This is a genomic window from Bradyrhizobium elkanii WSM2783 (assembly GCF_000472865.1).
Classification (GTDB): domain Bacteria; phylum Pseudomonadota; class Alphaproteobacteria; order Rhizobiales; family Xanthobacteraceae; genus Bradyrhizobium; species Bradyrhizobium elkanii_A.
The window spans coordinates 57,672-104,779 of record NZ_AXAP01000027.1 but is presented as its reverse complement, the minus strand read 5'-3'; the positions used below and the strand labels follow the sequence as shown (position 1 = coordinate 104,779).

The window sequence follows — 47,108 nt, the reverse complement described above, 5'->3', positions numbered from 1 at the left end:
ACTTCGCCCCAGCCGTATCAGCCTTCCCCGAAAGGGTCATCGGGTCGGCCTGCGCATCGTCCTTTTCGAGGCTTGCTCGGCGTTCACTCGCGTTACGGCCTGCACACTCGCGCTGTCACCAATTCGTGACACGCTAATCGAAGGCTTCAGCCACTTCGTTACCTCCATGACTGCTCCGATTGCTTCCGGCTGGAGCGTTTGCCGGGTGGGACTTGCACCCACTGGAAAGCGCCGCCTTGTCACGGCGCACACCCGTTGCGGGCATCTCCAAGGCTCGCCCGATGGCCAAGATCGAGTAGGGAGCGGACATCCCAGTCGCTCTGAGCTATTCGGATGAAGCTGCCACCGCGGGCAGCGGAATGGGTCAGCAGGCGCCAGCAGAGAGATGTCATTCTGCGGGCGCCCGGAACTGCAGCACGTCGCGATCAGCGCTCGCTAGGGCGCAATTACACCCCCAAAGTAAATCCTGTAGCTACCGCCATCACCGAGCAAAAGCGGCGAAGGAATCTTAAACCCGACATTCTTCTCGACCTGATTTGGTCTCGACGCCATCTCTTTGGCCGAAAGCACGATTGAGCCTTCACCAATCAAGTCATCGCCAGCCCAAGCAAACGAGAGCATCGGAGATTGTTGGATTAAGCAACGCGAGCAAGGGTCCAGCAGCTGATGCGAGGATCGGCCCAATCTTTGGGATAAATTTTACAGCCTCGGCTGCTGCCCCTGTCGCTGCCGACGCCACTCCACGCATGGCGTCGCGATATTGTTCAGGATTGCCGCTGTCATGTTCCATGAGTGAGTACGAAATTGCCATGCCCCTTGGCTGTCCCCCGTAAGGTTCAATCACCTCTGGTCGCGTGTCGCTGCCGTCGACGTCGCCATGTATGACGGTTCTGAACGATCGATCGGGCATATTGGGGACCGAAACACCCAGAACTGCATAGGGCTCATCGGAGCCGACGCCGCTGGTGTCGTGGAAGCAATTTAGTCCGGTGTAGTGGATAAACATTTCACCAATCGCGAAAGCCCCCACGTCTGGCCACCAAACGATACTGCCTCCGTGAAAAACACTGATGCGACCATTCTCGGAGAAATCCGTTTCGTCTTCTACCGGCTCGCCCAAGAAAGAGTTTGGTCCGCCAAGTTGATGCCATTTAGCCCCGATCGCACCACAGACTGCTGGCATGGGTTCTCTCCATTGAGTTAAGGCGTAAAATTGAGGTTTATGTGAAGTAATATCTTTCGGAGTAGACCGGAATTGATCGGCGGATGGCTAGAACGACGCGAATGACCCAAGCCGGAGATTTGGAGGCGTGATCGCCCTAGGTGAAAAACCGCCTTTTGCGGGCCGGCCGGCAACGACGTTCACCCGGCGGATCGGATGCTTCGCGGGTCTATGCCTCGGTGCGATGCAACGTAGTCGATCTCACCGCGCGTGATACCGATGTCCGCAAGCTCGCTATCCGTCAGGCGACACAATCGGGTACGCAGCTTTTCCCGTTTGCGCCACTCCTGAAATGCATTCCAATATTTTTCGAGAGGACTGTAGACCTGCAGCTGTGGGGTTGCCGGTCGCAACTCGATGGTCCTGTGGATTGTGCTCATGGCGGTGTCCTGTCTGGACTGCTTCACCAGGCAAAGTTCGGAAAGTGCACGAGTAACGCCAGCTTCTATTGCTTCGTCTCTATATTTTGCCTCGGGCACCCTGGTGTCGACTTTCGTCATTGCCTGCTCCTCCGTCTGTTTGTGTTCACCGCAGCATGTCTGCGTCAACGATCGACAATCGTTCCATCGCGCATAAGCTTGCGCATCATCCGTTGCGCGAAGCGCTGTAAAGAGTGGTGTGTCGCTGACTTGCTGGGTAAATAGCTGGCTTCGCTGGTCGGGCGCATCTACTGAACCGTAGAGACCGTTGATCCGGAGGAAAGCCGGCGGGTCGGCGTCGGCCAGAGCTCGGCGCCGTGCCCGAAAGTTACAGCGTGTCAACCACATGGCCACGTTCCACAGAGCGCGTGGCTATGCTAGGGTTCTGTTGGCGACTGGATGCTGCGCGCGGCAGCGGTCAGCAAGAAGCATCAACCCAAGAGGGGCTGATGGAAGAGGTTGAGCGAGTCTCGCGGCTTATTGGAGACATCTACGACGCCTCGCTCGACCCGGGGCTATGGCCGACGGTGTTCGAGAAGGCCGGAGCATACGTTCAGGCCAGCACGGCGACCGTTATTTCGCAGGATACGGTCAGCAAAACCGCACACGTCTACTTCGACTGGGGTACCGAGCCCCCCTATGCGCAGCTCTATCTCGAGAAATATTGCAAACTGAACCCGGTGTTCCCAACAATCTTGCTTTTTGGCGTGGGGGAAACCCATTGTTTTCCTGATTGCGTCCCGCGCGAGGAATTCTGCCGGACACGCTTTGCCAAGGAATGGTTGATGCCTCAGGGGCACATCGATGGCCTCTTCACCATCGTGGACAAGTCCGCAACAAGTTGCGCTGTCTTTTCGGTGTTTCGCCGCATGAACGATGGCTTCGTCGACGACGAGATGCGACGACGCTTCGAGCTAATCACACCGCATGTTCGTCGCGCACTGTTGATCGGCAAAGTGATCGATCTGCACAAGGTGCAGGCGGCGCAGCTCGCCGATAGCTTGGATACACTGGCTGCCGGCATGTTCCTCGTCGACGCGATGTCACACATCGCTTACGCCAATGCCAGCGGCCAGATGCTGCTGCGTGAAGCGAGCGTCCTGCGCGCAACCGGCGGCCGACTCGGCGCCATCGACCCCGTCGCCAACCATGCCTTGCAGGAAACCTTTGCCAGATCCGCCCAGGGCGACGCGGCCGTGGGCCGGAGGGGTATTGCCATGTCCCTGAAGGCGCGCGACGGCGCGCGCTATGTCGCCAACGTGCTGCCTCTCACGTCCGGGGCACGGCGCAACGCTGGCGCTGTCTATTCTGCGACCGCAGTCGTATTCGTGCACAGAGCAACGCTCGATATGCCATCCCCGCCGGAGGCGCTGGCACGAGAGTTTCGATTGACCCCCGCTGAGCTACGCGTGCTGTTCGCCATTATCGAGGTCGGCAATGCCTCGGAGGTGGCGGAAGTACTGGGCATTTCGGAGGGAACCGTGAGGACCCATCTCCACCACTTGTACGGTAAGACGAATACGACCCGGCAGACGGAGCTGGTCAGGTTGGTCGCTGGTTATTCGACTGCATTACTGCGTTGAGCATGATCGCTCCGTGCTCGACGGTGGCACCCATTTTCTTCTGAGAGCATTCCCGCTTCTTCTGACGGAGGAAGGCGACAGGGCGAGGAATCTGCGAGCGATAACACGCGTAGCCCGCCCGAGCGCGGCGGCTACGAAGTCGTGAAGGCGAAGCTACAGATTGCTGCAATGTCGCCTACTGGCCCAACTCGGACCTCTAGTGGGGTCCGATATCGCGGCAGCTATCAGGGGCGCAGCGGAACTCAATCGCGCTGACCGGCGGCGCGGGGATTTATGAGTACACGTCCTGGTGTCTCGCGCACCGATGCAGTTCGAACTGATCCATGATTCAAACCGCCTGATCCAGCGCGGCGGCCTCATCGCCGGACCATTGCCAGCGGCCGCCGCCGGCGCGCTTGGCGGCGTAGAGCGCGCGGTCGACCTGCTCCAGCAACGATGCCGTGCCGACCGCGGACTCCGAGGCAAGCTCGGTCACCAGGATGCCGGCGCTGGCGCCGATCCGTGCCGGCTCGTGCGAGACAAAGAAGGGCAGCGACAGCGCCTCAACCACCCGCTTGGCGAGCGCCACGGCCGCATCCTTCCCCGCCGGCCCCTCTTCCACCGGACGCAGCAGCATGAATTCATCGCCGCCGAAGCGGGCAACGGTGCCCTGCGGTCCGATGCACTGGGTCAATCGTTCGGCGACCTGACGGAGCAGCGCGTCTCCGGCGTGATGGCCGAGGCGGTCATTCACCGATTTGAAACCATCAAGATCGATGGCGATGATGGCGATGCGCCCCGCCGCCTGCTCCAGCGCCGAGAGAAACGCCACACGATTCGGTAATCCGGTGAGGAAATCATGATGGGCCTGGCGCGCCAGCGCCTGCTGGGCCTCCAGCCGCTCGATGAAGGCCTTGCTGAGATGGCGGGAGGCCTCGCGCAGCGTGATCCAGAACAGGAACAGCATGCAGGAGCCGAGCTTGTAGGCGAGCTCCGGCCGCAGCAGGCCCGCCACGATGGTCGGCGCGAACAGCACGGCCGATGCCGACAGCACGATCCACGGACGCACCGCCGCGCGCGACACCATGCCGACGCAGAAGGACATCGACAGTCCGAAGCTGATCCACGCCCCGGCCGCATCGCCGAGCCGGAGCGCGCGGTATGACAGTAAGCCGAGCCCCACCGAGAACGCCACCGCGCCGATGCCGTAGATGTGCTCCCAGCGCAGCACGTCCGCGTCGGAAAAATTTGTCGATCGCAGCTTATAGAGATGCAGGCTGTACAGCCGGGCGCCAGCGGTGATCAGAATGAGACAGGAAATCAAGGCATAGCCGATATCCCCGCTGACCAGGGCAAGCGCGATCGCACCGGTGCCCGATGTCACGGTGATCGCCATGACTTGCGGCATCGACGTGTACAGCAATTTGATCAGTTCGCGGCGAATGCCTGGCTGCACGGCGCCGGACAAGGCTGTCAGTCTCATGGACCGGCACCATGCCGTGGAGTTGCTAAGAAACGGTGAGGCGGATTGGTCCGGTCATTGCCTGCTTCATGACAGGCTTAAGGGACCATCAAGGCGGCGGTAGCCGCAGCAGGAGCTCCGTTCTGGAACGCCGTCATTCCGGGGCGCGCAAAGCGCGAACCCGGAATCCATCGGGCCGCATACGCAGGCGGAGAAATGGATTCCGGGCTCGATGCGGAGCCTGTCATCGGGCCGCGCTTTGCGCGGACCCGGTGGCATCGCCCCGGAATGACGGCGAGCTTTGTGCGGGGCTACGTCACCACATCGTCTGGCGGGCGCGCTCTGGCCATTCGCGGTCGTAGGTTTCGCCGCCGACCTTGTCCTCGCTCATGCCAGCGAGGATCTGGCCCGGAGTCGGCAACGTCCTGGGATCGACGCGCTTGTCGGGATTCCAGAGGTCGGCGCGGACGATCGCGCGGGCGCACTGGAAGTAGATCTCGTCGACGGTCATGACGATGACGGAGCGCGGCGCCTTGCCTTCCATCTTGAAGAAGGCAAGCAAATCGGGATCGATGGAGAGATGGGCACTGCCGTTGACGCGCAGCGTGGTGCCGGCGCCGGGGATCAGGAACAAGAGCGCGACGCGCGGGTCGCGGACGATGTTGCGGAGCGAATCGACGCGGTTGTTGCCGCGGCGGTCTGGCATCATCAGCGTCTTCTCGTCATGGATGCGGACGAAGCCGGGCAGGTCGCCGCGCGGCGAGCAATCGATGCCTTCGGGACCGACGGTGGCGAGCGCCGCGAACGGCGACGTCTCGATCAGGATGCGATAGGGCGGCGTGACGCGATCGGCGACCTTGACGGTGGAAGCATCGTTGGGGAAGCCGTAGATCGCCTCCAATTGCTCGATCGTCGCGATATTTGTCATCGGCTTCCCTTGTTTACTCGTCCCAGCGGCTGCCCTTGATGATCCGCGCGAGCTGGCCCGCGTGATAGTCGGCGGTGCCGACATTGACGATGGTGAAGTCGGGAGCGGCCGTCGTCTCATCGACGGTGCGGCCGAGCCGATGCTCGATCCGTCCGTCGCTCACGCGTCCGCGCATTGCGAGCCGTTCGGCCAGCACGTTCGGCGGCGCGGTGATCTGGACCACGACGACATTGGCGTAGGCGCGGCGGGCTACCGATATCACCGTGCGCGAGACGTTGGCGATCACGGTGCGGCCGGCGCGCAGATCCTCGTCGACCGCGCGCGGCAGCGCATAGCTGTGGCCATGTGCCTCCCAATGCATGGCATAGTCGCCGCGCGCGACTGCCTCGGCAAACGCGTCCGCGCTGACCTCCTCATTGTCCTCGGATGCCGAGGAGGCGCGCGTGATCACGCGGCGCGCGAAGACCGCATTGCCGTCCTCGGCACAGGCCGCCTTGGCGAGCCCGAGCAGCGTATCCTTGCCGGCGCCGCTCGGGCCGACCACCAGCACCAGGCGGCCGGGGCCGATGGCTATGGGTGTGTCGATTGCGATTGCCTGTGCTTCCGTCATGCGACCCGCTCCCCTTCCCGCCAGACACTGCGCACCACCGGGAGGTCGCGCGCGATGTGCACGCGGATCAGGTCGGCGCGCTTGCCGACCGCGATCTCGCCGCGGTCCGTGAGCCCCACCGCCTCGGCCGCCGTCTTCGTGACCGTGCGCACCGCGGAGGCGAGATCAATCGCCGGGACATGCCGCGGCAATTGCAGCGCCGCCATCAACAGGCTCGAAGGAATGTAGTCGGACGACAGGATATCGAGCAACCCCTCGCGGGCGAGATCGACGGCGGCGATATTGCCGGAATGCGAGCCGCCGCGCACCACGTTGGGCGCGCCCATCAGGATGTCGATGCCGGCCGCGTGCAGGCCGCGGGCGGCTTCCATCGTGGTCGGGAATTCCGCGACCGAGACGCGGTCGCGCACGGCGTCGACGACGTTCTCCTCGGTGGTGTCGTCGTGGCTCGCGAGCGGGATATTGTATTCATGCGCGAGCGCGACGATGGCGCGCATGTTGGTGGCGGCATAGGCCTTTTGGTTGGCGAAACGCCGGGCGAAGAGCTCGTCGAGCTGGGCGTCGGTCATGCCGCCGCCCTTGCCGCGATAGTAGTCGCGCAGCTTCACTTCGTCGCGGAACTGGCGCTGGCCCGGGGTGTGATCCATCAGCGACATCAGGCGGACGTCGGGCCGGTCGATCAGCTCTTTCGCCTCGGCCACCACATCGGGCATCGGGATTTCGCAGCGCAGGTGCAGGAAGTGATCCGCACGGAGCAGATTGCCCTCGCGCGCCGCCGAGATCGCCGCCGCCAGAATGCCGGCGCGGCCGTCGACATCCTCGGCACCGTCCTCGCGCCAGACCCGGAGCGAATCGAGGACCGTGGTGATGCCCGAGGTCGCAAGCTGCGCGTCATAGGAGATGACGGAGGCAACCGGATTCCAGAACACTTTCGGGCGCGGCACGTAATGGGCTTCGAGGTGATCGGTGTGCAGCTCGATCATGCCCGGCATGATGAGATCGCCGCCGGCATCCTCGCTGCCATCGGGGGCGCTCCCCTCACCGAATTCGGCAATGCGGCCATCGGCGAGCGCGACCCAACCGCGCTCGATGACGCGATCGGCCAGCACAAGGCGCGCATTGCCGATGATGGTCTCTCTTGCGGTCATCTCACCCCTCTCATGCCGCCGCAGCGAATGACGTGACATCCACGATTCGGTCTGCAATCAGATGACGGATTTCATCGTCATGCACGATCGCGACCATTGCGACGCCGCGGCGTTTCTTCTCGTCGATCAGTTCTACCACCACGGCGCGGTTGGCCGCATCGAGCGAGGCCGTCGGCTCGTCCAGCAGCAGGATCGGCAGATCGGACACGAAGCCGCGGGCGATGTTGACGCGTTGCTGCTCGCCGCCGGAGAACGTCGAGGGCGGCAGCCGCCACAGCCGCTCGGGGATGTTGAGACGGCGGAGCAGCGCGGCGGCCTTGTCGCGCGCCTCGGCACGCGGCGTGCCGCCAGCGACGAGCGGCTCGGCCACGACATCGATGGTCGCGACCCGCGGCACGGCGCGCAGGAACTGGCTGACATAACCGACGGTGGCGCGGCGCATGGTCAGGACCTGCCGCGGCTCGGCGCTGGAAAGATCGATCACCTTGCCCTGGTGGCGGATGCCGATCCGCCCAGCATCGCAGCGATAGTTGCCGAAGATCATCTTCAGGATCGACGACTTGCCGGCCCCTGACGGCCCGGACAGCACGACGCATTCGCCCGGTTCGACATGGAACGAGACGTTGCTCACGACAGGCAGTTCGACCCCGCCCTGCAGATGCATGGTGAAGGTCTTTGCCGCGTTGGAGATTTCGATCATCGCAGTCATCGGTGCCCTCATGGCGGCAGGATCGAGGAAACGAGCAGCTGGGTGTAGGGCTCGCGTGGATCATCGAGCACCTGGTCGGTCAGGCCGGTCTCGATGACGCGGCCGCCCTTCATCACCATCACCCGGTGTGACAATAGGCGCGCCACCGCGAGGTCGTGGGTGACGACGATGGCGGCGAGGTTGAGCTCGCTGACGAGATTGCGCATGAGGTCGAGCAGGCGGGCCTGCACGGAGACGTCGAGCCCACCGGTCGGCTCGTCCATGAACACCAGCCGCGGCGCAGTGACGAGGTTGCGCGCGATCTGCAGGCGCTGCCGCATACCGCCCGAATAGGTCTTCGGCGCATCGTCGATGCGGCCGACGTCGATCTCGACGCGCTCGAGCCATGTCGTTGCGGTGTCGCGGATGCGGCCATAGTGATTCCAGCCGATCGCCATCAGCCGCTCGCCGACATTGGCGCCGGCGGAGACCGCCATGCGCAGGCCCTGTGCGGGATCCTGGTGCACATAGCCCCAATCGGTGCGGAACAGGAAGCGCCGCTCGGCTTCGCCGAGCGAAGCAAGATCACGCAGCACACCATCGCGCATGCGATAGGACACGCTGCCCGCGCTCGGCGCAAGCTGGGCCGACAATAGTTGCAGCAAGGTCGACTTGCCCGAGCCGGACTCGCCGACGATCGCCAGCACCTCGCCGGGATGGAGCGAGAACGACACGTCGCGGCAGGCGGCCAGCCGGCCGAAATTCTTCGACAGGCCGTCCGCAATCAAGAGCGGCTGATCGTCGTCGGGCGTGGTCACCGGCTCAGACATGCGCCCTCTCCTTGTGCGGCGCTGCGCTCTGGTGGCCGCGATGGCCTTCGGCCTGGCGCTGCTCGCAATAGTCGGTATCGGAGCAGACGAACATCCGCCCGCCCTTGTCGTCGGTGACGATCTCGTCGAGATAGGAATTCTCCGCGCCGCAGAGCGCGCACGGCGCGTCGAAGCGGTAGGGCTTGAACGGATGGTCCTCGAAATCGAGCGAGACCACGGTCGTGTAGGGCGGGATCGCATAGATGCGCTTCTCGCGGCCGGCGCCGAACAATTGCAGCGCCGCGCAATTGTCCATCTTCGGATTGTCGAATTTCGGCGTCGGCGACGGGTCCATCACATAGCGCGCGTTCACCTTCACCGGATAGGCATAGGCGGTGGCGATATGGCCGAAGCGCGCGATGTCCTCGTACAGCTTGACATGCATCAAGCCGTATTCGGCGAGTGCATGCATGCGCCGCGTCTCGGTCTCGCGCGGCTCGAGGAAGCGCAGCGGCTCGGGGATCGGCACCTGATAGACCAGCACCTGCCCCTCATGCAGCGACGCCTCTGGGATGCGGTGGCGAGTCTGGATTACGGTTGCTTCCGTGGTCGACGTCGTGGTCGCGACGCCCGCGGTCTTGCCGAAGAATTTGCGGATCGAGATCGCATTCGTCGTATCGTCCGAGCCCTGGTCGATCACCTTCAAGACGTCATCGGGGCCGAGGATCGCGGCGGTCACTTGCACGCCGCCGGTGCCCCAGCCATAGGGCATCGGCATCTCGCGGCTCGCGAACGGCACCTGGTAGCCGGGGATCGCGATCGCCTTCAGGATCGCGCGGCGGATCATCCGCTTGGTCTGTTCGTCGAGATAGGCGAAATTATACGACGGCGCGTTCATTCGGCGGCCTCCTGCAGCGGCTCCGATGCGTTGGCGTCAGTGAATTCCTTGCGCAGCCTGCGCAGCAGGCCGAGCTCGGACTGGAAGTCGACATAATGCGGCAGCTTGAGATGCTCGACGAAGCCGGTCGCCTGCACATTGTCGGAATGCGACATCACGAATTCCTCGTCCTGCGCCGGCGCCCTCACCTCCTCCCCGAGCTCGCGCGCGCGCAGTGCACGATCGACCAGCGCCATCGACATGGTCTTGCGCTCGCTCTGGCCGAAGGCCAGCCCGTAGCCGCGGGTGAAGCACGGCGCTTCCGTCGCCGAGCCCTTGAACTGATTGACCATCTGGCACTCGGTGAGTTCGATTCTCCCGAGTGGAACGGCAAAACCCGCATCCTCGGCGAAGAATTCGACATCGACCTCGCCGAAGCGGATCTCGCCGGCGAAGGGATGGTTGCGGCCATAGCCACGCTGGGTGGAGTAGCCGAGCGCGAGCAGGAAACCTTCGTCGGCGCGCGCGAGATTCTGCAGCCGCAGATCGCGGTCGGCGGGGAAGCTGAGCGGCTCGCGCGTGAGATCGCCGATCGGCGCGTCCGCTTCTGCCGGCGGCGACGCTTCGATCAGACCATCGTGAGCGAGGATGTCGGTGACGCGCGGCGTCTCGGCGGACGATGTTTCGCCGGTCGCAGGCGCCTCCGGCACAAAACCCTCGGCAAGCTGCGGGTCGAGCAGGCGGTGAGTGTAGTCGAAGGTGGGGCCGAGGATCTGGCCGCCGGGAATGTCCTTGAAGGTCGCGGAGATGCGGCGGCGGATCTGCATGTTGCCGGTATCGACCGGCTCGGTGGCGCCGAAGCGCGGCAGCGTGGCGCGGAAGGCGCGAACCAGGAAGATCGCCTCGATCAGGTCGCCGCGCGCCTGCTTGATCGCGAGCGCGGCCAGCTCGCGGTCATAGAGCGAACCTTCCGCCATCACGCGATCGACGCCGAGCGCAAGCTGTTCGGAAATCTGCGCAAGCGTAAGCTCCGGCACCTCGCGCTCGCCGCGCCGTTCATGCGCGAGCAGGCGATGGGCGTTCTCGATGGCGCGTTCGCCGCCCTTGACCGCAACGTACATCGTCAGTCCTTCCCATGAGCGAGCCGCGTGGTGCGCGGGATCGCAACAATCTCATCACCCGCGACCAGCACGACGTCGATGCCGCGCGGGAACAGCGTGGCGTTGACGGCGAGTTGGTCGAACAGGTCGTGCGGCTCGATCGTCGCTGTCAGCACGGTGGAGCCGTCGATGCCCGGGCCGCGCAGTTCGTAGGCCGCGCCTTGCGAGAGGCTGCCAATCTGCAGGATCAGCGTGGTCGAGCGATCGGGATATTCACCGCTGCCGAGCGCGAAACGATCGAGCGCGGGAAGATTCTCGGGATCGCCGATCAGCGCAAAGCTTGCAATCGCGGGATCGCCGGTGATGGGCGCGCCGGTATGGAACTTGAGCCATTTGGCGACTTCGGGGGTCGACATCGCGCCGTCGAGCCAGATCGGCGTATCGTGATCGAACAGCGTCAGCGCGATCGCGGCCGCGCCGTGCATCACGCCATCAGGCGCGCCGGCCGACGCCGCGATTCGCTCGACCTTCCCCGGACGCGCCATCGCGTTCATTACGGAACGGAATGTCGCCTGCGCCGACAAGACCTTGTCGGAGAAGCCCGGCGGCAGTTCGGCAATCGCCGTCATGTCTTCAGCCCTCACCGCGCACCATCGTATAGAAATCAACCCGCGTCGCCGCCGTCTCCGCGGCCACCCGGTCCCGCTTGGCGATCATGGCCGTGCGCAGCGGCGCGATCACCTCCTGCTCGACCGCATCGGCAAAATCGTCCGATTGCGCCATGGCGTCGCACAACGCGATCAGCCGCGCCTTCTCATGGTCGCGTCCGAGCGTGTAGCCGAAACCGACCTGGCCGGTCGAAAGCAGCACCGCCGCGCGCGAGACAGTCGCCTCGCCGATATTGAAGGGCGCGCCATCGCCGCCGACCCGGCCGCGCACCATGACGAGACCGTTTTCCGGTTCACGCAGGGTCTTGTGAGCGGGCAGCGCCATCTCGCTGAGCCGGGCCGAAATGTCGGCAGCGTCCGACTGGGCGAGCACCGCCATTCCCGCCCGGCGCTGCGCCCGCCTGCTGTCTTGCTCGGTCTTCGTCATCTCGCGGAACCTTGCCTGACTGAAGTTGTCTATGATACTAGACAACTTGATAAGCAAACGCCATGACTGTTTCATGACAGAGGCATGATTTTCGACAGGACTGGGTTTCCGATATGAGTGTGCAGGACACCGCCTCATCGGGCGTCGCGCTGTGGCGCCTGGTCGCCGACGGCATCGAGCGCGGCATCGCCGAGGGCCGCTTTGCCGCCGGCGAGAAGCTGCCGGGCGAGATGGAGATTGCGGAGACCTACCGCGTGAACCGGCACACGGTGCGGCGCGCCCTGGCGGCGCTCGCCGAGCGCGGACTGGTGCGTGCCGAACGCGGCAGCGGCACTTATGTCGAGGTGCAGAAAATCGCCTATCCGCTGCGCTCGCGCACGCGGTTCTCGGAGATCGTCGGCGCCGGCGGCCGCGAGCCACGCGGGCAATTGATCGATGCCTCGGAAGACGTGGCGAGCCGGGAATTGGCGCGGGAACTCGGACTGAAGGTCGGCGCTCCACTGGTCCGGATCGAGTCGCTGCGGTTCGCCGACCGTGCGCCGATCTGCGTCTCCACCTCCTGGCTTTCGACCGAGCGCTTTCCGGGCGCGGGAGAGGTGTTCGCCAGCGTCCGCTCGATGACGAAACTGCTCGAACATTTCGGCATCCGCGACTACCGCCGCGCCTCGACGCGGATCACCGCCGGCATCGTCGACGCCACCGACGCCGCGCGGCTCGACCTGGCGCTCGGCCGCCCGATCCTCGTGGTCGACTCGACCGACGTCGATCCGGACGACAAGCCGCTGGTGACAAAGCGCTCCCGTTTTGCGGCGGAGCGCGTGGAGTTCTTGGTGGAGAACGGGTAATCCAGTTCTTTCCTCTCCCCGCTCTTCGCGGGGGCGAGACGAGCAAAGCTCACTCTGCGCGGGTTAGGGTGAGGGGCTGCTTCTGCAAATTCGATAGGCGAGAGTGCGCGGAGAGGCCCCTCACCCGGCGCTTCGCGCCGACCTCTCCCCGCAAGAGCGGGGCGAGGTGACTCCTACGCCAGCGCGCGCTGGCCGATGATGGCGAAGCGGAGTTTGGTCGAGATCCAGTCGATCACGGCGACCGCGATCAGGATCATCAAGATCAGGAACGACACCTTCTGCCATTCCAGCACGCGGATTTGTTCGGCGAGCTGCAGCCCGATGCCGCCGGCACCGACGATGCCGATGATCGTGGCCGAACGCGTGTTCGATTCGATGAAATAGAGCACCTGACCCGCGATCACGGGCAGGACCTGCGGGATCAGGCCGAAGCGGATCTCGTGCAGGACGCCGCCGCCGGAAGCTCTGATGCCCTCGACCTGCTTCTTGTCGGCGCCTTCAATGGCCTCGGAGAACAATTTGCCGAAGGCGCCGAAATCCGACACCGCGATGGCGAGCACGCCGGCGAACGGGCCGAGACCGACGACATTGATCCACACCAAGGCCCAGATCAGCGTGTCGACGCCGCGGATCGTATCCAGGAAACGTCGCACCGGGAAACGGAAGATGGCGGAGGGCACGATGTTGCGCGCGGCGAGCAGGCTGACCGGCAGCGCCATGAACGCGGCCAGCGTCGTGCCGAGCAGCGCGATCGACAGCGTCTCGCCGAGCGCGGAGAGATAGGTCGGCAGCGACGAGCCGGGATCGGGCGGGACCATCATCAGCGTGATCCAGCCGAGCTCACGCAGGCCGCTCACCAGCTTGGTCGGCGAGAAATCGAGATCGAACAGGCCGAAGGCGAAGACCGCTAATGCCGCCAGCAGCATCAAGGGCGTGGCGAGGCGCGCCGAGGCCGGGCGGTCGAAAACGTCAGGGTATTTCGTCCGCAGCGCCTGCGAATCCGGCTTTGGCAACTGGCTCATGCCCGCCCCTCCTTGCCGAACAGTTTTGCGCGCAGCCAGCCGGTGGTGATGTCGATCACGAACACGGTCAGGACGATGGTGACCAGGATGGCGCTGACGTCGGAATAATAGAATTTGCGAATCGCGACCACGAGCTCCTGCCCGATGCCGCCGGCGCCGACAAAGCCCATCACGGACGCTTCGCGCACATTGATCTCGAAGCGCAGCAGCGCATAGCTGGCATAGCCCGCCGAGACCTGCGGCAGCACGGCGAACCGCATGCAGGACAGCCAGCTCGCGCCGGTCGAGCGGATGCCCTCCACCGGCTTCATGTCGGCATTCTCGACGATCTCGGAGAACAATTTGCCGAGCGCGCCCGTGGAATGCACGGCGATCGCGAGCACGCCCGCCATCGGCCCGAGCCCGAACGCGATCACGAACACCAGCGCGAACACGATGGCGGGCACGGTGCGCGCAAATTCGAGCAGGCGGCGGACGACAAAGCGCAGCCAGGGCCCGGGCGAGGTGTTTTGGGCGACGAAGAAGTTCAACGCAAGCGCAAGGACGGCGCCGGTCAGCGTGCCGACATAGCTGATCAAGATGGTCTCGGCGAGCAGCTTCAGCCAATTCTTCCAGCCCCAGAACCATTCGCCGAAATCGGTCCAGACCCGCTGGCCGTTATCGAGCGTGAGGATGCGGTCGAAATAGGAGACGAAGTTGCCGAAATAGGCGAAGAGCGTGCGCAGGTTCACTTCGGCGCCGATGCCAGCGACGACGAGCGCCGCGACAAACACCGCTGCCGCCAGCATCGTCTTCAGCCGCTTGCGCGCGACCGCCTTGCGATAGGCCTCGTTCAGCGCCGCGAGCTGCTGGGCGGGAAGGATGGATACGGCGGTGGTCATCTGCTCTGCTTGCTTGGGATCTGCTGCTTGCCCTCAACGGAAAACAGGCCGGGTCGCAATTGACCCGGCCTGCGTGGTTCGTGTCACCCGATCAGGACGCCTTCTTCTTGCGCAGGGTGTCGACGAACTTGATCAGCTCGATCGTGCCGTCCCAATCCTTGGTGGTCGCGGGATGGAAGCCCTTCTTCTGGCCGTCGGATAGCTTGTCGAACGCCGCCTTGTCCTTGGTCGGCGCTTCGAAGAAGGCTTTCGCGATCGCGGCCTTCAGATCGTCGGGAAGATCGGAGTTGTAGGCATAGGGTCCGTTGATGATCTCGGCCGACTTGTTGATGATACGGAAATCTTCTTTCTTCATCGGCGAGCCGTCGGCGTTCTTCAGCATGCCCTTGTGCAGCATCTGGGCGAGCGTGGAGTCGTCGTCGCTGGTCCACTGGTTGGCGGCGACATCAACCGTGCCCTGCGACAGCGCGAGCATCGCGTTCTCGTGGCTGCCGGTGAAGACAACCTTGCTGAAATAGGCTTCGGCGTCCGGAATGCCCTTCTTGTTGAGCTCGAAGCGCGGCACGTTGTTGCCGGAGGTCGAGTTCGGATCGACGAGGCCGAGGTTCTTGCCCTTCACGTCCTCGATGGTCTTGTAGGGGCTGGTCGCCTTGACGAAGAACATCGAGTAGTAGCCGGTCGAGCCGTCGGCGTTGATGTCGTTGGCGAAGGCGTCGGTCTTGACGCCGGTCAGCCGCGCGCGGGCGAAGGAGGCCGAACCGTAGCTGGCGATCTGGATGTTGCCGGAGCGCTGGCCTTCGATCACCGCAGCATAGTCGTTGGCGATGCGCAGCGTGACCTTCACGCCGAGTTCCTTGGAGAGATAGTTGACGAACGGCGTCCAGCGCTCGGTAACACCGGACGCGTTTTCAGCCGGCACGACCGCGAAGGTCAGCTCCGGATATTTGGCCTTCCAGTCCTGCGCCGACGCGGACGCGGTGAGCGCGAGCGCGGCAGCGCCGGCGAGAACGATGCGACGAGTGATCATGGTTTACCCCTGCTGTTATGGTAGCGCCTGGATCACGATCCGAGACGCAACGGGATCGTGATCTCATCTCTTGTTTGAACACGGCCGGTTTCCACTTTTCCGGACCATGCTCTAAAGGCCGACTGCACCTGCAGCGGCTTTCCCTGCATAAGGTTACGGCGTTCAGGCCGCGGCTGCGGTGCCGAGCGCCGGAGCTGTTGCGGCATCGGGCGCGGGCATTGGCGCCCCGCCGATGACATCATTGGCCTCGAGATCGTAGAGCTCGCGGGCGATGTGATCGGTCAGCGTCGACGGCTGGCCATCGAACACCACGCGGCCCGCCGCCATGCCGATCAGGCGGTCGCAATAGCTGCGCGCCAGATCGAGCGAATGCAGGTTGCAGAGCACGGTGATGCCGAAATGCTTGTTGATGCGCAGCAGCGCATCCATCACGATCTTGGTATTGCGCGGATCGAGCGAGGCGATCGGCTCGTCGGCGAGGATGATGTCGGGCTCCTGCACCAGCGCGCGGGCAATCGCCACACGCTGCTGCTGGCCGCCGGAGAGCTGGTCGGCGCGCTGGGCGGCGAACTGCGCGATGTCGAACTGCTCGAGCGCCGACATCGCCAGCGCCCTATCCTGCTCGGGCCAAAGCTGGGTCAACGAGCGCCAGGCCGGGATTTCGGCAAGGCGGCCCATCAGCACATTGGTCAGCACATCGAGCCGGCCGACCAGATTGAACTGCTGAAAGATCATCGCCGAACGCGCGCGCCACTGCCGCAGCGCCTTGCCGCGCAGCGCCGTGACGTCGACACCTTCGAACAGGATGCGGCCTTCGGTCGGATCGGCGAGACGGTTGACCATCCGCAACAAGGTCGACTTGCCGGCGCCCGAGCGACCGATCACGCCGACGAAACTACCGGGCTGGACCGAGAACGAAGCATTGTCGACCGCGGCTTTTGTGCCGAAACGGCACGTCAAACCTTCAACCACCAGCATGCAGTGCTCCGAACCCGTCACGTCGCGTAACGGCTAACGCCGCTGAATTACAGTTGTGTGACAAACGCGCTGCAGTGCGGCGATCCTCCACACCGCCGGCGATGTCACGAATCTGTCACGCTAATGTTATGAAGCGCATCGAAGACGTGCGCTCCCCTACAACAATTCGACGAGGCGAAGAAGAAGATGGCCGGCAAGATGCTTTCCGTTGTACCAACGGTCGATCCCACCGCCGCGGTGCGCGATAGCCAGCTTGGGGCCTATACCGAGGTCGGAGCGCGCAGCATTCTGCTCGACGTCACGATGGGTGACTATTCATATGTCGTGAACGACGCGCAGCTCACTTACACCACGATCGGCAAATTCTGCTCGATCGCGGCGATGACCCGGATCAATCCGGGCAATCATCCGATGCATCGTCCGTCGCAGGCGCATTTCACCTATCGCGCCAGCGCATACTTCCCAGGCGAACATGACGAGGCCGAATTCTTCGCATGGCGCCGGGAGCACCGCGTGCATATCGGCCATGACGTCTGGATTGGACATGGCGCGATCATCCTGCCCGGCCGCGCGATCGGAACCGGCGCGGTGGTCGCGGCTGGCGCGATCGTGACCAAGGATGTTCCCGCCTACACCATCGTCGCCGGCAATCCGGCGCGGCCGCTCCGCAAGCGGTTTCCCGATGGCATCATCAGCCGCCTTGCGGCGCTCGCCTGGTGGGATTGGGATCACGAAATGTTGCGCCAGGCGCTGCCGGATTTCCGCAAGCTGGTTGTCGAAGACTTCCTCGCCAAGTATGAAGCGCTGAACGCGCCAACAACCCGCCGGAGTGCCATCTTGTGACTGACATTGTTATCGAAGGCGGCAAGGCGCTCGTTGAAGGCGAACTCGTCGAAACACGGCTGCGGACCGCGGGCCGCGACATCGCAGCCCTCGGCGAAGAGGGAGACGGCCGCGGCGCGCTCGGCATTGATGCACGGGATCTCCTGGTGCTGCCCGGCATCGTTGACCTGCATGGCGACGCCTTCGAGCGGCAGATGATGCCGCGCGCCGGCGTCGATTTCCCGATCGACGTGGCGCTCGCCGACAGTGACCGGCAGGCGATCTCAAACGGAATCACGACGGTGTTCCACGCCACCACATGGTCGTGGGAGCCGGGCCTGCGCAGCGCCGAGAATGCGCGGAGACTGCTGGAGGCGATCGAGCAGATGCGCCCGCAGCTTGCCGCCGACACGCGATTCCATCTGCGCCACGAGACCTACAATCTCGACGCCGAAGCGGAGATCATTGACTGGCTCGCGGAGGGCCGCGTCGACCTGTTCGCGTTCAACGACCACATGGATGGGACGATCGGGGACCTGGCAAGGCCGCGAAAGCGCAACCGGATGGTGGAGCGCACCGGCCTTTCGCCTGAAGACTTCGACAAGCTGGTCACGCACGTGGTGTCGCGCGCGAACGATGTGCCGGCCTCGGTCGCCCGTCTCGCCGGCGCGGCGCGCTCGGCCGATGTCCGCATGCTCTCGCATGACGACAACAGCCCCGAGATGCGCAAGGGCTTTCGCGACCAGGGCGTCGGCATCGCCGAATTCCCTGTCAACGAAGAGACCGCGCGCGAGGCGGCGGCGGCCGGCGATCATATCGTGTACGGCGCGCCGAATGTCGTGCGCGGCGGCAGTCATACCGGCTGGACCAAGGCGTCCGACATGATCGCGAAGGGCCTCTGCTCGGTGCTGGCCTCGGACTATTACTATCCAGCACAATTGCTCGCAGCCTTCCGGCTTGCCGCTGACGGCATTCTGCCGCTGGAAAAGGCGTGGGACCTGATCTCGGGAGCGCCGGCACGTGCTGCCGGACTCGACGACCGCGGCGTGCTCGCCGAAGGTCGCCGCGCCGACATGATCATCGTCGATGACAAGGTGCCGCTGCGGCCGCGCATTGTCGCGGTGATATCAGCGGGACGTCTCGTGCATCTGGCCGACGCCAGCCGGCTCACCTATTCCACAGCGCCGCGCATGGCGGTTGCTGCCGCCTGACGCTCCCAGGTCTTACGACGATGGCCAACTATCCGCGTTACGCTCTCTACTACGCGCCGGCACCAGGCAGTGCGCTTGATCGCTTCGGCGCCAAGATGCTCGGCTACGATGTCTATGGTGGCAGCGACCTGCCCTTTCCCGATGGCGTGCCGCCGGACTGGCGCGAGATCACGCAGGACCCGCGCAAATACGGCTTTCATGCCACGCTGAAAGCGCCGATGGCGCTGGCGGAGGGCAAGAGCGAAGCCGATCTGCTTGGGGCATGCGAGGCTTTCGCCGATATGCCGCGGCCAATTCCCGTTATCGAACCCATCATCGATTCGATCAGCGGCTTCATCGCGATGATCCCGGGAAAGCCGTCGACGGAGTTGCAGCAGCTTGCGGCCGACGTCACGCGCGACTTCGATTCATTCCGCGCGCCGCTGACGCCGATCGATCGCGCACGGCGAAATCCCGAGCGCTTGACGCCGCGACAGGTCGAGTATCTCGACCGCTGGGGCTATCCTTACGTGATGGAAGAATTCCGCTTCCACATGACGCTGACCGGGCGATTGGAAGCCGAGCGCCGTGAAGTCGTGGTGCCGATGCTGCGGGAACGCTTTGCCTCTGTGCGGCTCGTAACGCTCGCGATCGACCGGCTCGCATTGTTTCGCCAGGATGATGCAGCATCGCGTTTCCGCATCATCGCGCATTGGCCGCTGCGCGCACTCTAACTCGTCGTCGCCCTTACTGTGCGTCCGCTTGCTCGGACCGGCCTCTCCCCTTGTGGGAGAGGCCGGAGCGCATGCAGCGAAGCGGAATGCGATCCGGGTGAGGGGTGCCGGTCTCTCAAGGGACTTGCGCTGTCGGATGGACCTGAACCCCTCACCCGGAATTCAAGCTACGCTTGAATTCCGACTCTCCCACAAGGGGAGAGGTGGAGTCTGCCGCCCGGACCTCGCACCACAACCCATCGGTGGTTATGGGTCCCGGCGTTCGCCGGGACGACGTGGAGAGAGCCTCCCACGCGAAGGGGGGGCACGCTGCGCTTTGCCCACCCTACCGTTCTTCGCTTACTCGTCCGTCTCTTCCGGCCTTGTGCGGGCGATGATTTCGGCGGCGCCTTTGTCGAGCAGGTCCAGTCCGACGGCGCGGCCGAGTTCGCGGGGGCGGTCGGCGGGGCCGGTGCGCGAGGCCTCGATGAAGCGGTCGCCGGTTTCATCCAGCACCGAGGCGCGCAGAATCATCTCGCTGCCGGCAAGCGTGGCATGGCCGGCGATCGGCGAATTGCAGTGACCGTTCAGGATCCACAGCACCTCGCGCTCGGCTTCGGCCACAAGGCGCGATTGCGCGTCTTCGATCTTGGCAAGACGGGCGCGCGTCGCGAAATCGTTTGCCGCGCATTCGACGGCGACGATGCCCTGCCCGACCGCAGGCAGCATCTCGTCGACCGGGAAGTCATAGGCGATGCGCGATGCACGCCCGATGCGCTCGAGCCCCGAGCGCGCCATCACCAGCGCATCGGCTGGGCCGACCTCGCCGCCATCAGGCAGGCGCTGCTTGTCGCCACGATCGAGCTTGGCAATGCGGGTGTCAGCGGCGCCGCGGAAATGGATCACGCTTGCTTCCGGAAACAGCCTGCGCAAGTAAGCCGCGCGGCGCACCGCGTTGGTGCCGATCTTGAAACCCTTGCCGCCGCTGGCGCGAAAGCTTTCCAGCGAAAGGCCGGGACGCAGCACCAGGCTGTCGGTAGCGGCATCGCGCGGCAGGGTCGCGCCGATCACGAGGCCAGGCGTCTCCTCATTACCAGGCACATCCTTCAGCGAATGCATCGCGGCCTGCAGCTCGCCCGCACGCATCGCCTCGCGGATCTCGGCGACGAAGGCGCCGCCCTTGCCGCCATGACGCAGCAACTTGCTGGTCTGGTCCTGATCGCCGCGGGTCTCGAACCTGACGATCTCGACGGTCAGGTCGGAAGCCGACGCACGTAACAGGCGCGCAACTTCCTCGGTCTGCGCCATCGCCATGGCCGTCTTGCGCGTGCCGATGCGTAAGGTCTGTCCCGCCACAATGTCTCCGTTCGAGCCGTCGATAAAGCCGAGGGATTAGAGCAAAAGCCCAATCAAAACAACGGTTTTCGCGGTAGATTCCAGGAGGGAATGGGCAGGTGGAGGGAGGCGCGTCAATCCAGGTCGCTCACGACCTGAACGCCAGCCGCCGCCATTGCCGCATGCGCGGCCGCAAGCGAGCCGGAAAGATCGATTGCCCGGCAACCGGATTCCACGACCACGGTCTCGAAGCCGAGGCGGCGTGCATCCAGCGCGGAATAATGGACGCAATAGTCGGTGGCGAGTCCGGCCATGAAGATCCGCTTCAGTCCGCGCTCGCGCAAATAGCCGGCGAGGCCGGTCGGCGTGGTGCGGTCGTTCTCGTGGAACGCGGAATAGGAATCGATCGCGGAGCGAAAGCCTTTTCGAATCACAAGCTCCGCTCTGTCGGTCGAAAGCTGCGGATGGAACGCGGCACCCGTCGTCCCCTGCACGCAATGGTCCGGCCATAGCGTCTGCGGACCATAGGGCATGGTGATGGTTTCGAACGGCGCGGAGCTCTGGTGCGAGGTCGCAAAGGAGCTGTGGCCTAGCGGATGCCAATCCTGGGTCAGCACCACATGATCGAACCGCTCGGAGAGCCGGTTGACGACGGGCACCACCGCATCGCCATTGGCAACAGCCAGCGCGCCGCCGGGGCAGAAATCATTCTGCACGTCGATGATGAGAAGCAGGTCGTCGGGGTGAATTCGCATGGGCGGCTCGGCTGTATCTGTTCGGACAGCTTAGCCCAAAACACGCACCCCCGCAGCAGACAAGCTCATGTCCCGATGCGCAGCGAGGCACGCTGCTTGCGCAGGCAGGCGATCACGGACAGCGCGGTGATGCGGCCGGTGCGCGGGTTTTCCGAGGGGATGTTCTCGATCGTCATCGAGAACCGCGCCGAATCGGAATCCACCTCGATGCGGTGGGTGTTGCGCGTCACCGTCGGGTCGGCCCAGATTTCCACCCGGGTGCGGTCGGGGCCGATGCCGGCGAGCGAGAGCGCCACCGCGACGTTCAGGTTGGCCGGAAAGCCCTTTGCCGCCTCGCGCGCGGTTCCTTCGAAGATCCGCAGCGGCTCGGCGAGCCCTTCAACGCTGATGTCGTTCTCGACCAGATAAGGCGCGCCGGCGAGCCCCAGCGGCGGCTTCCGCGTCACCAGCCGGACCGAATGGATGGTGCCCTCCGCAGCGGCAGTCACGGCGTCGAGCCCGATCAAGGCGCCGGTCGGCACCACGATCTGGCCGCCGTTCTTCCGCGCGAGCGCGATCAGGTCCTCGTTCTGGAGCAGCGCGCCGACGCTGAGCACGACCGCAGTCTTGCCGCGCTCGACCACTGGCGCCACGATCGACCGCACCAGCTTGCTCGGCGCGCATTCGATCACGATATCGGCGGCGCTGGCGAGTTCCTCGATCGGCAGGATTTTCGGCGGCGCCTTCAATTCGCCGAGCCAAGCCTGATGCTTGGCGACGTTATGCGCCGAGACCGCGCTGAGCACCAATCCCTCGATGCCCCGATCCAGTTCCCTCACCACGCTCGCGCCGATCGCACCGAGGCCTGCAACGGCCACGCGCGCCGCGGGTCGCGTGCTGTTCGAATCCACCATTCGACTGCTCCAAGGACAGATGTCTGTCCTGTCCCGCACAAGCTGGCAGGTGTCAATCGCCGATTCGAAAGATCAGGCGAGCTTGGGATAGGTCGCCTTGTCGAAGAAGCTTGCGCCGGCAACATATTTGCGGCCCGGCGACATATCAGGCTTTTCCTCGCCCTCCCCGCCGCACTCGAAGGTCAGTTCGAGCTGCACGCCGCTGGGGTCATAAACGAACAACTGCCAGAGCGTGGTGCCGGGCACGATGAATTCGCGCCAGTCGAGCCCTGCTGCCTTGAAGCGCGAGACGAATGAGCGATAGCCGGAGCAGGACAGCGAGACATGGTCGATCGCCGCCGTTCCCGCCGGCGCCTTGCCTTCGGGACCGAGCGCGGGACCGCCGGCATAGATGTGCATGATCGCGAGCCCGCCGGGCTGCGGGCAGCCAAGCCAGGCGCCGGGATAGCCGAAGTCAGGCCGCGGGAATTCGCGAAGCCCGATGATCTCGGTGTAGAACTTCCGCGTTGCCGCCAAATTCTCGGTCTTGATGGCGATGTGATAGAGGCCGTGCACCGTTGCGATCGGCAACGTCGGTTCGGTTGCGGTCATGATGTAGATCTCCTCAAATCCTTGGCCGATCATTCCACGGCGTGATGACGTTTCTTCACCTCGCCCCGCTTGCGGGGAGAGGGAGAAGTCCGACGTCGCAATAGAGCGACTTCAACTTGTTCAGGAACGGTGCTTCGTTCTTGTGCAGGGTTGCAGCGACGGGATCGGCGCCTGCCAGCATCGTGTCGGTGGCGGCAAGCGAGAACTCCATCACGAAACGCATGCGGTCCTTGCGCAGGACCTCGAACTCGGTAAGCCAGCTTGCGACATCGCGGCTTCCGGCCCTGTAGCGCTGCGTGATCAGCGCGGCGGCATTGGCGGCGTCCTCCAGCGCCTGGGTCGCGCCCTGCCCCAATGTCGGCACCATGCCGTGGGCGGAATCGCCGAGATAGAGCACGTTGCAATCGGCGGCGCGGTAGAGCACCTCATGCTCCTGCATCCGCGCCCAATGGGTGTCGGCGACATTGTTGCAGACGGTGTCGATCAGCCAGCGCGCCTGGTTGCTCGGCGGCGCGGCGCGCGGCGTGTAGGCGGCGCGCAGAATCTCCGGCGTCTTCTGGCTCTCGGAAATCTGCGCCTCTGTGGCGATCGGGAAAGTGCCGGCGACATAGATGTGGTCCGGCGGCACGCGGAACGACAACAGACGGTTGGGTCCGTTGAACCATTGTTCGTAATCGTCGATCAGGCCGTGCGACGTATCCGGCACCAGCACGCGGAAGATGGCCACTCCCGTCGGCGTGATACGCGGCTCGCCGGAGATCACGCGGCGTACCTCCGAGTAGCGGCCATCGCCGGCAATCAGGAGATCGATGTTGTCGAGCCGATGCGTCTTGCCGTCCTGCGTCCAACTAACAAAAGTCTTGCGCGGATCGACGCTGTCATGGCCGACCTCGACGATCTCGCAGCCATAGGAAACCGTGTCCCCTGCGGCCTCGCGCAGCACGCGATAAAGCTCCGACCAGCGGATGCGCCAGCCCGGTCCGTCCGCCACCTCCCGCAGCGGCAGGTCGAACAGCACAGTGCCGTCGGTGAGCGAAATCCGCCAATTTTTCCAGAGAAAGCCCCCCGCGGTGATGCGCTCAGCCAGCTCCGGATCGATCAGTTTCGTCGCCTTGACGGCGTTCGGCCCGACATTGAGCCCGGTGCCAGCCTCGGAATGATCGTCGCGCGCGACCCGCTCGAGGCACGTCACCTCCACGCCGTCCAACAACGCGAGCCTGCGCGCCATCACGCATCCCGCGACGCCTGCGCCGATGATGACAATGCGCATCAGGCCAAACCTTCCTCTTGCGAAGCAATGACGGCAATCAGGCCGCCGCCATCCGGGCCCTGATGCTCGGCGCCGCCGGAGACGAAGATCCGGCCATCGCCGATCACGCCGGCAACGAGGCCGGCGACCGCACCGCGGATGTGGCGCTGGGCGTTGATATCGGTGTCGTCGAGCATGGTGTGCCTGTTGCCGCGAATCCTTCCGCCCCGGTCGGGCTCGCATTTGACGAGCACAGTCGCGATCCGCGCCGCGTCCGCGGCGGAGACTTGCGGATTGGCGGCAATGCCGAGATCGGCGAGCACGTCGACGATAGCGCCGATGTCGAGCGCGTCCGCCATCGGACGGTGCGATATCTGCAGCGGTCCCCTCCAGAGCGGGCTGTTGCCGAGCACCACGACCTCATTGCTTTCGACCTCGACGCCGGAGGAAATGCTGGCGCGCGGCGACTGGATCGAGAAGTCGCTGAGCAGCGACGCGTCGGTGAGGGCGGATGGCGCCAGTTCGTCGAGCGCGACGGCGACGCCGAATGCGCCGGCGGCACGGGCAAAAGCCATCGACCTGTTGGGATCGCTGGTGAGCGGGGTCTTGCCGGCTGCGATCGCGGCCGCGGCGCGGGCGACCGTGACGCAGGGGCACTTCACCTGCACGAAGTGGACATCCTGCAATCGCTCGATCCCGGCATTGTCAATCGCGGCGCGCACGGCATCGGCGACGCTGTCGACATGGGCGCGGCGGCCGACATCTTCTGCCGGGACCGGATCGCTGAACGCGGTGCCGATCGCGAGCGACGGTCCGGCCTCTGGCGCCGGTTCGGCCTCGCTAATGCAGAAGACGCTGTAATGCGGGCTCATCACGCCTTCGGTGCCGCCGGAGAGCACGCAGGGGATTTCACGGATCAACTGCTCGGCGGGTCTGTTCAGATATTTCGACAGCAGCGCCATCAAGGTCTGGGTGAAGTAGCCACGGGTGAAATCGTTGACGCCGCCATTGCCCTCGGTCTTGCCGATGATCGCAACGACGTCGGCCGCGCGCACCGCGCCGTCGGCGATCAGGCGATCGAGCTCGGAAAGATCGCCGGGATGCGCCATCGAAAGCCGGAAAACCTGCGCCGTCCTCATGGCTCGCTCGCCTTGATCAGGTCGAAAATCCGGCTCGGGCTCAAGGGAATCTCCAACAGCTCGACGTTCTTTTCCTTGAGCTGCAGCGCATCCTCGATCGCCTGCGCGAACAGGGGGCCAACCGGAATCGCGCCGGCTTCGCCCGCACCCTTGATGCCCATCGGGTTGAGCGGCGACGGCGTCACGGTGTGGCCGAGTTCCATGCGCGGCACCTCAAGCGCGGTCGGCAACAGATAATCAGCGAGCGAGGCGTTCAGGAGCTGGCCCTGGTCGTCGAAGACGAGCTTTTCGTAGAAGGCGTTGCCGATGCCCTGAGCGACGCCGCCATGGATCTGCCCTTCCAGGATCAGCGGGTTGATCACCGTGCCGCAATCATGGACGACGACGTATTTCAGGATCTTGAGGTCGAACGTATCAGGATCGACCTCGACGATCATGGCATGTACGCCGTTAGCGGTCGCGCCGCTCGGCGGCCCGAAATATTGCGTCGATTCCAATCCTGGCTCGGTGCCGGGCTTCACCGCGCCGCGCATCGGGTTGGCGCGCTTTGCGAGTTCGCCCAGGCTGAGGAACTTTTCGGGAATGCCGACGATCGAGATCTTGCCGTCGGCAAGCACCAGATCTTCTTCGGCGCATTCAAAGGCATCACTGGCGAGCTTCAGCGCCTTCTGCCGCACCGCGCGCGAGGCTTCATTGACGGCATTGCCCGCCACCACGGCGCCGCGGCTCGCAAACGTGCCAGCGCCCCAATAGAACTGGTCGGTGTCGCCGGTGACGATTTCGACATCGGTGACGTCGACGCCGAGCTGGTCGGCGGCGATCTGGGCAAAACTCGTGAAATGCCCCTGCCCCTGCGTGCCGATGCCGGTCGCGACGCTGACCTTGCCATTGGCCTGCACCTGCACTTTCGCGCCCTCATAGGGCCCGATGCCGGTGCCCTCGACGTAGCAGGCGACGCCGATACCGACGTGACGGCCTTGCGCCCGCAGCTTCTCCTGTTCCTGCTTGAACTCGGCATAGCCGATCGCCTGCAGCGTCTGGTCGAGCACCGGCTCGTAGTTGCCGCTGTCATATTCGAGCTGGGAAAAGTCCTGGTAGATGATCCCGTTCTTGTAAGGGAACGCGTCGGCCGGAATGAGATTGCGCCGTCGGATCTCGGCGGGATCGATGTTCAGCTCGTGCGCGGCAAGATCGAGCAGCCGCTCCATCACGAACACGCCATGCTGCCGTCCCGCGCCGCGATAGGGCGTCACGATCGGCAGATTGGTGAAGACGGCGGTGAAGGTCGAATCGTAGGACGGCACGACGTACGGCCCGAGCAAGGTGCACTGGCTGTTGATCGGCACCGTCAACCCGTAGGGATCATAAGCGCCGCCGTCGTGCAGGAACACGTCCTTGACGCCGAGGATGCGGCCGTCGCGCGTTACCGCGATCTCCGCGTCATGGATCTGGCCGCGCTCATGCGTGGTGGCAAAGAAATGCTCTAGCCGATCCTCGATCCATTTCACCGGACGATTGAGTCGCATCGAGATCCAGGGCAGCGCCACCTCTTCCGGGTAGAACATCATGATCTTCGGCCCGAAGCCGCCGCCGACGAAGGGTGCGATCACCCGCACCTGCCGCTCGCCGAGGCCGAGCACGGCGGCGAGGCCGTTGCGGACGAACACCGGCGCCTGGGTCGTGTCCCAGATCGTCATATGCTGGCTGCGCGCTTCCCAATGCGCGACGACGCCGCGCGTCTCGATGGTCGAGGCAATGCCGTGCTCGTAGGCGAAGCGGCGCTTGATCACCAGATGCGCTTTCGCAGCCGCGGCGCGATAGTCTCCCTTGCTCTGATGCACATGCGCGGAGACGTTCGAGCCGAGGTCGTCATGCACCAGGGCTGAACCGGGGCGTAGCGCGGCTTCAAGATCGATGACGGCCGGCAGCGGCTCGAGATCGACGTCGATATCGTCGAGCGCATCCTCGGCGATGTAGCGGCTTTCGGCCACGACGACGGCCAAGGGCTCGCCGACATGCCGGACCTTGTCCTTCGCGAGCGGCACTTGCGTGCGCAGGTTGAAGATACTTCGCGGGATCGGCGGCGGCGGCACCAGGAGCGGACCGGGCTGCCAATAGGCGCCGTAATCGTCGGCGGTGTAGACCGCCACGACGCCCGGGCGCTGCAGCGCGCGGGAAACATCGATGCGCTTGATGCGCGCGTGCGCGGCGTGGCTGCGCAGGAAAGCCGCGTGCAGCATGCCCGGCAGCTCGACGTCGTCGATGAACAGCGCCTGCCCGGTGAGGAGCTTGCGATCCTCATTGCGCTTCACGGGGGCGCCGAAAAACCGTGTGGTCATGGCGCGGCCGCCCGCATCGCCTGGGCCGCGGCCATAACGGCGTCAACGATGTGCTGATAACCGGTGCAGCGACAGAGATTGCCGGACAGCGCCTCGCGCACCTTTTCTTCCGACGGCGACGGGTTCTGCTTCAGGAACGCCGTCATCGTCATCAGGATGCCCGGCGTGCAATAACCACATTGCAGGCCGTGATGCTCATGCATCGCCCTCTGCACCGGACTCAGCTCGCCGCTATCGGAGGCGAGACCTTCGATCGTGGAGAGTTCATGCCCATTGGCCTGCACTGCAAGCATCAGGCAGGAGCGGATCGGCGCGCCATCGAGCAGGACCGTGCAGGCGCCGCAGACGCCATGCTCGCAGCCGACATGGGTGCCCGCCAGCAACAGATCGTGGCGGAGGAAATCGCTCAGCAGCGTCCGCGACTCGACGCTGCGTCGATAAGCCGTCCCGTTGACGGAGATGCTGATCTCGTGACGGTCAGGCTGCATGAACCGCCCGCTGATAGGCCGTGCGGATCGCGCGCTGCGCCAGCACGCCGGCGAGATGCCGCTGATAATCGGCGCTGGCGTGGACATTGCCGGCGGGCTCGATCGTTGCCTGTATGGCGGCAGCGGCCGCCTTGATCGGCTCATCGGCGCAAGCCTGACCGACCAGAGGCGCGGCAGCCTCGCTGGCATCGACCGGCGTGTCGCCGACGCCGCACAGCGCGAGCCGGACCTTGCTGCAGCGGCCTTCCATATCCAGTGTCACGATGACGGCCACGCCGGCGATGGCAAAATCGCCTCGGCGCCGCGCCATTTCCATGAAGCACACGCCGCCGCGCGGCGGCAATGCCGGAAACTCGACATCGACCAGCATCTCGTCGGCGGCAAGGTCCGTGGTGAGCGATCCTTGAAAGAACTCCGAGGCTGCAAGCACCCGCTCGCCGCGGGCCGATTTCAGTCGCATCCGCGCCTCCATCGCCACCGCAATCGCGGGAAGCTCGGACGCCGGATCGGCATGCGAGAGATTGCCCCCGATCGTGCCGCGGTTGCGGATCTGCGGATGCGCAATATGCGGCAGCGCATCGGCGAACAGCGCACAGCAGCCGAGGAACTCGCTATCCCGTTCGAGCGCGCAATAGCGCGTCAGCGCGCCGACACGAATAGTTGAGCCGTGATCGATGCCGGCCACCTCATCCAGACCGTTGATATCGATCACGACCGCCGGTCGCGCCAAACGGAAGTTCATCGCCGGGACCAGGCTCTGGCCGCCGGCCAGGAATCTCGCCTCATCGCCATGTTCGGCCTTGAGCGTGAGCGCGTGATCCAGCGATGAAGCAGCGATGTATTTGAAGGGAGCAGGCTTCATAAAGGCTCGTTCGACGAACGCATCCGCATCGGCTCGAAACAGGAGATGAGACTATCCGTAGTCTAACAATGCCAGTCAAAAGTCGGCGAGCCCGAAGACAGCCAGAACTGCATGAAATGCAGCTAATCCCTGCTCATTCTTCTCACCGCATGCATAAACATTGGGCGACGCAGAAAGATGGTGGTCACGGCGCTGCGCGCCCTTGCCCACCCAACGGTTTCACGTCCCACCGGCGAGCGTCTTCACCAGGCGATAGAGATAGTCCTCGCCTTCGTAGAATGATTTCACCAGAATCCGTTCATCCTTGCCGTGGGCGCGGATGTCGCTGATATCGGCGGCAAGGCCGGAATGGCCGTAGGTCGGGATTCCCGCGTTGCGCAGATAGCTGCCGTCGGTGGCGCCGGTGCTCATGGTCGGGATCACCGCCGCCGTCGGCCAGAATTCGTACGACAGTTTATCGATTGCGCCCATGATCTCCTCGTGCAGGGCCGACGGCGCGCTCAACACGGGCTGGCCCATTTGAGTGACCTGGATTTGATCGTCCGCAAGCACGCGCTCCAGCGTCGCCTTGACACCGTTGACCGGCTCGCCCGGCATGATGCGGCAGTTCACCTTGGCGGTCGCAAGCTGCGGCAACGCGTTCACGGCATGTCCTCCCTCGAGCATCGTCGCGACGCAGGTGGTGCGGAGCTGGGCGTTATAGGCAGGATTGGCCGCAAGCCGGACAAACGACATCGCAGCGGGGTCGGGCTTGTCCGACAGCACGGCGCGGATGTCGGACGCCGTCTGCTCGCTCTCGAACTGTGCCGTGCGCTCGAAATAGGCCCGGGTGGTCTCGTTCAAGTTGATCGGGAAACTGAACTTCGAGAGGCGAACCAGTCCCTCGGCGAGGCGATAGATCGCGTTGTCCTTGACCGGTACCGAGCTGTGGCCGCCTTTGTTCTTGACTTCGAGCAGGTAGCTCAACGAGACCTTTTCGGAGGTCTGCACGCTGTTTCGGATCGGCTTGCCGTCCTTCAGACCGACGCCGCCGCCTTCGTTGAGCGCGAATTCGGCATCGATCAGGTCGCGATGGTTCTTCAAGAGCCATTGGACGCCGAGGCCGTTAGCGTCCAGGATTTCTTCATCCGTCTCCAGCGCCAGGATGATATCGCGGTCTGGCTTGTAAGCCTCTTTCTTGTATCTGATGAGGTTGGTGACGAAGGCCGCGGCCATGTATTTGTCGTCGCCGCTGCCGCGGGCATAGAAATAGCCGTCCTGCTCGGTCAGCTTGAACGGATCGACCGACCAGTCCTCGCGATTGGCCGGGACCACGTCGATGTGAGCAAGCAGGAGGATCGGCTTGCGCGCGCCGCTGCCGCGCAGCCGTGCCACCAGATTTCCCTTGCGCGGTGCCGGCGAGAACACCTGAACATCGCTCTCCGGAAAGCCGGCGGCGCGCAACCGGGCCGCCATCGCCTCCGCCGCCTTGGCCGTGTCGCCGGTCGCGGTGACGGTGTCGATCTCGATCAGCTCCTGATAGATGTCGCGCGCGAACTGCCGCTCCGGGCTCAGCCCTTCCGCAGCGGCTGCAGGACTTCCCAGCAGAGCCGCTGCAAGTACGGTCGACAGCAGGATTGAAAGCCTTGGTCTGACGTTTTCAACCATCTCGGGTCTCCGATTCCACTCGCCCCAGTTGTGCGACATTCAGACAGGGACGCTGAGGTTTTGCAAGATGCAAGGCCTGATGGCGGCGAGGCCTATTCGGAATCAACTGTCAAGCATTCCACTGCTCCTTCGCTACAAATTGAAGAAGCTGCTCGATGCGGCGAGAGGCATTCGCTGTATCGCCTGACGGATCTGCAAATCATTCGTGCGAAGTACGTTCTTAGAGCGATTCAATTCCAGCGCTGTTCTTTCTGTTCGCAGCGGCTGCTAAAGGCACTGCGCTAATTTCGTCCTGGAAGTGAATCGAAGTGAAAGTCAGTGCTGTTTGCCGTCTCGTGGGAGACCATCCAAACCGAGCCGGCGTCAGCCGCGCGCATTTTTTCATCGGCACCGTCGCCTTGCTGGCTGGTTGCTCCTCTTCCGTGACGATCGCACGGGCACAATCGAGCGTGACCTTGCCGGCTGTGACAGTGGAGTCGCCAACGCAGAAGCGCAAGCCGGCGCGCCCGGCGGCCCCCTCCGCGCGTCGGACCCAGGCAGCGGCGGCGCCTCAACGTAACCGAAATGTGACGCCTGCGGAGCCTACGCCGTCCGAGCGCGCCGCGACGGCAGCGGCGGCGCTGTACCAAGCCAAGCTCGGCTATCGCGCCATGCCCAGCTCGACCACGCTGCGCACCGGCGCTTCGCCGCTCGACACCTCGCAAGTCGTCAACGTCGTGCCTGAGCAGGTGCTGAAAGACCAACTGCCGCGCAATATCGACGACGCCCTGGTCAATGTCAGCGGCATCACCCAGACCAATACGCTCGCCGGCACTCAGGATGCCGTCATCAGGCGCGGATTCGGCGATAATCGCGACGGCTCGATCATGCGCAACGGAATGCCGCTGGTGCAGGGCCGCAGCCTCAACCCCGCCATCGAAAGCGTCGAGGTGCTGAAGGGACCCGCGTCGCTGCTGTACGGCATCATGGATCCCGGCGGCATCGTCAACACGATCAGCAAGCGCCCGGAACTCTATCAGCACGGATCGATCACCGTGCTCGGCTCGACCTACGGCAACAGCAAGAACGGCGCCGATGCGACCTTCGACATCACCGGGCCGATCGGCCAGGGCGGTCTCGCCTATCGCTTCATCGGCTATGGCGTCAACGAGGACTATTGGCGCAATTTCGGGCGACACCGCGAAACGCTGCTTGCGCCGTCACTGGCATGGTACGGCGACACGACCACGGTCCAGCTCAATTACGAGCATCGCGATTTCATCTACCCGTTCGACCGCGGCACGGCATTCGATCCGATCACCAAGGCGCCATTGGCCATTCCCGCGACGCGCCGGCTCGATGAGCCCTTCAACAACATGTGGGGAACATCCGACCTGATGCAGGCCTCGGTCGAGCAACGGCTGAACGAGGACTGGAAGCTCTACGCGGCCTACAGCTACAACACCGAGACATTCAGCGCCAACCAGCTCCGCATCACCGGCGTCAATGCCAGAACCGGCATCGAGACGCGCAGCAATGACGGCACGCAGGGTTCGCTCAGCAATGTGAGCTACGGAACGTCCTACCTGCAGGGCGGCTTCTGGATCGGCGGCATGCGCAACGATGTGCTGTTCGGCGGCGATGGCCAGTATCGCACGATCTACCGCAAGAACCTGATCCGGCAGTCGACACGCTCGTTCAATTTCTATGATCCCGCCTATGGGCTGGTCTTCCCGGGCACGACGGTCTCCGCCAGCGATAGCGACCAGACCGACAAGCTTGGCCAATACTCCCTGTTCTTCCAGGACACGTTGCATGTCACGGATCGGGTCGCGGTGGTCGCCGGCGTACGCTACATGGATTTCGACCAGTTGGCCGGGCGCGGACGCCCATTCAAAGCCAACACCGATCTGTCCGGTGACAAGGTGCTCCCGCTCGGGGGCGCCATCCTCAAGCTCACCGACGAGCTGTCCCTTTACGCGAGCTATACGCAATCGCTGAAGCCGACCTCGACCATCGCGCCGCTCACCGGCGGCGTGGTGATCGGCTCCAATATCGCGCCCGAAGAGGGCGTCTCGTGGGAAACCGGCGCCAAGTTCGACATCAACAAGCGGCTCTCGGGAACAGTCGCGTTCTACGATATCGACAAGACGAACGTGCTGGTATCGCAGCTCAACAGCGCCACCGGCATCGTTGAATTCCGCACCGCCGGCAAGGTCCGCTCACGCGGCATCGAAATCGACGTCACCGGAAGGCTGACTGACAACTGGAGCATGATCGGGAGCTATGGCTACACCGACGCGCGGGTGATCGAAGATCCGACGCTGGCCGGCATGGCGCTGCAGAATGTCGCCCTGAACACGGCTTCGCTTTACCTGGTCTACGACTTCAGCACCGCCCTTCCGGGCCGGCTCCGGCTGGGCGGCGGAGCGCATTATGTCGGCGACCGGCCTGGCGACGCGGCGAACACGTTCGTGCTGCCGTCCTATGTCGTCGCGGACGTATTCGCGAGCTATGAGACCAAATACGACAATCTGCCGGTCATCTACCAACTGAACGTCAAGAACCTGTTCGACACTGTCTACTATCCGTCGGCCGTGAGCAACCTGGCGGTTGCTCTCGGCGACGCACGCCGTGTCTCGCTGTCGGCAACGGTCAAGTTTTAGGCATGAGCATCGCGCGGAAAGTCACCGGGCTACTGGTTGCGCTGGCCTCCGCCTTCGTTGCTGGCATGGCGGCAGGCCGCGCCGATGAGATCACGCTTTACTCGACCAGAGAGATAAATCTGATCGAGCCGGTGATATCAGCTTTCACGGAAACCAGCGGCATCAAGGTCAATCCTGTCTTTGTTGAAGACAGCCTGGTCAAGCGCCTGACGTCGGAAGGTGACGCGTCGCCGGCGGACGTGCTGATCACGATCGGACTGGACAAGACCACCCAGCTCTCAAACCAGGGTTTGACGCAGGCTTTGGCGTCGCCGCTGCTCGAGCGAGCCGCGCCGCCGAACCTGCGTGGCGCGTCTTCGCAATGGATCACCCTCTCCATCCGGCCACGCGTCGTGATCGCCCGCGGGGACAGCCCGCTCGCCGCAATCGACTATGAAGACCTCGCCGATCCGAAATGGCGCGGCAAACTATGCATGCGCTCGCCACTGCACCAGAACAACATCGCGCTGATCGCTGCCTACCTCGTTCATCACGGAGAAGGACCGACAGAGGCCTGGCTCAAGGGCCTGAAGAATAATTTGGTCCACAAGCCGGCTGGCAAGGACAGTGACGTGATCCGAGAGATCGCACAAGGAACGTGCGAGATCGGCATCGCCAATACCGTGGCACTGGCGCAATTGCGGGACGGGCGGGAAGGCGACGACTGGCGCGGATGGGCCCGAACCGTCAAGGCCGTCCCGACGATGTTCAATGGCGGCGACAGCCATGTCAATCTGACGGGCGCAGCCATTGCGAAGCATGCGCCCCACATGGCCGCCGCGCTGAAATTCATCGAGTTCCTTGTGACGCCGACGGCACAAGGAATCTATGCGGCGGCCGAACTGGAATATCCCGTGCTCGCCTCGGCGGACCGCGATCCGATCCTCGAGGAAATCGGATCGTTCAGCCCCGATGCGGTGCCGATCGATCGCATTGCCGCGCATCAGCAGGCTGCGGTTGCTCTGGTCAAGAAAGTCGACTTCGACGAGTGAGCGCCCTGGCCGAAAACGCCGCGACCGCCGGATCGGAAGGTGAAAACAAAATTGTCATATAGCGCACGAACACGACATTATTCTTCGCGGCAAACATTGGCGTGCGTGCTCAATCGCGCGTCGGCACACAACATAGAACTATTACAAACTGTGTATGCCTTGCTTGGGTGGCGGGGCGAATATCTTTTCGGTATCGTTCCGGTAACGCTGTTGAGTGGGCGGTGATCACCAGGCCTCGCCGATTTCGACGCTGATCCCGCCACCTGTTCCTTCCAATTTATGAGCAAGCATTCGATCAAGGCCGCCCTGTTGCAGGTCCACTCCGTCATTGGCCTTGCGCTGTCGCTGGTGCTGGCCGTGGTCGGAGTAACCGGCGCGATCATGAGCTTCGAGGATGAAATCCAGGCCAGCCTGAATACGGCGATCACGCGGGTCGAGGCTCGCGCGGTTCCGACGCTGACGCCGGACCAGTTGATCGCGCGACTGCAGGCCAATCCCGACTCTGGCAAAGTTGCGTCCGTGACGATGGCCAGTGACCCGTCCGCGGCGGTGCGGATCCGGTTTGCCCGCAGCGCGGATGGCTCGCGGCCTTCCTCGATCTATGTCGATCCCTATGATGGGCGTGTGCTCGGCTCGCCGCGGGGCGAGGAGTTTTTCGCCACCGTCCGCAGGCTGCATCGCTGGCTGCTGTTGCCGGGCGATGCCAAGGGCTATGGCCGGCCGATCACAGGCGTGGCTGCCATCGGCGTGATCGCAATGCTGATCTCCGGGATCGTGCTGCGATGGCCCCATCGCGCTCGCAGCGTGAAGATGTGGCTGAAGCCGAACCTGGCATTGCGCGGCCGCGGCTTCCACAGGTCGCTCCATGCCGTCGTTGGAACCTGGGTGCTGCCGATCTACCTCGTGATGGTGCTCACCGGCCTGTGGTATTCGTTCGACTGGTACAAGAGCGGCGCCACCTGGCTGCTGTCGCGTCCTTCGACTGCCGCCGCACCGATGAAGCCCAAGCCGGCGCGAGACGTCAGCGCAGCCGAGACCAAGCCGCTTGCGCTCGATCGCGTATGGTCGACATTCCTGCACGAACAAGGCAGCCGCTTCGCGACGGCGCTACTCGCGCCGCCTGATGCAGGCACTGTCGTGCGGGTGCGGTCCTGGGCGCGCGATGCGTCGCATCCGGGCGCGCGCGACGAATTCCGCATCGACGCCATCACTGGCCGGCTAGTGTCATCGGAGATCTACGCGGACAAGCCCGTCGGCGAGCGGATGCTTTCGAGCGTCTTGGATATTCATCGCGGCAGCATCTTTGGCTGGCCGGGCAAGCTGCTATTCATGCTCGCCGCCGCGCTGATGCCGCTGTTCGTGGTCACCGGCTTTTTGCTGTATCTTTCGCGGCGAAGGCACCGGCGTCTCTCGCGGCCGCCGCTCGGGAGCCTTGTTCCGGGCGAGTGAATCGCCCAGCCGTGAATTACTTAGTGTCCTTCGCCGCAACCACCTCGATCTCGACCAGGAAGCCAGGATTGGCAAGCGAGGCGACGCCAACCACTGAGCGCGCCGGCAGGTTCGGCTGGCTGCCGCCGAAGAACTGGGTATAGCCTTCCATGAAGGCCTTGAAGTCCATCGGCGCGTTCGGGCTGTGCACCAGGAACACCTGCATCTTGATGACATCGCCCATGCCGAGGCCGAGCCCGTCAAGGATGCCCTTGATCCGGTTGAGCACGCCGACGGTCTGGGTCTTGGTGTCGCCATAGGCGTCCCGGCTCGAAGGATCGGCGTCCTTGTTGATCACCGGCGGCACCTGGCCGCTGACATAATAGATCGTGGCGTTGCCGGTGACCTGCACAGATTGCGCGATCGGAAATGTCGAATTCGGAATTGGATGCCGGACGATCTCGGCCTGCGCGGGCGCGGAAGCCATCGCCGCGAGCAGGACAATCGGCAGCATCGTGCGAAATTTCATCTGATCCCCCGTTTAACAGTGCTTCACCGGCGCGCTTCCGCGACTTCCCTGGCCGTCACCGCGTCCGTGTAGCTGTTGCCGAAATGCGTCCTGAGATAATTCACAACCGCGGCGACTTGACCATCGGTCATCATGTCGCCGAAGGCCGGCATGCCGCGCCGGCCGTTGACGACGAGATGGACGGCATAGCTGGAGGTCGCAAGATTCCGGTTGGCAATCAGCGAGGGATAGGCGCCGGCGCCCGCGGCGCCCGAGGCATCGGGCATGTGGCAGCCCTGGCAGACATTGGCAAACAGTTCCTCTCCGGCCATTTCGACGAAGCGGTAACCCGAGCTGAAGGTCGGGCGCGTGGCGGGGTTGTCCTGCGCGAAGTCCGCGGCCGCAGGGAGGAACGCGAGCAGTACGGCGCCAGCGCCTGACGCAACGAAATGGGCTTTCGTCGGCCTCATGTTTTCACCACCCGCTCGTGCAATCGCGCGATGGCGTCGAGCGAAGACAGGATCGCCCCCTCCTGCCAGGCCGGCAGATCGGATGCATGCTCGCCGGCCAGCACGATCCGACCGTCGATCTGGCACAGGTTCTTGTAGTGCTTCACCCTGCCCTCGTCGGTCCATTCGCCGCTGCAGCCGAGAGTGAAGGGCACGCGGTGCCAGGCGACCGCAACGCCGTTCTCAAACTCCTGTTTGTATTGCGGATGGATCATGGAACCGAATTCCAGGGCGCTTGCGATCCGCTCCGCCGGCGTCATCGCGGTGAACTCATAGGCATTCGCACCCTCGAACAGATAGGCGCCGAGCAGCACGCCGCGTCCGGCGCGATTGAAGCCTTCATTGGGATAGGCGATCTGCCGGATCGGCAGGTCGGTATAGGTGATGCCGCCATAGATCGCCTCGTCTTCCTCCCAGAAGCGGCGCTTGAACTGCAGGCCGATCTTGACCGCGCCGGCATAGGAAACGGCGTCGATCGCGGCCTCCATGCGGCTGCCGACGTCGATCGGGATCTGGCTCAGGATCGACAACGGGATCGTGCAGATGCACCAATCCGCTTTTGCGTGCAGCACCGTCGACGGATTTGTCGTGTCGACATAGCTCACCGTGACGCCGCGGTCGTTCTGCTGGATCTGCGTCACCTTGGCGTTATAGCGGATGAGGTCGCCGACCTCTTTTGCAAAGGCCTTGCCGATCATGTCCATGCCGCCGACCGGCTGGAACATCGTCGTCTGGAAATTGTAGCGCGCAAAACTCTGCAAGTAGCGCCAGACGCGTGATCGCAAGAGATCCGACAAGGTGACGGGATCGCTCGGCAGCGGTGCGGAACTCAAGCCCCCGCCGGGCTCGCGCGCATAGCCGCGAAACTCGGCCGAGAGGAGATTGGCATTGTACCTGTAATCGGAATCGAGTGCGCCCCAGGAGCGCAGCGCCTGCAGCAGGATCTCCTGATCTTCCTTGGACACCGCTTCGTCGAGCTTGCCCTGCTGGGTCACTTTCGCGAGCAGTTCGGAAACCTGGCCCTGGAAATCCGCCTTGATCGCGCGGATTTTTTGCGGCTCGCCGCCGAACGCTCGCGAGGCGTGGAGATAAGCATTGTGGTTCAACTGAATGAAGGGTTCGAGCGCAACCCCGAGCCGCCTGCAATAATCGAGCAATGCACGATGGTGGTAGGGAATCCGCCACGGGCCCGGGTTGACGTAGAGACCGTGATCGAATTCGCAGGTCTGCTTGTAGCCGCCGAGTTCGACGAACGTGTCGCCGCCGCGCAGCGTCCAGTTGCGGCCGCCTGCCCTGTTGTTGAATTCGAGGATCTGGACCTTGTAGCCCGCCTTGCGCAACTCCAGCGCCGCGCTCATGCCGGCAAGTCCCGCGCCGAGGATCAGGACGGATGCGCCCTTCGGGTCGCCTTCGAGCCTCACCGGCCCCTTGTAGTTCGACTCGGAGGCGAAGCCGAGGCTGGTCATCGCGTGATACATCGCCGCGCTGCCGGCCATCGCGCCGATCAACGAGAAAAGATCACGCCGCCTGATGACTGCCGCTTCGCTTTGCATTGACGTCCCAGCCGGGCCAGATCGAGAGTAGCAAAGAAACGGTTTGGCTCCTGACCTGTCAAGGAAGCGGCTCGGTTGAACGCGCGCCAACACGCGCTTTTGATGCGAGTTGGCGCGGTGATGCGAGATCGAGAGGTGAGCTGCGCCTCACCTCTCTCCCGTGGCTCCTCGCAAAAGGCGGCGAGAAGGCGTCATCCCACCGCGATCACCTTTTCGATCTGAACGCAGCGGCAATCCATCTCGTAGTCGAGACCGACCACCGGCGGGCGGTTGAAATGCCAGGTCAGGCCGTTCCTGAACACGCCACGGCGGCCGAGCTCGCTTTCCAGGATCGAATAGACGTCCTGCACGGTGTAAAGCTGCACGCCGGTGGTCTGTTTCCAGGTGCCGCCGAACGCGCTCATGCGGCGTTCCATCTCGTCCAGCACCCATTTTGCCTTGGCAAGCATGCCCGACGGACTGACGTCGCCCGGGCTGATGATGTGATCGCGATAGTTCGCCTTGCCTTCGGCCGATTCGCCGCTGCCGGCGACGACGAAGGACGGCGCAGCCTGCGGCGCCGGTACCGCATAGGAAAAGGCGTGGAAGCAAGGCTCGGACGGCGGATCGATCTTCGGGCACACATTGCTGCGCGCCACCGGATTGACGCCGTCCTTCATGACGCCCCATTCGATCAAAGTCTTGATATAGATCTCGTTGAAGGCGCGAAAGCCCTCTTCGGTGAACGGTGCGGGCGAGCGCAATTCGCAGGCGCCGAACGCCGTGAGAGGACGGCCGGCATTCTTGAGGATTTCGGCGATCCGCACAAAGCCCGCCTTCAGCGGCACCGGATCGGCAAAACGGACGCGCTCGATGGTGAAACCGGGCAGCGCGCCGATCCCGCAGGAATACTGGCTGACGCCCGGCATGAAGCGGTAACCGCCGTCTTGAACCTTGATGGTCGTAATCATGACACCTCTTTGCAACGTAAAGGGGCTAGAAAAGCCCGGGTTCGGTCATTCGTGGAGAACGCCGAGATAGGCATCGCGGACGATCGGATCGGCGAGCAGTTCGCTTCCCGAACCGCTGCGCACGATACGGCCCATGTCCATGACAAAGGCGCGGTGGCAGAGATCGAGCGCGATGGTGACGTCCTGCTCCACCAGCAGGATCGACGTGCCGCCGGCGTTGAGTTCGCGCAGCGCCGCCACGAGCTGTTCGACCAGCAAGGGCGAAAGCCCGAGCGAAAGCTCGTCGATCATCAAGAGCAGCGGCGCGCTCATCAGGCCGCGGCCGATCGCGCACATCTGCTGCTCGCCGCCGGACAAGGTCGCCGCCGCCTGCCGCCGCCGCTCGCGCAGCTTCGGAAACGTGGCATAGACCTGATCGAGGTCGCGATTGATCTCGGCGCGGCCGGCGTCGCGCAAATAGGCGCCCATCAGCAGGTTCTCCTCGACACTCATCGCGCCGAACAGCCGCCTCCCCTCCGGCACATGCACGATACCGTGGGCGAGGATCCCGGCGGCGGTGTCGCCGGTGAGATCGCGGCCTTCCGAGAAATAACTGCCCGCCGTGGTCGGGATCAGGCCCGACAATGCCCGCATCAGCGTGGTCTTGCCGGCGCCGTTGGAGCCGATCAACGCGGTGATCTCGCCGCGGCGAACGTCGAGATCGATGCCCCACAGCACCTGGATCTCGCCATAGCCGGCGCACAGCCCTTTCAGTTCGAGGATCAGGGAGCTAGCCACGGGCGGCATTCCGTTTGGCATATTGCTGGCCGAGATAGGCCTCGACAACAGCGGGATTCTCGATCACCTCGCGCGGCGCGCCATCGGCGATCAGCGCACCGTTGTGCAGCACCGCGATGCGCGTGCAGACATTGAGCACCACCTTCATCAGGTGCTCGATCATCACGATGGTGATGCCGCTGGCGGCAAGCTCATGGATCAGCTTGGTCGCGCGCTCGACCTCGGCGCTGTTGAGACCAGCATTGACCTCGTCGAGGAACAGCAGTTTCGGATTCATCGCCAGCGCTTTCGCAAGCTCCAGCCGCTTGCGCATGGCGAGCGTCAGCGTCGCAGCAGGGTGATTGGCCTGCAACTCGAGGCCGACATAGACCAGATGGGCCATTGCCTGCTCGCGCGCCACCTTCAGGCTTTGACCCGGCTGCGAGAACAGCGCGGCGGCGGCGACATTGTCGAGCGCGGTGAATTCGGCAAATGGCTGCACGATCTGGAAGGTGCGCGACAGGCCGAGCCGCGCCGCCTGATAGGTCCTGATGCGCGTAATGTCATTGCCGTCGAAAGCGATCTTCCCCGAATTGGCCGGCGTGACGCCGCAGATGGTGTTGACCAGGGTGGTCTTGCCGGCGCCGTTTGGTCCGATCAGGCCGAGCACCTCGCCTCTGTTGACGGTGAGCGTGACGTCGCGCAGCGCCTGCAGGCCGCTGAAATGCCTTGATACATTTTCGAGGCGAAGGATCTCAGACATGCTTGACCCGTCGCCAAAGGTTGGATGGCCGCAATGAGATCAGGCCATGCGGCAGGAACAGCAGCAAGAGGACGATGATCAGCCCGAGCACGCCGGTGTGGATCTGGATGTAGTTGCGCCAGACCACCTCCTCTAATCCGAGATAGAGGAATGCGCCGCAGGCAACGCCGAGCGGCGAGCCGAGGCCGCCCATCAGCGCCATCACGATCGGTTTCACCGAATAGAGGATGTCGAAGACATCGGACGGATCGATATAGTGCACCCAGGCGGCATAGACACCGCCGGCGGCACTGACGAAACAGGCCGACAGGCCGAAGGCGATGCTCTTGTAAAGAGTGGTGTTGAGGCCGACCATGCTGGAGGCGGTCTCGTTCTGGCGGATGCAGGCGAGCCCGAAGCCGAGCTTCGAGCCGGCGACGGCCATCACCATCAGCGCGGTGAGCAGCAGCAGGATCCACATCGCGTAGAAGAAGAACATCGCTTCCGCGAGCACGCCGGAGCCGGACACCAGGGGGATGTTGAGGCCCATGCCGCCGCCGGTGAGATCGGTGGCATTATTGACGAGCTCGCGCAGCACCTCGACCAGCGAGAGGCTTGCGATCGCAAAGTAATGTCCCCGCAGGCGCAGCAGAGCCGCGCCAAGTGCCGCCGTGATCAACAAGGCGGCGACCGCGGAGATGACGACGCCAAGCCAGAGCGGCAATCCCTTGCCCAGCAGCACGCCCGTGGTGTAGGCGCCGAAGCCGAAGAAGGCGGCGGTCGCAAACGAGGGATAGCCGGCAAAGCCGCCGACCACGTTCCAGGACAGCGCGAGGATCGCATACATGCAGGCGATGGTGCCGAGCCGCAGCGCATAGGCGCCGCCAAACAGCGGCAGCGATGCGACAACCGCGAGCAGGACAAGCAGAGCGATATTCGACTTCGTCATTCAAAACCCTTCCGGCCAAGGAGCCCCTGCGGGCGCAGGATCAGGAAGACGATGAGCAGGATGAAGGACAGCGTAGTCGCGTGAGCCGGGCCGAAGAACGTCGAGCCGATCCCTTCGACCAGCGCCAGCAGCAGCCCGCCCGCGAGCGCGCCCGAGACGCTGCCGAGGCCGCCGAGCACGCAGACCACGAAGGCTTTTCCGAGATAGCCCGACGAGGTCAACGGCGAGATCGGAAAGATCAGCGCCATCAGCACGCCGGCGCAGCCGGCGAGTGCTGCGCCGAGGCCGAACGCAACCGCGTAGATCGACTTGACGTCGACGCCCATCAACACCGCCGCGTCGCGGTCGAGACGCACCGCGACAATGGCGCGCCCGACGCGCGAGCGTCGCAGCAGGAGATAGAGCAATCCGGTCAGCGCCAGCGCGGAGACCGTCGCGATCAGACGATCGACCGGAACCACCACATCGAAGATCGACACCGAGCCGAGCGACGGCGTCAGCGTCAGCTTGCGGTAGTCAGCCTTGAAGAAATAGATCATCGCGTTGTTCAGGATCAGGTCGAGCCCGAACGTCATCGTCAGCGTCACCAGCACGGGGGCGGTGATCACGCGGTTGAGCAACAGCCGCTGCAGGAGGTAGCCGAGCACGAAGAACAGCGGCGCAGCGACCGCGACCGAGTACCAGGGCGAGACGTGCAGCGCGTTGTAGAGCCCGTAGGCGAGATAAGCGCCGAGCACGATGAAGGAGCCGTGGATCAGGTTGATGACGTTGAGCACGCCCCAGACCAGCGAGAAGCCGATCGCGATGCAGGCATAAAGGCAGCCGAGAACGACGGCGTTCACCAGTATCTGGGCTGCGTGCATGAGGGATGCCTAATCGAGCTAAATGACGGTGGTCATCAATTGACGCCGACCTTGAGGTCGCCCTGCTTGATGGCTTCCGGGAACAGCACCACGGGCTTGGCGCCCTGGATCTGGAAGACCGGCGGGTCGAGCGAGTTGATCTGGCCGTTGGCACCAAACCTGACGGGGCCGAAGAAAGTCACCACGTCGAGCTTGGCGAGTTCATCGCGTACCTTGTCGCGATCGAGCGAGCCGGCCTTTTCGATCGCCATCTGGAACAGCGCGCCGCACAACGCCGCCGACGCCTGGCCATAGTCCGGCTCGCTCTTGTACTTGGCCTTGAACAGCTTCACGAAATTCTCGGTCGCGCCGAAGATGTCCTTGCCCTCATATCGCGCGGCCGGATGCCACCAGGAGGCGCTGGTGATGTTCTCGGCGGTCTTGCCACCGGACTCGATGAATTCCTGGTAGGCGGGACCGGCGATCATGGTGACGACCGGCGCCTTCATCTCCTGGTCTGCCATCTGTTTGCGCACCAGGAGCAGGTCGTTGATGTAACCGGTGACGAAGATCCATTGCGGCGCCAGCGACTTGATCTGCGACAATGCCGCCGAGTGATCGAGCGTGCCGATCGCATATTTCTCGAAATAGACGAGGTCGAAGCCGTTCGCCTTCGCCGACTTCTCCATTTCCTGCGCGATCGCGAGAGGGAACAGATCGTTGCGCGCGAGGATGGCGACCTTCTTCACCTCGGGCACCTTGGCCTTGATGATCTGGGTCAGCGGTGTCGTCAGCGTGTCGTTCGGCGTGAAGGTGCCGAACAGATATTTGTAGCCCTGGTCGTAGACCTGGACCGAGGATGCAGTCGCCGCCAGCGTCGGCACCTTGTACTTCTCGGATACGGTGCTGGCCGCCTTGGCCGCGCCGGAGCCGAAGGCGCCGAACATGAAGTTGACATTGCCCTGGGTGATCATCTGCTCGGTCGCCTGCACCGCGCGCGGCGTGTTCGACTGATAGTCGGCGTAGACGATCTCGACCTTGTATTTCTTGCCGCCGACGGAAATGCCGCCGGCCTTGTTCGCCTCCTCGGCCCAGAGGTCATAACCCTGCTGCTGCTTGATCGCTTCTGGCGCGAGCGGGCCGGTGATCGGCAGCGGGGCGCCGAAACGGATGACGTCCTCGGCCGACGCGTTGGACGCCAGCGTGCCGCAGAGAACCGCTGCCACCCATAGCGGGGCTGCAAGACGCGCGTAACGAGCGACCCAAGACTTATTCATAGAACAATTCTCCACCACTACCTGCCGGGATGGAAAATGATGGCAAATCCCGCATTCGAATAAAAGCATTGAAATTAGAGGTCTGAGGTCGAATAATTCGACCCCTGGTCAGTGCCTGCCGCGTTGTTGGGCAGGCCGCAAGGGGAGGATCAATCCACATGATCGAGTCAGCCGCCATCCGATATTTCCGCGAGGTCACGCAATGCGGCTCGATCAAGCAGGCGGCGGCTTCGCTGCGGATCGCGCCGAGCGCGATCAGCCGGCAAATGCAGGCGATCGAGGAGGAGCTTTCGGTGAAGCTGTTCGAGCGCGGCCCACGCGGGATGCAGCTCACCGGCGCCGGTCACCTGCTCTATCGCTACGCGGTCGAGAACCGCAATCAGCTCGACGGCATCCGCGTCAAGGTGCAGGAATTCGACAGCTCACGGCGTGGGCAGGTCAGGATCGCCACCGTCGAGGGCATGCTGATGAGCTTCCTGTCGAATTTCGCCGTCGACCTTGCCGGCCAATATCCGGGCATTTCGATCTCGATGACGATGGTGGGCTCGCGGGACGTGGCCGAGAAGGTCGGCCACAACGATGTCGATCTCGGCTTCGTGTTCGGCCGCGCACCGCGCAGCGACCTGATCGAGCTCGGGCGGATGCGGCAATCGCTGTGCCTGATCGTCTCGCCGCGCCATCCGCTGGCGAACAAGGCGAGCTGCACGGTGAAGGAACTCGCAGGGCTACGGGTCGTGGTCCCCGATCCATCCTTCGGCATCCGTCAGGAGGTCGACCGCGCCTGCGCGCAGGCCAAAGTCAGGCTCGAGGTCTGCACCGTGACCAACTCGCTCGCCTTCGCACAGAGGCTCGCCGCCCGTACCGATCTCGCCACCTTCCTGCCGCGCGTCGCAGCCGTGCCGGCGCTGGAGACTGGCCTGCTCGTCGCCGTGCCGCTGCGCGACAAGCGGCTGGAGGCAACGCAAGTCACCATGGTCCGGCTGGCGAGCCGAAACCTGTCGCCGTCCTGCCGGCTGGTGGCCGACCTCCTGATCGGCCGGATGCGGGAAGAGCAGGACTGAATTGTCCAAGCTCAGCTCGCTTCGCGCAACTTGAAGCGCTGGACCTTGCCGGTCTGCGTTTTCGGCAGCGCATCGACGAAGCTGATGGCGCGGGGATATTTGTACGGCGCGATCCTGGCCTTGACGTGGTCTTGCAGGAGCTTGACCTGCAACTCGTCGCAGCGGCAGCCCTGCTTCAGCACGACATAGGCCGAGACGATCTGCCCGCGCTCTTCATCAACCTGCCCGACCACCGCACATTCCGCGACATCTGGATGTGTCAGCAGCGCGGCCTCGACCTCGGGACCTGCGATGTTGTAGCCGGAAGAAATGATCATGTCGTCGGCGCGGGCGACGAAGGAGAGCCTGCCATTCTCGTCGCGCACGAACGCGTCGCCGGTCAGGTTCCAGCCATCGCGCACATATTTGGTTTGCCGCGCATCCGCGAGATAGCGACACCCGGTCGGGCCGCGCACCGCGAGTTTACCGACCTTGCCGGGCGGCAACTCGTTCATGTCGTCGTCGACGATTTTTGCCTCATAGCCGGAAACCGGATGTCCGGTCGTGCCCGCCACGGCATCGCCGATCCGGTTGGTGATGAAGATGTGCAGGATCTCCGTGCTGCCGATGCCGTCGAGAATCGGCTTACCGGTCTTCCTGGTCCAGCTTTCGAACACCGGCGCCGGCAACGTCTCGCCGGCGGAAACAGCGATGCGCAGCGATGACAGATCGGCCCCGTTGTCCATCGCGGCCATCATCGCACGGTAGGCGGTCGGCGCGGTGAAGCAGATCGTGGCCTTGTAGGTCTCGATGATCTCGACCATCTGGTTCGGCGCGGCGTTTTCCAGCAGCGTCGCGGTGGCGCCGAACCGCAAAGGAAAGATCGCAAGCCCGCCGAGGCCAAACGTGAAGGCCAGCGGCGGCGAGCCGACAAAGACGTCGTTCTCGGTGACATCAAGCACTTCCTTCGCATAGCCGTCCGCGACGATCAGGAGATCGCGGTGGAAATGCATCGTCGCCTTCGGCTCGCCGGTCGTGCCCGATGTGAATCCTAATAGCGCCACGTCATCGCGGCCAGTCTTGACCGCGTCGAACCGCACCGGCTTGCTCAATGCGACGCGATCGAGCTCGGCGTCGTGATTCTGCGTGCCGTCGAAATTGACGACCTGCTTGAGGAATTTGCTGGTCTTGGCACAGGCGACAAGTTCGTCGGCGATACGGCTATCAGTTAGCGCCAGCGAGATTTCCGCCTTATCGACGATCTTCGCCAGTTCACCGGCGCGCAGCATCGGCATGGTGTTGACGACTACGGCGCCGGCCTTGGTCGCGGCGAGCCAGGCGGCGACGAAGGCCGGATTGTTGCCGGAGCGGATCAGCACGCGGTTGCCGGGCTTGACCCCGTAGTTCTCGACCAGCGCATGCGCAAGGCGGTTGGACCAGTCGGTCAATTCCTTGTAGGTGCGCCGGCGGCCGTTGCCGATCAGCGCAGTGTGGTCGCCAAAGCCTTTCTCGACCATGCGGTCGGTCAGTTCGACTGCGGCATTGAGATATTCTGGATATTGAAATTCAGGCCGGTCGAGCAGCAGGTCCGGCCATTGATGGAATGGCGGAAGATTGTCGCGCGTGAACGTGTCGACATGGGCGGAAGGGCCCAGCTTCGGTGCAAGAACTGCCATATCCATCGCCCCTCGCTTTCCAGCAAGAATGCTCACGATCACACATCGAGGACGCCCGGCAGCGTATCCGGCAACAATTTTATACTTAAAACAATTTCACGCAAGAGCCGATTTTGCACTTCGCCGGAATGTTCAGGCCTGCGCCAATTCGCGCAGCCGCGCGACCATCGCCGAGTCCGGATCGGCGAGCGGCGCGATCGCGGTGAAATGATTGGCTGCGGCGACGGCGCCGTAGCGGGTGGCAACGCCGGCCGCGCCCCATTGTTCGACGATGGTGCGGCTTTGCCGATGATATTCGGCGCTTTCGGTTTCGCCGACCACCGCATCCAGCGCTGTTCCGGCCGGCGGCCGCCAGAACAGCGGACTTGCAGCCTCGGCCGCCGCGGCATCCAGACGCAATGCCTTGTTGATCGAGGTTTCGACCAGCGGCGCGAGCTCGAACAGACCCGAGATCGAATAGACCGATATGACCGGCCGTTTCGGCAGCGACGCATCGAGCGCCGGCC

At 63.9% G+C, this 47,108-nt stretch carries 46 protein-coding genes (1 of these 46 only partly in view); 9 read left to right on the top strand and 37 right to left on the bottom strand.

Annotated elements, in window-relative coordinates; translation table 11 throughout:
- Positions 1–592: 592 nt before the first annotated feature.
- Positions 593–1,183, bottom strand: a complete 591-nt coding sequence (locus tag YY7_RS58340) for an LGFP repeat-containing protein (RefSeq protein WP_080663809.1) — start codon at positions 1,181–1,183, stop codon at positions 593–595.
- 179 nt (positions 1,184–1,362) lie between these two features.
- A complete protein-coding gene (locus tag YY7_RS63325) occupies positions 1,363–1,989 on the bottom strand; it encodes a DUF1127 domain-containing protein (RefSeq protein WP_245287357.1) in 627 nt (208 codons plus the stop codon).
- Between the two features lie 101 nt (positions 1,990–2,090).
- On the opposite strand from YY7_RS63325, the gene YY7_RS0123105 reads away from it, so the two are divergent.
- Complete coding sequence (locus YY7_RS0123105; RefSeq protein ID WP_028165316.1) at positions 2,091–3,224, top strand: helix-turn-helix transcriptional regulator; 1,134 nt, start codon at positions 2,091–2,093, stop codon at positions 3,222–3,224.
- Positions 3,225–3,552: 328 nt separating this feature from the next.
- Here YY7_RS0123105 and YY7_RS0123100 read toward each other — a convergent pair whose 3' ends face one another.
- The 10 genes from YY7_RS0123100 to phnG all read right to left on the bottom strand — a co-directional run bounded on the left by YY7_RS0123100 (position 3,553) and on the right by phnG (position 11,920).
- Positions 3,553–4,686 carry a GGDEF domain-containing protein gene (locus tag YY7_RS0123100; RefSeq protein ID WP_028165315.1) on the bottom strand — a complete coding sequence of 378 codons (1,134 nt, stop codon included), beginning with the start codon at positions 4,684–4,686 and terminating at the stop codon, positions 3,553–3,555.
- A gap of 295 nt (positions 4,687–4,981) precedes the next feature.
- Positions 4,982–5,593: a pyridoxamine 5'-phosphate oxidase family protein gene (locus YY7_RS0123095; protein ID WP_028165314.1), complete on the bottom strand. Its 612-nt coding sequence runs from the start codon at positions 5,591–5,593 to the stop codon at positions 4,982–4,984.
- A gap of 13 nt (positions 5,594–5,606) precedes the next feature.
- Positions 5,607–6,203 (bottom strand): phosphonate metabolism protein/1,5-bisphosphokinase (PRPP-forming) PhnN, encoded by a 597-nt coding sequence (gene phnN, locus YY7_RS0123090; RefSeq protein ID WP_028165313.1) that lies wholly within the window; start codon positions 6,201–6,203, stop codon positions 5,607–5,609.
- Positions 6,200–7,351, bottom strand: a complete 1,152-nt coding sequence (locus YY7_RS0123085) for an alpha-D-ribose 1-methylphosphonate 5-triphosphate diphosphatase (RefSeq protein ID WP_028165312.1) — start codon at positions 7,349–7,351, stop codon at positions 6,200–6,202. Before YY7_RS0123085 ends, phnN begins: the two co-directional genes overlap by 4 nt.
- A 10-nt stretch (positions 7,352–7,361) precedes the next feature.
- The gene (gene phnL / locus YY7_RS0123080) at positions 7,362–8,060 is read right to left on the bottom strand and encodes a phosphonate C-P lyase system protein PhnL (RefSeq protein WP_028165311.1); all 699 of its coding nucleotides are present in this window, start codon (positions 8,058–8,060) and stop codon (positions 7,362–7,364) included.
- 8 nt (positions 8,061–8,068) lie between these two features.
- The gene (phnK, locus tag YY7_RS0123075) at positions 8,069–8,869 is read right to left on the bottom strand and encodes a phosphonate C-P lyase system protein PhnK (RefSeq protein WP_028165310.1); all 801 of its coding nucleotides are present in this window, start codon (positions 8,867–8,869) and stop codon (positions 8,069–8,071) included.
- Positions 8,862–9,746: an alpha-D-ribose 1-methylphosphonate 5-phosphate C-P-lyase PhnJ gene (locus YY7_RS0123070; RefSeq protein ID WP_028165309.1), complete on the bottom strand. Its 885-nt coding sequence runs from the start codon at positions 9,744–9,746 to the stop codon at positions 8,862–8,864. The genes phnK and YY7_RS0123070 overlap by 8 nt, the downstream gene beginning before the upstream one ends.
- Positions 9,743–10,846 (bottom strand): carbon-phosphorus lyase complex subunit PhnI, encoded by a 1,104-nt coding sequence (locus tag YY7_RS0123065; RefSeq protein ID WP_028165308.1) that lies wholly within the window; start codon positions 10,844–10,846, stop codon positions 9,743–9,745. Before YY7_RS0123065 ends, YY7_RS0123070 begins: the two co-directional genes overlap by 4 nt.
- Before the next feature lie 2 nt (positions 10,847–10,848).
- Complete coding sequence (gene phnH, locus YY7_RS0123060) at positions 10,849–11,454, bottom strand: phosphonate C-P lyase system protein PhnH (RefSeq protein ID WP_028165307.1); 606 nt, start codon at positions 11,452–11,454, stop codon at positions 10,849–10,851.
- 4 nt (positions 11,455–11,458) lie between these two features.
- Complete coding sequence (gene phnG, locus YY7_RS0123055) at positions 11,459–11,920, bottom strand: phosphonate C-P lyase system protein PhnG (RefSeq protein ID WP_028165306.1); 462 nt, start codon at positions 11,918–11,920, stop codon at positions 11,459–11,461.
- 113 nt (positions 11,921–12,033) lie between these two features.
- Here phnG and phnF point away from each other — a divergent pair, with 113 nt between their 5' ends.
- Positions 12,034–12,765, top strand: coding sequence for a phosphonate metabolism transcriptional regulator PhnF (phnF, locus tag YY7_RS0123050; protein ID WP_028165305.1), 732 nt, complete (start codon positions 12,034–12,036; stop codon positions 12,763–12,765).
- A 173-nt stretch (positions 12,766–12,938) separates the two neighbouring features.
- Here phnF and phnE (YY7_RS0123045) read toward each other — a convergent pair whose 3' ends face one another.
- From phnE (YY7_RS0123045) to phnC, 4 genes are all read right to left on the bottom strand, one after another.
- Positions 12,939–13,787 carry a phosphonate ABC transporter, permease protein PhnE gene (gene phnE / locus YY7_RS0123045; RefSeq protein WP_028165304.1) on the bottom strand — a complete coding sequence of 283 codons (849 nt, stop codon included), beginning with the start codon at positions 13,785–13,787 and terminating at the stop codon, positions 12,939–12,941.
- On the bottom strand, positions 13,784–14,668 hold the full coding sequence (phnE, locus tag YY7_RS0123040) for a phosphonate ABC transporter, permease protein PhnE (RefSeq protein WP_028165303.1): 885 nt from the start codon (positions 14,666–14,668) through the stop codon (positions 13,784–13,786). Before phnE (YY7_RS0123040) ends, phnE (YY7_RS0123045) begins: the two co-directional genes overlap by 4 nt.
- A 91-nt stretch (positions 14,669–14,759) precedes the next feature.
- Positions 14,760–15,695, bottom strand: a complete 936-nt coding sequence (gene phnD / locus YY7_RS0123035; protein ID WP_028165302.1) for a phosphonate ABC transporter substrate-binding protein — start codon at positions 15,693–15,695, stop codon at positions 14,760–14,762.
- A gap of 162 nt (positions 15,696–15,857) precedes the next feature.
- Complete coding sequence (gene phnC, locus YY7_RS0123030) at positions 15,858–16,673, bottom strand: phosphonate ABC transporter ATP-binding protein (protein ID WP_028165301.1); 816 nt, start codon at positions 16,671–16,673, stop codon at positions 15,858–15,860.
- Positions 16,674–16,859: 186 nt separating this feature from the next.
- On the opposite strand from phnC, the gene YY7_RS0123025 reads away from it, so the two are divergent.
- From YY7_RS0123025 to YY7_RS0123015, 3 genes are read left to right on the top strand one after another with little or no spacing between them, the layout of a single operon-like run.
- Complete coding sequence (locus YY7_RS0123025; RefSeq protein ID WP_028165300.1) at positions 16,860–17,516, top strand: chloramphenicol acetyltransferase; 657 nt, start codon at positions 16,860–16,862, stop codon at positions 17,514–17,516.
- Entirely contained in the window at positions 17,513–18,706 is a 1,194-nt protein-coding gene (locus YY7_RS0123020; RefSeq protein ID WP_028165299.1) for an alpha-D-ribose 1-methylphosphonate 5-triphosphate diphosphatase, read from the top strand. Before YY7_RS0123025 ends, YY7_RS0123020 begins: the two co-directional genes overlap by 4 nt.
- A gap of 20 nt (positions 18,707–18,726) precedes the next feature.
- Positions 18,727–19,419: a DUF1045 domain-containing protein gene (locus YY7_RS0123015; RefSeq protein WP_028165298.1), complete on the top strand. Its 693-nt coding sequence runs from the start codon at positions 18,727–18,729 to the stop codon at positions 19,417–19,419.
- Between the two features lie 339 nt (positions 19,420–19,758).
- Here the strand turns inward: YY7_RS0123015 and hemC are convergent, their stop codons facing one another.
- The 10 genes from hemC to YY7_RS0122965 form a co-directional block, all read right to left on the bottom strand.
- Positions 19,759–20,754, bottom strand: a complete 996-nt coding sequence (gene hemC, locus YY7_RS0123010; RefSeq protein WP_028165297.1) for a hydroxymethylbilane synthase — start codon at positions 20,752–20,754, stop codon at positions 19,759–19,761.
- 113 nt (positions 20,755–20,867) lie between these two features.
- Complete coding sequence (gene pncA, locus YY7_RS0123005; protein WP_028165296.1) at positions 20,868–21,488, bottom strand: bifunctional nicotinamidase/pyrazinamidase; 621 nt, start codon at positions 21,486–21,488, stop codon at positions 20,868–20,870.
- A 65-nt stretch (positions 21,489–21,553) separates the two neighbouring features.
- A complete protein-coding gene (locus YY7_RS0123000; RefSeq protein WP_028165295.1) occupies positions 21,554–22,381 on the bottom strand; it encodes an aspartate dehydrogenase in 828 nt (275 codons plus the stop codon).
- Positions 22,382–22,453: 72 nt separating this feature from the next.
- Entirely contained in the window at positions 22,454–22,972 is a 519-nt protein-coding gene (locus YY7_RS52475) for a VOC family protein (RefSeq protein ID WP_051396853.1), read from the bottom strand.
- A gap of 55 nt (positions 22,973–23,027) precedes the next feature.
- Positions 23,028–24,242 carry an FAD-dependent oxidoreductase gene (locus YY7_RS0122990; protein ID WP_028165294.1) on the bottom strand — a complete coding sequence of 405 codons (1,215 nt, stop codon included), beginning with the start codon at positions 24,240–24,242 and terminating at the stop codon, positions 23,028–23,030.
- The gene (locus YY7_RS0122985; protein WP_028165293.1) at positions 24,242–25,360 is read right to left on the bottom strand and encodes a ring-opening amidohydrolase; all 1,119 of its coding nucleotides are present in this window, start codon (positions 25,358–25,360) and stop codon (positions 24,242–24,244) included. The genes YY7_RS0122990 and YY7_RS0122985 overlap by 1 nt, the downstream gene beginning before the upstream one ends.
- The gene (locus tag YY7_RS0122980; protein WP_028165292.1) at positions 25,357–27,699 is read right to left on the bottom strand and encodes a xanthine dehydrogenase family protein molybdopterin-binding subunit; all 2,343 of its coding nucleotides are present in this window, start codon (positions 27,697–27,699) and stop codon (positions 25,357–25,359) included. Before YY7_RS0122980 ends, YY7_RS0122985 begins: the two co-directional genes overlap by 4 nt.
- Positions 27,696–28,187: a (2Fe-2S)-binding protein gene (locus tag YY7_RS0122975; protein ID WP_028165291.1), complete on the bottom strand. Its 492-nt coding sequence runs from the start codon at positions 28,185–28,187 to the stop codon at positions 27,696–27,698. Before YY7_RS0122975 ends, YY7_RS0122980 begins: the two co-directional genes overlap by 4 nt.
- Positions 28,177–29,049 carry an FAD binding domain-containing protein gene (locus tag YY7_RS0122970; protein WP_028165290.1) on the bottom strand — a complete coding sequence of 291 codons (873 nt, stop codon included), beginning with the start codon at positions 29,047–29,049 and terminating at the stop codon, positions 28,177–28,179. Before YY7_RS0122970 ends, YY7_RS0122975 begins: the two co-directional genes overlap by 11 nt.
- Positions 29,050–29,268: 219 nt before the next feature.
- On the bottom strand, positions 29,269–30,696 hold the full coding sequence (locus YY7_RS0122965; protein WP_035690585.1) for a M20/M25/M40 family metallo-hydrolase: 1,428 nt from the start codon (positions 30,694–30,696) through the stop codon (positions 29,269–29,271).
- A gap of 335 nt (positions 30,697–31,031) precedes the next feature.
- Here YY7_RS0122965 and YY7_RS0122955 point away from each other — a divergent pair, with 335 nt between their 5' ends.
- The 3 genes from YY7_RS0122955 to YY7_RS0122945 all read left to right on the top strand — a co-directional run bounded on the left by YY7_RS0122955 (position 31,032) and on the right by YY7_RS0122945 (position 35,821).
- Positions 31,032–33,341, top strand: coding sequence for a TonB-dependent siderophore receptor (locus YY7_RS0122955; RefSeq protein WP_028165288.1), 2,310 nt, complete (start codon positions 31,032–31,034; stop codon positions 33,339–33,341).
- 2 nt (positions 33,342–33,343) lie between these two features.
- Entirely contained in the window at positions 33,344–34,372 is a 1,029-nt protein-coding gene (locus YY7_RS0122950) for an extracellular solute-binding protein (RefSeq protein ID WP_028165287.1), read from the top strand.
- Positions 34,373–34,651: 279 nt separating this feature from the next.
- A complete protein-coding gene (locus tag YY7_RS0122945) occupies positions 34,652–35,821 on the top strand; it encodes a PepSY-associated TM helix domain-containing protein (RefSeq protein WP_028165286.1) in 1,170 nt (389 codons plus the stop codon).
- Between the two features lie 16 nt (positions 35,822–35,837).
- Here the strand turns inward: YY7_RS0122945 and YY7_RS0122940 are convergent, their stop codons facing one another.
- The 9 genes from YY7_RS0122940 to YY7_RS0122900 all read right to left on the bottom strand — a co-directional run bounded on the left by YY7_RS0122940 (position 35,838) and on the right by YY7_RS0122900 (position 43,886).
- The gene (locus YY7_RS0122940) at positions 35,838–36,329 is read right to left on the bottom strand and encodes a RidA family protein (RefSeq protein WP_028165285.1); all 492 of its coding nucleotides are present in this window, start codon (positions 36,327–36,329) and stop codon (positions 35,838–35,840) included.
- 23 nt (positions 36,330–36,352) lie between these two features.
- A complete protein-coding gene (locus tag YY7_RS57495; protein WP_028165284.1) occupies positions 36,353–36,778 on the bottom strand; it encodes a c-type cytochrome in 426 nt (141 codons plus the stop codon).
- Entirely contained in the window at positions 36,775–38,370 is a 1,596-nt protein-coding gene (locus YY7_RS0122930) for a flavin monoamine oxidase family protein (protein ID WP_035690582.1), read from the bottom strand. The genes YY7_RS57495 and YY7_RS0122930 overlap by 4 nt, the downstream gene beginning before the upstream one ends.
- 191 nt (positions 38,371–38,561) lie before the next feature.
- Positions 38,562–39,320: a 2-amino-5-chloromuconate deaminase CnbZ gene (cnbZ, locus tag YY7_RS0122925; RefSeq protein WP_028165282.1), complete on the bottom strand. Its 759-nt coding sequence runs from the start codon at positions 39,318–39,320 to the stop codon at positions 38,562–38,564.
- Positions 39,321–39,365: 45 nt separating this feature from the next.
- Positions 39,366–40,106: an ABC transporter ATP-binding protein gene (locus YY7_RS0122920; protein WP_051396848.1), complete on the bottom strand. Its 741-nt coding sequence runs from the start codon at positions 40,104–40,106 to the stop codon at positions 39,366–39,368.
- Positions 40,090–40,839 carry an ABC transporter ATP-binding protein gene (locus YY7_RS0122915; protein WP_028165280.1) on the bottom strand — a complete coding sequence of 250 codons (750 nt, stop codon included), beginning with the start codon at positions 40,837–40,839 and terminating at the stop codon, positions 40,090–40,092. Before YY7_RS0122915 ends, YY7_RS0122920 begins: the two co-directional genes overlap by 17 nt.
- Positions 40,832–41,767 (bottom strand): branched-chain amino acid ABC transporter permease, encoded by a 936-nt coding sequence (locus YY7_RS0122910; protein ID WP_028165279.1) that lies wholly within the window; start codon positions 41,765–41,767, stop codon positions 40,832–40,834. Before YY7_RS0122910 ends, YY7_RS0122915 begins: the two co-directional genes overlap by 8 nt.
- Positions 41,764–42,630, bottom strand: coding sequence for a branched-chain amino acid ABC transporter permease (locus YY7_RS0122905; RefSeq protein WP_028165278.1), 867 nt, complete (start codon positions 42,628–42,630; stop codon positions 41,764–41,766). Before YY7_RS0122905 ends, YY7_RS0122910 begins: the two co-directional genes overlap by 4 nt.
- 35 nt (positions 42,631–42,665) lie before the next feature.
- Positions 42,666–43,886 (bottom strand): amino acid ABC transporter substrate-binding protein, encoded by a 1,221-nt coding sequence (locus YY7_RS0122900; RefSeq protein ID WP_028165277.1) that lies wholly within the window; start codon positions 43,884–43,886, stop codon positions 42,666–42,668.
- 158 nt (positions 43,887–44,044) lie between these two features.
- Here YY7_RS0122900 and YY7_RS0122895 point away from each other — a divergent pair, with 158 nt between their 5' ends.
- On the top strand, positions 44,045–44,947 hold the full coding sequence (locus tag YY7_RS0122895) for a LysR family transcriptional regulator (RefSeq protein WP_028165276.1): 903 nt from the start codon (positions 44,045–44,047) through the stop codon (positions 44,945–44,947).
- A gap of 11 nt (positions 44,948–44,958) precedes the next feature.
- Here the strand turns inward: YY7_RS0122895 and YY7_RS0122890 are convergent, their stop codons facing one another.
- A complete protein-coding gene (locus YY7_RS0122890) occupies positions 44,959–46,602 on the bottom strand; it encodes a benzoate-CoA ligase family protein (RefSeq protein ID WP_028165275.1) in 1,644 nt (547 codons plus the stop codon).
- 132 nt (positions 46,603–46,734) lie between these two features.
- A protein-coding gene (locus YY7_RS0122885; RefSeq protein WP_028165274.1) for an alpha/beta hydrolase crosses the window boundary here: on the bottom strand, positions 46,735–47,108 show its 3' end. Its footprint extends 448 nt past the window's final position; the window shows 374 of its 822 coding nt (coding positions 449–822); its start codon lies off the right edge, out of view — the gene reads right to left on this strand; it ends in the stop codon at positions 46,735–46,737.

Coding starts and splice junctions, on each gene's coding strand:
- YY7_RS0122920 (WP_051396848.1), bottom strand. CDS start 40,106: ATGCCGCCCGTGGCTAGCTCCCTGATCCTCGAACTGAAAGGGCTGTGC.
- YY7_RS0123085 (WP_028165312.1), bottom strand. CDS start 7,351: ATGACCGCAAGAGAGACCATCATCGGCAATGCGCGCCTTGTGCTGGCC.
- YY7_RS0122970 (WP_028165290.1), bottom strand. CDS start 29,049: ATGAAGCCTGCTCCCTTCAAATACATCGCTGCTTCATCGCTGGATCAC.
- YY7_RS0122950 (WP_028165287.1), top strand. CDS start 33,344: ATGAGCATCGCGCGGAAAGTCACCGGGCTACTGGTTGCGCTGGCCTCC.
- YY7_RS0122965 (WP_035690585.1), bottom strand. CDS start 30,696: ATGGTTGAAAACGTCAGACCAAGGCTTTCAATCCTGCTGTCGACCGTA.
- YY7_RS57495 (WP_028165284.1), bottom strand. CDS start 36,778: ATGAGGCCGACGAAAGCCCATTTCGTTGCGTCAGGCGCTGGCGCCGTA.
- YY7_RS0123000 (WP_028165295.1), bottom strand. CDS start 22,381: ATGGTGGATTCGAACAGCACGCGACCCGCGGCGCGCGTGGCCGTTGCA.
- cnbZ (WP_028165282.1), bottom strand. CDS start 39,320: ATGATTACGACCATCAAGGTTCAAGACGGCGGTTACCGCTTCATGCCG.
- phnL (WP_028165311.1), bottom strand. CDS start 8,060: ATGACTGCGATGATCGAAATCTCCAACGCGGCAAAGACCTTCACCATG.
- pncA (WP_028165296.1), bottom strand. CDS start 21,488: ATGCGAATTCACCCCGACGACCTGCTTCTCATCATCGACGTGCAGAAT.
- phnN (WP_028165313.1), bottom strand. CDS start 6,203: ATGACGGAAGCACAGGCAATCGCAATCGACACACCCATAGCCATCGGC.
- YY7_RS0122900 (WP_028165277.1), bottom strand. CDS start 43,886: ATGAATAAGTCTTGGGTCGCTCGTTACGCGCGTCTTGCAGCCCCGCTA.
- YY7_RS0122895 (WP_028165276.1), top strand. CDS start 44,045: ATGATCGAGTCAGCCGCCATCCGATATTTCCGCGAGGTCACGCAATGC.
- phnC (WP_028165301.1), bottom strand. CDS start 16,673: ATGCTGGTGGTTGAAGGTTTGACGTGCCGTTTCGGCACAAAAGCCGCG.
- YY7_RS0122975 (WP_028165291.1), bottom strand. CDS start 28,187: ATGCAGCCTGACCGTCACGAGATCAGCATCTCCGTCAACGGGACGGCT.
- phnH (WP_028165307.1), bottom strand. CDS start 11,454: ATGACGGCGATTGCCGAACTGCCGCCGGGCTTCTCCGACAAGGTCTTG.
- YY7_RS0122930 (WP_035690582.1), bottom strand. CDS start 38,370: ATGCAAAGCGAAGCGGCAGTCATCAGGCGGCGTGATCTTTTCTCGTTG.
- YY7_RS0123100 (WP_028165315.1), bottom strand. CDS start 4,686: ATGAGACTGACAGCCTTGTCCGGCGCCGTGCAGCCAGGCATTCGCCGC.
- YY7_RS0123065 (WP_028165308.1), bottom strand. CDS start 10,846: ATGTACGTTGCGGTCAAGGGCGGCGAACGCGCCATCGAGAACGCCCAT.
- phnG (WP_028165306.1), bottom strand. CDS start 11,920: ATGACGAAGACCGAGCAAGACAGCAGGCGGGCGCAGCGCCGGGCGGGA.
- YY7_RS63325 (WP_245287357.1), bottom strand. CDS start 1,989: ATGTGGTTGACACGCTGTAACTTTCGGGCACGGCGCCGAGCTCTGGCC.
- phnF (WP_028165305.1), top strand. CDS start 12,034: ATGAGTGTGCAGGACACCGCCTCATCGGGCGTCGCGCTGTGGCGCCTG.
- YY7_RS0122910 (WP_028165279.1), bottom strand. CDS start 41,767: ATGACGAAGTCGAATATCGCTCTGCTTGTCCTGCTCGCGGTTGTCGCA.
- YY7_RS0122940 (WP_028165285.1), bottom strand. CDS start 36,329: ATGAAATTTCGCACGATGCTGCCGATTGTCCTGCTCGCGGCGATGGCT.
- YY7_RS0122915 (WP_028165280.1), bottom strand. CDS start 40,839: ATGTCTGAGATCCTTCGCCTCGAAAATGTATCAAGGCATTTCAGCGGC.
- phnD (WP_028165302.1), bottom strand. CDS start 15,695: ATGATCACTCGTCGCATCGTTCTCGCCGGCGCTGCCGCGCTCGCGCTC.
- YY7_RS0122890 (WP_028165275.1), bottom strand. CDS start 46,602: ATGGCAGTTCTTGCACCGAAGCTGGGCCCTTCCGCCCATGTCGACACG.
- YY7_RS0122980 (WP_028165292.1), bottom strand. CDS start 27,699: ATGACCACACGGTTTTTCGGCGCCCCCGTGAAGCGCAATGAGGATCGC.
- YY7_RS0123025 (WP_028165300.1), top strand. CDS start 16,860: ATGGCCGGCAAGATGCTTTCCGTTGTACCAACGGTCGATCCCACCGCC.
- YY7_RS0122990 (WP_028165294.1), bottom strand. CDS start 24,242: ATGCGCATTGTCATCATCGGCGCAGGCGTCGCGGGATGCGTGATGGCG.
- phnE (WP_028165304.1), bottom strand. CDS start 13,787: ATGAGCCAGTTGCCAAAGCCGGATTCGCAGGCGCTGCGGACGAAATAC.
- YY7_RS0123070 (WP_028165309.1), bottom strand. CDS start 9,746: ATGAACGCGCCGTCGTATAATTTCGCCTATCTCGACGAACAGACCAAG.
- YY7_RS52475 (WP_051396853.1), bottom strand. CDS start 22,972: ATGACCGCAACCGAACCGACGTTGCCGATCGCAACGGTGCACGGCCTC.
- YY7_RS0123015 (WP_028165298.1), top strand. CDS start 18,727: ATGGCCAACTATCCGCGTTACGCTCTCTACTACGCGCCGGCACCAGGC.
- phnK (WP_028165310.1), bottom strand. CDS start 8,869: ATGTCTGAGCCGGTGACCACGCCCGACGACGATCAGCCGCTCTTGATT.
- YY7_RS0122985 (WP_028165293.1), bottom strand. CDS start 25,360: ATGAGGACGGCGCAGGTTTTCCGGCTTTCGATGGCGCATCCCGGCGAT.
- YY7_RS0122945 (WP_028165286.1), top strand. CDS start 34,652: ATGAGCAAGCATTCGATCAAGGCCGCCCTGTTGCAGGTCCACTCCGTC.
- YY7_RS58340 (WP_080663809.1), bottom strand. CDS start 1,183: ATGCCAGCAGTCTGTGGTGCGATCGGGGCTAAATGGCATCAACTTGGC.
- phnE (WP_028165303.1), bottom strand. CDS start 14,668: ATGACCACCGCCGTATCCATCCTTCCCGCCCAGCAGCTCGCGGCGCTG.
- YY7_RS0123105 (WP_028165316.1), top strand. CDS start 2,091: ATGGAAGAGGTTGAGCGAGTCTCGCGGCTTATTGGAGACATCTACGAC.
- YY7_RS0123095 (WP_028165314.1), bottom strand. CDS start 5,593: ATGACAAATATCGCGACGATCGAGCAATTGGAGGCGATCTACGGCTTC.
- YY7_RS0122905 (WP_028165278.1), bottom strand. CDS start 42,630: ATGCACGCAGCCCAGATACTGGTGAACGCCGTCGTTCTCGGCTGCCTT.